This is a genomic window from Lascolabacillus sp. (genome assembly GCF_028696275.1).
In the GTDB taxonomy this organism is placed as follows: domain Bacteria; phylum Bacteroidota; class Bacteroidia; order Bacteroidales; family Dysgonomonadaceae; genus Proteiniphilum; species Proteiniphilum massiliensis.
On sequence record NZ_JAQVHI010000012.1, the window covers coordinates 1 to 57,671 of the forward strand.

The window sequence follows — 57,671 nt, forward strand, 5'->3', positions numbered from 1 at the left end:
AGCGTAACAATTGCAGGTACATCCAACTTAGTAAGCTCCTCTTTGAGCAAAGTCCACACCTCATTCTTTATTAGCGTGTGAATAATTGTGTGAGCATTTGTCATAAACGTTTTCCTTTCGAAATCCTGTCATCCTCCAAGATCAATTCCCCCGAATCGATCTTAAAACGGATTACCTTGATTATTTTATCATTGTTTTCGCCTTGTTTACTAAAGGATGTTGTTTCTGAAGAAGATATTGCCAAAGTTTCTGACTCTGAGATAGAATCAACAAGTTCATTTAAACGATAAGTAGTTTGTGATTTAAAGGCCTCTTCCAGCTTTTCTCCGATCAGTCGATACTCCCAGTTGCTAAGTCCAGACTCATTCTTTCTGAGACAGACATCGCAGCAACCGCAGTCTTTTGAATTGGTTTCTCCAAAATAAACCAACAGCATACGACTACGACAGACATCACTGTTTTCGGCGTAGTCAATTATAGAATGTATCCTTTTACTGAAACGCTTTTTACGTTCTTCATATACTGATTGAGGTATAGTAATAAACTTAATATCCTCACGTGAGGAGGTGTAGATTATAAATGGTGTTTTTTTAGCCGGAACATAAGATATATAGCGCAGCTTTGATAAGTTGACAAGAATATCATAAACCTCCTGACGTGTTTTGCCTATCCTGCTTGCCAGCATAGATTCATCTATATAAATATCGTCAGAGAACACTCCGGTGTAACTTCTCATAATAGTGTGAAGAAGTTCGTCAGTTATCGGCTCCAGTCGCAAAGAATACATATCATCCCTATAAATGAGAAATCTCAGTTTTGAACGAGCATCAATTTCATCAGTATATTCCAGATATCCGGCCAGCTCAAGAATTTTCAAAGCATGATGAGTCTGAAGTGAGGGTAGTTTGAAACGACTGCAGAATTCTATGAGATCAAAATCGAACGCTCTGCCTGCACCTGATCCAACTGCTACCTGAAAGTAGTTTCCAAGTGCCTCATACACACGAACTATAAGTTCTTTTTCAGGAAATGTATCACTTATTCTTTTTTTAAGTTTGACGCTGTCTGATTTTGTGTATAATATGACTGAGTATGACTTTTTACCATCTCTGCCGGCACGACCGGCTTCCTGGAAGTACTCTTCGGGTGAGTTGGGAAGGTCCATATGAACAACTATTCGCACATCAGGCTTATCTATACCCATACCAAAAGCATTGGTAGAAACAATTACAGGACACTCATCATCTTTCCATGCATTTTGCTTAAAAATCTTGTCTTCATAAGAAAGACCTGCATGAAAATAGTCTGCCCTTAACCCTTCCTTTTTAAGAGTCTGTGCAATCTCCTTGGTTTGTCTTCTACTTCTGACATAGACTATCCCTGAACCTGGAACTGACTTGAGTATATGAATTAGCTCACCAACTTTATTGTCTGCTGATCTGACAACATAAGAGAGGTTATCCCTGAGGAAACTTGTTCTGAAAACATTCTTCTCTTTAAAACGAAGCTTTTCCTGGATATCATCTACTACGTCGGGAGTGGCTGTTGCAGTGAGAGCAAGTACAGGAACATTAATAAGAGTTTCCCTGATATCTGCAATTTTAAGGTAAGAGGGCCTGAAATCGTATCCCCACTGTGAGATACAGTGAGATTCATCAACTACAAGCAGACATACATCCATGGCCTGCAGCTTTGTAAGGAAAATATCGGAAGAGAGACGTTCAGGAGAGACATACAGAAACTTATAGCCTCCAAATATGCAGTTTTCGAGGGTGGTGATAATCTCATCCCTCGACATTCCAGAGTATACAGCAGCTGCTTTTATTCCTCTTTCACGGAGATTGTCTACCTGGTCTTTCATTAGTGCAATAAGTGGTGTCACAACAAGACATATTCCATCCATTGCCATTACAGGAACCTGAAATGTGAGAGATTTCCCTCCCCCAGTAGGCATCAGACCAAGAGTATCTCTCTTTTCCCATACAGATTGAATAATATCCTCCTGCAGAGGACGAAAAGAAGTGTATCCCCAATACTCTTTTAATATATTGTGAAACAATTCCGTTTCCATATTCAACCTTGCTCTGTAATCTACTCTTTTATATCTTTAACCATTAACTGTGTGTATGATCTGCTGCCGTGTGTATTCTCCTCAATTGTATAGCAGATATCTACAGGTTTTCCCTCTTTTATACGTTCATAATAGTAGTGTTGTGCGAAAGCAATACCTGGCAGAGGTGTTCTGACTGAACTGTCTATTATATCGAGCTTAATATGACGCTGTCCTTTACCTACAAGCTTGCTGTATCCTGAATCAGTAACGTTCCTGGTAAGGAAAACAGGATTCTCATTTTCAGGACCAAACGGATTAAACAGTTTAAGTCCTTCAATGAAATCAGGTGTGATCTGTGAGAATGTAATCTCTGCATCTACAGTAATTTGTGGAGACATCATCTTTGGTTCGAGACCGTCGAATGACAGTCTTTTAAAACGCTCCCTGAACTCCGGCAGGTTTTCCTCCCGGAGTGTAAGACCTGCTGCATATGTATGTCCACCGAAGTTTTCAAGTATATCGCGACAAGATTCTATCGCTTTATATACATCAAAACCAGGTACTGAGCGCGCAGAACCGGAAATCATACCACTTGATTTTGTCAGGACTACGGCAGGTCGATAATATTTCTCACTCAGTCTGGAAGCGACAATCCCAACAATACCCTTATGCCATGTTTCGTTATATAAAACAATACAAGTTTGATTTTCAATATCAAGATTATTATCAATATAGTCAATAGCCTCATCTGTGATTTTTTTATCCAGTTCGCGACGGTCAAGATTATATTGGTCTATATTTAGACTCTTTTCCCTTGCTGATGTCATATCATTAGCAAGCATAAGATCAACAGCCTCTTTTCCGTTCATCATTCTGCCTGATGCATTGATGCGGGGACCTATCTTGAATACAATATCATTAACGGTAATATGTTTGCGGTGAAGACCGCAGATCTCAATTATACCTCTGAGACCGAAACTTGGATTGGAATTAAGTTGTTTTAAACCGTAATGAGTCATAATACGGTTTTCGCCTGTAATTGGCACAATATCTGAGGCTATACTAACTGCTACCAGATCCAGAAGTGGTTCAATATCAGAAAAAGGATAACCATTTCTTTGAGAGAAAGCTTGAACAATCTTGAATCCTACACCACAACCGGATAATTCATCATAGGGGTATTTAGAGTCAGAACGCTTGGCATCAACCACTGCAACTGCATCGGGTAGTTTTTCATCAGGTACGTGATGGTCGCCAATTATAAAATCAATACCTTTCTCCTTGGCATATTGCACTTTGGTTAATGCTTTTATACCGCAGTCAAGCGAGATTATGAGCTTAACACCCGTTTTCACGGCATAATCGATTCCTTGAAACGAAATGCCGTACCCTTCATCGTACCTGTCAGGAATATAATAATCAATATTATTGGTTATCCCCCGAAAGAACTTGTAAACCAACGCTACAGCTGTTGTGCCGTCAACATCGTAATCACCGTATATAAGAATTCTCTCTTTCTCTCCAAGAGCTTTCTCGATTCGCCTGATTGCCTTATCCATATCGGGAAGTAAGAAAGGGTCATGCAGGTCATCCAGACTTGGATATAAAAACTTCATTGCCTCTTCCTTTGTTTCAATGCCTTTATTGATAAGCAGTTCGGCTAAAACGGGATTTAAATTTAATTCTTTCGCTAATTCATCTTTTTTATTTTTTTGGTAGTCTGATAGGGTTGAATAATTCCATCTGTAAGTCATTTATATATATCATTTTTCTTTTCTCTAGAAGCCCGAATTCGCATCGGGGAGTGGGAGTCGCCTTTAATCATGGATGATTAGGGCTACTATATTATCTCAGTAACGGTTTTATTGCACTTATACCATTCCGAAGTTGTAAAGATAGCATTATTTTTTTGTTTTGATTATCTTTGTACCTCAAAATTAAGATAAGACAAAAAAATGGAGATTGCAGCTTTAGTATCAGGTGGAGTGGACAGTTCGGTTGTAGTACACCAGCTTAAGGAGATGGGATATGATCCAACCATCTACTACATCAAGATAGGAATGGAAGATAAAGATGGATATATTGACTGCCCTTCTGAAGAAGATATCGAGATTGTTACATATATAGCTAAAAAATATGGTTGCCGCTTTGAAGTTGTTTCTCTGCATGAGGAATACTGGGATACGGTTGTTAGCTATACGATAGATTCAGTGAAACGAGGATTGACACCCAACCCTGATATGATGTGCAACAAGATGATTAAGTTTGGGGTATTTGAGCAGAAATGGGGTCATGAATTTGATAAGATTGCAACAGGTCATTATGCTACTACTACTGAGTTGGATGACTTAACTTGGTTGTCGACTGCAAAAGATCATGTAAAAGATCAGACATATTTCCTTGGACAGATTAGTTATGTTCAGGTTTCAAAACTTATGTTCCCAATTGGCAATCTCTTGAAATCAGAAGTGAGAAATATAGCTGCAGAACAGAATCTGCCTTCAGCAAAAAGAAAAGATAGTCAGGGTATCTGTTTCCTGGGCAAGGTAAACTACAATGAGTTTATCGAACGCTACATGGGCAGAAAAGAGGGGTTGATTGTGGAACTGGAAACCGGAAATATTCTGGGCAAGCATCAGGGGTACTGGTTTCATACGATTGGACAGCGAAAGGGACTGGGACTTAGTGGTGGCCCCTGGTTTGTTATCAAAAAGGATATCAATCGTAATATCATATACGTATCCAAGGGTTATGATACAAAACATCAGTATGGAGACACCATTAATCTGCAGGGATTTGAGTTTATAACAAAAGATATCTGGGGTGATTTTGAAGGAGAAAAAGAGATTCGCTTTAAAATCAGACATACTCCCGAATTCACAAAAGGTATGATCTCGAAAAAAGGAGACATGTATTCTATTCACTCTGAAGTGCCGGTTCAGGGAATCGCCGCTGGTCAGTTTGGTGTTGTATACGACAAAGAAGCCGGGTTATGTCTTGGTAGCGGGATGATAATCTGACAATTTAATTAACTTTGTTTCTTTTAAAACAGAACCTGATGAAAAGAACCATTCAATTACTTGCTCTATTTATGTTATTTTCCATCCCTCAACTGTTTGCTCAGTTTGAAGGAACTGTTGGTATTGGAGCTCATGTAGCATACGGCACAGAGATTAACAGACCCGGTGTGGGTGGTCACCTGCATTACTATCGGACCAATAACCTGCGAATTGCACCCTCTTTTACTTATTTCCCCGAAATAAATGACAAGGGCATGTGGATGGTTGACGCTGATGCTCATTATGTTTTACCTCTATCAATTACTGCCTCACTCTATCCAATTGGAGGAATTCACTATTCTAACTGGGTATTTGATAAAAATGAGGGGATGCCAAGAACAAATAAACAACGCTTGGGGGCAAACCTGGGAATGGGTTTTCAGCATGATATCAGTTATAGGGTGAGAGCAAACTTTGAACTTAAATATCAGTTCATACGTGACTACTCGCAGGTATTACTATCGGCTGGGTTTGGATTTTGGTTTTAGATACTTAATAACACACACTATCACAAAAATTGAAGAGAGTTCATTTGAAGCTGAACCAACTTTACCTAATAAATAGTGTTAATCAAAAATGTAAAGTAGCATAATAATATATGAAAGACTTTATTACTCAAGAGATAAAAAATGAAAATGCTGTTCTTGTTGGACTCATAACACAAGATCAGAATGAAGATAAGGTAAATGAATACCTTGACGAGCTGGCATTTCTTGCTGAGACTGCAGGACTAAGGCCAATAAAGAGATTTTTACAAAAAATGGACACACCTAATACTGCTACTTTCGTTGGTAAGGGTAAACTTCAGGAAATCGGAGATTTTATTAAGGATGAAGATAATGAGGTGGGTGTCGTGATTTTTGATGATGAACTTTCGGCCAGACAACTTAGAAATATAGAGAAGGAATTTAAAATACGAATAATGGACAGAACAAGTCTGATACTTGACATATTTGCTATGAGAGCTCAGACCTCTCACGCTAAGGCTCAAGTAGAGCTTGCTCAGTATGAATATCTGCTGCCAAGGCTAACTCGTATGTGGACTCACCTTGAGAGACAAAGAGGTGGTGGTGGAACGATTATGCGCGGACCGGGTGAAACGCAGCTGGAGACTGACCGAAGAATTATTCTTGATAAGATTTCAAGGTTAAAGCAGCAGCTTAAGGATATTGATAAACAGAAAACTGTTCAGCGCAAAAACAGGGGCAAGCTTGTGCGTGTTGCACTGGTTGGTTACACCAATGTTGGTAAATCTACTTTAATGACTCTGCTCAGCAAGAGTGAAGTATTTGCAGAGAATAAGCTGTTTGCCACTCTTGATACAACTGTACGTAAGGTAACTGTAAAAAATCTGCCCTTCCTGCTTACCGATACAGTTGGTTTTATACGAAAACTGCCTACCCACCTGGTTGAATCATTTAAATCAACCCTGGATGAGGTCAGAGAAGCGGATATCCTTCTGCATGTAGTAGATATTTCACATCCTGCTTTTGAGGAGCAGATTGAAGTTGTAGAGAAAACACTGTTTGAAATTGATAAAACAGAAAAACCAACTATACTTGTTTTTAATAAAATTGATGCATTTTCTCACACCGTAAAAGAGGAAGATGATCTTACACCTAAGAAAAGAGAAAATTACTCTCTAGAAGAACTTGAACAAACATGGTTCAGCAAGCTAAAAGAGAACTGTATATTTATTTCTGCAAAGGAGAAGAAAAACATTGATGAACTAAAGGAGCTGATATATGATAAAGTGAAAGAGATTCATATAACACGATTCCCTTATAACGACTTTCTATATCAGGACTATGAAGAGGATATGCCTGATCAAGGGGATGACCAGGCTGAATAATCCTCACATTTAATTTTCATTCGGCTTTTTACAAAGTGCTTCGTTAAGAGCAATAACAGCATCCTCATAATGTTCGCGAACAATTACGAATTGCATGTTAACCTGCATCATCGACTGAGCAAAACTCTCTATATTGATCCCTTTTTCATATAATGCTTGTGAGGCACGGTATAGAAATCCGGGAAGAGCAATATTTGTGCCCATAACGCACACTATAGCCATCGGTTTTGCAGTAACTTTGTAAAATACATCCTTTAGGATATTGATTAGACTTTTACTGTTCTCATTATCCCAGACTACCATTGTGATAGAGTTGGCATTTGTGGATTTAAGAATGTAGCTGACATTATATTTAATGAAATAGCTCATTATTTTGCTGTCAAATCCTACCTCTCCAACCATCATTGGGTCGTGAACCTCTATAGCTATCACTTTGCGTGAGCCTGATACAATTTCCACCCTTGGCTCAGGAGAAATATAATCGCGAGAAATTATTGTTCCTGGATGATCAGGTTCAAAGGTATTCTTAATTCTAATGTCAATACCAGCCAACTCAAGAGGTTTAGCAGCTTTTGGGTGTATTGCTTCCATGCCAATATCAGCAAGCTGATCAGCAATGATATAGTTTGTGTGTCCAACCGGAATACTGTTTTCAACACCCACAATTTTGGGGTCGGCACTCGACAAGTGATACTCTTTATGTATTACAGCTTCATCAGCCTTAACCTCAACAGCAATCTTACTAAAAGTAACTTCACTATAGCCACGGTCGAAAGCTCTCATAATACCTTCTGTTCCTTTGGTATATCCGGTAACAATACAAAGTACTTTACTGAAGTCTATATCCTTAAACTCTTTATGTATACGCTCATCAATGGTTAAGGGTTCGTTATCATTGAATCCACACAGATCTATAAAACGTGCATTTATACCGTTATTATTAAGAATATTAACAGAATTCCAGCCAGAGTGTGCCTCTCCTATTGATGCAAGAATCTCACGGGCAGCAAGATGTATATCGGTACGGTTAACATAACCTGATGCAAGTACCTTGCCTAGACTATAAAGCAACGTTTTTGCCTGATCTACACGGAATCTTATGAAATCACGTGCCTCCTTAAGATCAAGTCCATAATCCGCGAATCCATCATTGATAAGCAGTAAGCGCTGACAGAACTGATCCAGTGCAATACTATAATCCTCGCCATTTAAAAACTTGTTATATATTCCGGGTTCGCCAGTCTTCTTATGTTCCAGCAGCCAGTTTGTAACATTGTTATAGGCAGAGACAACAAATATCCTGTTGTATAGCTCATCACCTTTACGGTTGCCTTTTATTATATTTTGCATTACGTCTTGAAACTGAGACATAGACGTACCACCTATTTTCTCTACTGTGAGCATAATTTTTTTTTAATAAATAATGAATAACTTGAAAATTAAAACTGTTTCAATTCTTTATAAACCTTGAAGATTGGCAAGCCCATAACATTAAAATATGAACCCTCGATTTTTTCAACTGCCACATAACCAATCCATTCCTGAACACCATAAGCACCTGCTTTATCGTACGGCTTATAGTTCGATACATAATAACTTATCTCTTCTCTGCTCAATTCTCCAAAAGTAACATAGGCAGTATCTGAAAAGACTACCTGTTTCTTTTTTGAAGTCAGGCATACTCCTGTTATCACCTTATGAGTTTTACCTGACAGCAGTTGTAACATTCTGATAGCATCTGCCTCATCTGAAGGTTTACCAATAACTATACTATCCAACAACACTACCGTATCTGCAGTAATCAGGAGCTCATCATCATTAAGTTCGGGAAGATATGCTGAGGCTTTCTTTTCGGCCAGGTATCCAGCAACCTCATCTGCTGAAACTGTTTCAGGATATGATTCATCTATATCCGGTAACATTCTGAACTCATATTTAACACCAATTCCTGAAAGAAGCTCTTTCCTTCTGGGGGAATTAGATGCCAGTATAATACGGTAATCTGTAAGTTTCATCTATATGCAGTTTATAGAGCAGCATGAATTTTTAATAATTTTGTCAGTAACCCTTCAAGCTGATCTAAAGGAAGCATGTTGGCACCGTCAGATTTTGCACTTATAGGGTCTGGATGTGTTTCGATAAACAGTCCATCTGCACCCACAGCAACTGCTGCTTTGGCAATCGTTTCTATCAATTGAGGTTTACCACCTGTTACGCCTGACGATTGATTTGGTTGTTGCAGACTGTGAGTTATATCCATTACAACCGGAAATCCAAACTCTTTCATTGTGGGGATACCACGATAATCAACCACAAGATCACCATAACCAAATGTTGTGCCTCTTTCTGTAAGAATCACTTTTTCATTGCCACTGTCTGTAACCTTTTGTGCAGCAAACTTCATCGCCTCAGGAGATAGGAACTGCCCTTTTTTAATATTAACAACTTTTCCGGTTTTTGCAGCAGCAACAAGAAGCTCTGTCTGTCTGCATAGAAATGCTGGAATTTGCAGGACATCAACATACTCGGCAGCCATGGTCGCTTCGTGACTCTCATGAATATCTGTAACAGTGGGTATTTGAAAAGTATCATGAACCTTTCTTAAAATTTTTAATGCTTTCTGATCACCTATACCGATGAAAGAATCTACTCGGGAGCGGTTTGCTTTACGAAATGAGCCTTTAAACACCAGAGGAACTGAAAGCTTATCAGTTACTATTTTTAGTCTCTCAGCTATCCTTAATGTCATATCCTCTTCTTCAATGACACAGGGACCTGCTAACAGGAAAAAATTATCTGACTTTAAATATGAGAGATCCATAGTTAATATTTTTGATCCTTTACAACGTTGCTATTAGAAGGCAAAGATAAGAAATTGAACTAAAATAAATTAGTTCAAATTAAAAAAAGGACCCTCTGATTGTAACACCCTAAACCACATTACTATATATGTTTACATATTTTTACCTTCTATTTGTTAATGCGTGAATAATACAAATTTATGCAGGAAAATTCCTATCACTTTTTTAAAAAACAGACTATTTTGGAAGAGTTAGTTAAAAATCACATAAAATAGTAAATATCAGGATATGATATATGAGACTCTTCAAATATTAAAAGAGCAGTTGGAAAATTATTTCTCTAGCATAGGGCTAAACAAATCAATAGCACTTCAAAATATATCATTTGTTGATTACTAAAAGACAAGACAATGGCTGAAATAAAAGAGATTGAGACATGGCTGAAATATAACGACCGGCTTCTTGAAATATGGAATCTTAAGGGTAAGATAAAACCAGGTTACCGGGTACTTTTCCACGGTCCTCCGGGAACTGGAAAAACACTCACTGCATGCCTTTTGGGTAAATATACAAACCGAAATGTTTATCGTATCGACCTGTCGGTTGTAGTGTCAAAATATATAGGAGAAACAGAAAAGAACCTATCCAGACTTTTCGATAAAGCTGATAAAAAGGAATGGATTCTTTTTTTTGATGAAGCTGATGCTCTTTTTGGGAAACGAACTAATGTGAGTGATTCTCACGATAAATATGCCAATCAAGAGGTCTCTTATTTACTGCAACGTATTGAGTCACATGAGGGACTCATAATACTGGCTTCAAATATGAAATCGAATCTTGATACTTCTTTTATCAGGAGATTCAATTCGATAATCGAATTTGATAATCCGGATGCTGAAGAGAGGTTGAATCTGTGGAAGAATTATCTTCCTGACTTTGGAGAATATATGAGTGACGTTAATTTGGAAGAGATTGCACGAAAGTATAATTTGACCGGTGCAAATATTGTTAATATAATTCAGTTTGCAGGATTAAGAACATTGGAAAAAAATTCAAATATCATCTCTTCAGATGATCTATTGTTAGGTATCAGGAGAGAATATGAAAAAGAGGGTAAAATGATGCGACAGGAATAGATTTGATTCTTTATATTTGTATGAAAAAAACATGAAACTGGATCTTTGCCCCTCTCCTGCCCTTTATCCCCATTATAAAAGCGACCATGATACGGTAATTGTTGTGGATGTGTTCAGGGCATCTGCAACTATGTGTACAATGCTAAACAACGGGGCAAGTGCAATAATCCCTGTCTCAAGCATTGATGAGGCAAGAACCTATAAGTCGGAAGGCTACCTGGTAGGCGCTGAGCGAAAGACACAGAAATGTGATTTTGCTGATTTCGGAAACTCTCCTTTTGATTACTCTCCCGAAAAAGTGAAAGACAGGGAAGTCGTTTTTACCACAACAAACGGCACCAGAGCAATTGAAGCCGCAAGCGATTGCAGAGAGCTGCTTATAGGTACATTCATAAATGTTGATGCATTAGTTGAAAGATGTATTAATACAGCAGAAAGAGTGGTTATTCTATGTGCAGGATGGAACAACCGGATAAGTATTGAAGATACCCTTTTTGGCGGAGTTTTTGCTGAAAAAGCAATGGAAAAGAGTAATGTAGAATTTGATTCTGATTCAATCAGAATGACTCTTGAACTGTGGAATCGTGTAAAAAATGATTTAATGGGGTATATAGAGGTAAGTGATCATTACAGGCGACTTGTTGACAATGGTGCAGTAAGTGATGCAGCTTATTGTCTCACTCAGAACAGCATGTCTGTTGTACCTGTTTATAATAAATCTGACGGGAAGATATATTAATCGTCCCAGTCAAATTCATCAAAATCAATAGAGCCGGTGAACTGTTCAAGATCACGACGCTCTTTTTTTGTAGGGCGGCCCGTACCTCGCTGTCTATCTACAAAGCCACTGATACTATTCAGTTCCAGTATTTCATACTGGTCAGGCGGAGTAATATTCTCCATGAAATCAGGAACCATCTTCGCTCCCATTCGTTTGTCTGCAAGTGCAAGTACCTTAAATGAGTAGGTAACCGGAGGTTTTCTGACCTGTATTATATCACCCTTGCGAATAGTCCTGGATGGTTTAACAGAAATATTATTAACCATTACTCTACCCTTTTTGCAAGCTTCTGATGCAATAGTGCGAGTTTTGAAAATGCGCACAGCCCACAACCATTTGTCTACTCTAACCTCTTCCATTATATCTTTAGCAATCGGATCAGTTATTTATTATTAAACTGATTCATTGTTATGTCAATTCCTGCGAGACAGAAACTGCGAATTATTTCACAAGCCTTTTCGATACGTTCAGGCAACTTTGTCTTCTCCTCATCTGAGAACTCTTCAAGTACAAAATTAACCTGTGATCCGGGAAAGAAATCATCTCCTATACCGAATCGAAGTCTGGGATACTTCTGACCGATAAGGCCCTGTATATGTTTAAGTCCGTTATGTCCGGCATCACTCCCTTTGGATTTCAATCGCAGAGTTCCAAAAGGTAAAGAAAGATCATCTACTACAACCAGCAGGTTTTTAGTCTCAATCTTCTCTTTTTGCATCCAATACCTTATAGCGTTTCCACTAAGGTTCATGTATGTTGATGGTTTTAATAAAATCAGATGCTTATTTTTAAGTCGCATCTCAGCCACAAAACCATATCGTTTATCCTCAAAAACAGCATTGGACGCTTTTGCTAAAGCGTCCAATACCATAAAACCTATATTGTGGCGGGTGTTTTCATATTCAGGCCCAATATTGCCTAATCCCGCTATCAAATATTTCATTTCACTATTTTACAATTACAATTTGGTGTTTCGAACTGTAAATCAATTGAAGAATTATTCTTCTGAAGATTCTGACTCTTCTGATTCTTCGTCTTCAACTCCAGCAGCTGCAGCTGCAGCAGCATCACCTCTGGCTGCACGTGTCAACTGAACACGGCATACAACAGCGTTCTTAGCATTTAGCAACTCAAGACCTTCGAAACTCAGATCGCCAACCTGGATTGATTTTCCAAGTGCAAGCTTTTCTACATTTATAACCAACTCCTCAGGTAAATTAGCTGCTAATGCTCTTACTCTCAGCTTCCTTAAATCGAGTGACAACTTACCACCGGCTTTAACACCAGCTGCGAGACCTTTCAGACGTACCGGTAATTCAATTACCACTGGTTTATCTTCAAATACATGTAAGAAATCAATATGCAGAATCTGCTCTTTTACTGGGTGAAACTGAACCTCTTTCAGGATCGCCTGCATTTTCTTTTCTCCAAGATCAAGATTTACCAGAAATACTTCCGGAGTATAAATCAAATTGCGTACTGCACCCTGTTTTATTACAAAATTCAGGTTCTCGTTTCCATGTCCACCATATACTACGCAAGGAATTAAACCTTCGCTGCGGTACGATTTGGCTGCTTTCTTTCCGAAACCATCTCTGATCTCGCCTTTTAATTCAAATGTTTTCATTTTTTAATTTTGTTTGTGTTACTCAAAATAAAGTGCTTTCTCTTTATTTCCCATCACACGGGAGCTTTCAAAAAAGCGGCGCAAAGATAGTGATTTACTAATTATTATGCAATTATCTATCTCACTCTTTTTCTTAAATCTTCAACAGGAATAGATATTAATCGCCCAATAGGTTTATCACCCCTGTATGTTATAATCCTCATTATATCGGCATCCTTAGGAATCTTCTGTGCCTCTGTATATTTTGGATAGAAATTATCAGGAGTTGATGCATCAAAGCTGGTATAAATATCCAATCCTTTAATCTCAGGTGTAAGAGTGACATAATAATCATCACCTTCTTTGGTTACACTAATTGAAGGATCATATATTGCAGGCGAATATTTGGTTTTAGCGTAATCAAATCTTTTGAAATGATCCTCAGTTTTAGATACAAATTTGTCCCAATCCTTATTTTCACGAGGTGACCATAGTGATTCAGCAGCAGCAAATCCACGAGGCCATGTCATATATTCAGCCTGACGTATGTTGTATATCTGCTCTGTCCACAGGTTTGCCTGTCCTCCCAAGATATATTTTGCATTTGCACCTTCAGGTACAGGATCAAACTTATAGGTCTGATTAAGTCTCAATGATGCATAAACACGAGGTTCAGTAGCCACGTCTGCCTGCATATAATCCAAATATACAAAGTTGGTAGGACTCATCACAACATAGTGCTCTGAATTTGATGCCTCGATACCATACTTAACACCTCTCCAACTCATAAGAGCAGTAGTTGGCGAAATTCCACCCTCTAAAATCTCGTCCCAGCCCATCATTTTCTTTCCTTTTGAAAGAATAATTTCCTCTACTCTGTGACCAAAGTATGACTGTACTTCTGCCATATTCTTAAGATTCTCTCTGGCCATCAATTCTTTCACATCACTGCTCTTTTCCCAGAAAGTGTATGGAGCCTCATCTCCACCGGTATGTATATAGTCAAATGGGAATAGTTCAGCCAATTCAGTAATAATCTTATCCAGGTATTCATATACTTTTTCATTTGCCGGATTAAGAGTATTCTCATATATAGCAGCTGGACGGCCACCTGTATTCCAGTCTAGGAATGGAGCACCCGTTCTCACAAAATGATCTCCACTTTCAGGGAAACATGCTAGCTCGGGATAAGCAGCAAGAATTGCAGAACTATGACCAGGCACATCAACTTCGGGCATAATCTGAATATTTCTATCCAAAGCATACTTTACAATATCCTTTATCTCTTCCTGAGTATAAAAACCTCCATAGTTTTTAGGTGCATCCGGATCAGGATCAGAGAAACCTCCAAACCATCCTATCTGTTCGGTACGCCATGCCCCAACCTCAGTAAGCTTTGGCAAACTTTTAATCTCTATACGCCATCCCTCATCATCAGTAAGATGCCAGTGGAAGATATTGTATTTATATTTTGCCATATTGTCGATATACTTCTTAATCTCATCCACTGTAAAAAAGTGGCGTGAAACATCAAGCATTAAACCTCTCCAGCCTACTCTTGGATAGTCTACTATCTCAATCTGAGGCAGTTGCCACGAAACATTACTCTCAAACTTATCACTCTCTATCTGAGGAGGTAAAAGCTGAAAAAGAGTCTGCACACCATAATGCAATCCGGCAGGTTTATTAGCCTTCAAAGTGATCTTTTGATTAGTTACATTCAGTTCATAACCCTCATCACCAATCTTTTCATTTCTGCTGCTATTTAAAACAAGTTCGATATTAGCATTAGAATTATTCTCGGTGATTGTTACTTTCTTACCCGGTGCAAGAGAAAGCTTCTCCTTTAGAAGGTTATTTACATATTCGGTTTCTCCTCCCTTTGGAACAGAAACAACTATCTCATCCGGTAACACATAGTGACCACCTTTCTTATTCACAGATACCGGCTCCGGAATAATTGAAACTGCACGCTCAACCTGTTGTGCGTTTCCGGTAAGACTAAACATAATCACTAAAATTAATAGTAAATTATTCTTCATTTTGATATTGCTGTTAAATTTTATATTTGAATTTTTTATTATCACAAACGTACAAAAAACTTATAATAACTATTTAATTAAATATAGATTAAGAATATATCATAGGGACATTGTCTTTATCCTCCTCATTAATTTATGACGTCGATATGAAGATAGTATGAAAAAGATAAGAGGATGATACGGACAATGTGTGGGCGATCCATGGTCAGTATTCAATCCTGACATGAGAAGTGATCACTATTATTCAGTCCTAAAACTCAATAAAATCGGGATGAACTCCTGTGCGTCTATTTCTATCCAGTTTATCAATCTGTTTTATTTCATCATCTGAGAGTCTAAAATCGAATATATCTATATTTTCGGCGAGTCTCTCTTCATGTGAAGATTTTGGTATTGTAACAATCCCTTTCTGAATATTCCATCTGAGAACTACCTGAGCAGGTGATTTGCCATGTTTTCCGGCAATATCTACAAGAGTTTCATCCTGCAGAAGTGAATTTTTTTTGCTTCCTAGAGGACTCCAGGCTTCGGGAACTATTCCTTTACCTTTGCAATAGTCGATAATTTCCTGTTGTATTAGATAGGGATGTAGTTCTATCTGATTTACTGCAGGAATTACTGTTGCATCTTTGAGCAGCTCTTCGAGATGGTGTATAAGATGATTACTAACACCAATTGCTCTGGTTTTACCATCTATATAAATATCCTCCATCGCTTTCCATGCAGATGAGACCATACCTTTTACAGGCCAGTGCACAAGGTAAAGATCGATATAATCGAGTCCCAGATTTTTGAGGCTACCTTCAAAAGCCATCTGAATGCGATTGTTAAGAATATCAGTTCCCCATAGTTTAGTTGTCACAAAAATATCTTCCCGCAAGATTCCACTTTCACGTATTGCCTTTCCAACCGGCTTCTCGTTCATGTATAATGTGGCAGTATCAATATGCCTGTAGCCTTTGTCGAGAGCAGTTCTAACAGCACGATAAGTTTCATCATCATTCATTCCGATTTTGTAAGTACCAAGTCCTATTACAGGAATACTTACATCATTGTTCAAAAGAATTTTTTTAGTCATAAGGTTACATGTTTTTTAGTCGCTGCAGAACCAGACTCTTGTCATTATGTATCTGATCTATCAGCTCTTCCATTCTGTCAAATTTTTTATCTTCACGAATAAAGTCTATAAATTCAACTGTAAGCGACTGATCATACAGATCGGCATTAAAGTTGAAAATATTCACTTCAACACTGATTTCAGGGTCGTCATGTAGTGTGGGACGAGTGCCTATATACAGCATACCTTCATAAATTATGTCACGAATGTGAACCAATACAGCATATACCCCAAGTTTTGGTATCACTTTATATCTCTCCCAAGATTTTATATTTGCAGTGGGGAAGCCAATTGTACGTCCAACGCGGTAGCCCTCAACAATCTTTCCGGAGAGTGTATAATTGTATGTCAGCAGACTATTTGCCTTCTCTATTTCGCCATTCTTGAGCAGTCGCCTTATCTTAGTTGAACTAACATTCTCACCATCAATCTGAAGCTCCCTGGCCTCTATTACATTCATTCCCAGCTCATTGCCATATTTCACATACTCCTGAAATCCATCTTCACGGTTATGTCCAAATCGGTGGTCGTATCCAACTATTAATGTATGAATTCCAATATCCTGTTTTAGCACCTGCTGCATAAACTCCTGAGCAGTCATCTCTGCAATATCAGTAGTAAAGGGAAGAGTAATGCAATAATCAATACCTGTAGTTTGTAATTGCTCAATTTTTTCTTCATATCTGCAAAGCAGTGCTGGCTGATAATCTTTCTGAAGTACTTTTCGAGGATGAACAGGGAAGGTAACAACGGCTGAGGGCAAATTAAGACGTTTTGCCTCCTCTTTCACCTGATTTAACAGATATCTGTGACCTAAGTGAACACCGTCAAAAAAGCCAATCGTGCCCACGAATGAGCCTCCAACTATACTCTTTCCTGTAAGATCAATTCGTTCCAAAATATACAGAATGTTTTGTTTTTGTGTTAAATAAACGTCTGATCAGACCTTTTGGTTTAAAACTGAAGATCTGAACAGGGTTCTAATGTTATAATTATACGTAAAAGTAACAACAAGAATCAATTATTCAATATCTTTGTACATATTTTATGGATATCAAACAAGTTTAATCATATAAAAATAGTATTAACTATGAAGTCTAAATTTTACTTAATTATTTTAATGGCGATTATGACATTTACATCAGCCTGCACGAGTGAAGGTAAACATAACACCCTTACTCAGGAGGAAATTAATGACGGATGGGAGTTGCTTTTTGACGGCACTACACTCAACGGTTGGCGCGACTACAACGGTGAATCTCTTACTGCCCCATGGTTTGCCGAAGATGGTATGATTCAGGCAAAAGGAGAAGGTGCAGATGAACATGGTTATATTGTAACCGAAAAGATTTACGAGAACTTTGAGCTGGTTTGGGACTGGAAAATTGCAGAGGGTGGCAATAGTGGTGTTCTTTATCATGTTGTAGAGAATCCTAAATTTGCAGTTCCTTATGTAACCGGACCTGAATATCAGTTGATTGATGATGAAGGATTTCCGGAACCGCTTGAGGATTGGCAAAAAACTGCTGCTGACTATGCCATGTATACCACTGATCCTGCAAAGTTAAAAACAAAGCCTGCAGGCGAATGGAATACATCAAAGATTGTTTTTGACAATGGGCATGTAGAACATTGGCTTAACGGAGAAAAGGTTATTGAGTTTGAAGCGTGGACTGAAGATTGGTTTGCCCGTAAAAACAGTGGTAAATGGGAAAATGCCCCAGAGTATGGTTTGGCAAGAAAAGGTGTTATCTGCTTACAGGACCATGGTTCCGCAGCATGGTTCCGTAATGTGAAGATTAAAGAGCTTCCACGCAAAACCAAAGAGGTTAATCTTTTCAACGGAGTAGATCTTCAGGGATGGGAAGTTTATGGTACCGAGAAATGGTATGTAGAAGATGGTCTACTGGTGTGCGAAAGCGGTCCGGACAAACAATATGGCTATCTTGCAACACGTGAATATTACGATGATTTTGACCTTAGCGTAGAGTTCAAACAGGAAGCAGATGGAAATTCAGGTGTTTTCATTCGTTCATTTATTGAGCCGGGTGCTATTGTAAACGGATGGCAGGTAGAGGTTGCTCCAAAAGGACATGACACAGGAGGTATTTATGAATCTTATGGACGTGGATGGCTTGTACAGATCCCGGACGAAAAAGAGGAGATACTTAAAGTGGGCGATTGGAACACGTTGCGTATTATTGTTAAAGGTGACAATGTGAAGACATATCTTAACGGTGAGGAGATGGTTGACCTTTATGACGAAAAGATTGGTGCTGCTCAGGGCCGTATCGCTTTACAGATTCATGATGGAGGTGGCATAAAAGTTCTTTGGAGAAATCTGATTTTACAGACACTCTAAAACAAACTTAATACATAATTTGTTAAGAGAGGGAGCATAATTGCTCTCTCTTTTTCTTTGGCACCATTTTTGATATTCTTGTTATAAACAAAAGGTTGTCATCTTTTTTATATCGATTTCAAAAAATTCAACCTATATTTGTATTACTAACTCACTTAAAATAAAGAATGACAGAAAAAAGCTTACTACTTAAGAATATTATTGAAGGAATTCAGGAGAAAAAAGGGAAAAACATAAATACTATTAACTTAAAAGGTATTACCGGAGCTGTGTGCGACTATTTTGTGATATGCGAAGGTAACTCACCTACACAGGTATCTGCACTTGCAGAATCTGTTGAGAAAATTGTTAAAGAAAAAACTAATGAATACCCAATCCGGGTTCAGGGTAAGCAGCAATCAGAATGGATAGGAATGGACTATGGAGATGTAATAGTTCATATTTTTCTTCCCGAATTAAGAAATTACTATAATATAGATTTACTTTGGGGCGATGCACATTCTGAGCGCATTCCTAATTTAGATTAAAAAGTTAAATTACCAAGCAATAAAAGAGGTTCAAATAAATGAGCAATACGAATCAAGATAAACAAAAGAAACAACCTACCATGCGTCCTAAGCTTGGTGGCAGTAATCCAAAACGACCTTTCAACCCATACTGGGTATATGCAATTGTTTTGGCAATACTTATGGGTATGTGGTTTTTTGGTCAGGACAACACTGTTAAAGAGATCACATGGTCTGAGTTTCAGGAGTATGTAAGCGATAATCGCATACAAAGTGTGGTTATTTATAATAATAAGGAGACTGCTGAAGCTGTTATCAGGGAGGAGTCGGTTGAGACAGTTTTTGGAGAATCAGCCAGAACAGGCAGAACACCTGTTATATTAGTAAAAGGTCCCTCACCAGATGCTATTTCTGAATATATTGACTCCGTAAAGACAGAAAAAAACTATGATATTGAGGTTCGATTCGATACTACTTCAGAGCTTTGGGGTGTTTTACTCACATTCCTGCCATTTGTATTACTGATTGCATTCTGGATCTGGATGATGAGAAGAATGCAAGGCGGAGGCGGAGGCAGTGGAGGAGTCTTTAATGTAGGTAAGTCTAAAGCACAACTGTTTGACCGTGATTCGAGCCAGAAGGTAACTTTTAAAGATGTTGCCGGACTATCTGAAGCAAAAGAGGAGGTTCAGGAAATTGTAGAGTTTTTAAAGAGTCCCGGGAACTACACCAACCTTGGAGGTAAGATACCTAAAGGAGCACTTCTTGTAGGTCCTCCCGGAACAGGTAAAACCCTTCTCGCAAAAGCAGTTGCCGGCGAAGCCAATGTACCATTCTTTTCTATATCAGGTTCCGATTTTGTAGAGATGTTCGTTGGTGTTGGTGCATCAAGAGTACGTGACCTGTTCAGACAGGCAAAAGAGAAAGCCCCATGTATAGTATTTATAGATGAGATAGATGCTGTAGGTAGAGCCAGAGGCAAGAACAACAATTTCGGATCAAACGATGAACGTGAGAATACACTTAACCAACTTCTTACAGAGATGGATGGTTTCGGATCCAACAGCGGAGTAATAATTCTGGCTGCCACAAACCGCGCTGATGTTTTGGATAAAGCACTGTTACGTGCAGGTAGGTTCGACAGACAGATATATGTGGAACTGCCAGACCTTAACGACCGCAAGGAGATATTTAAAGTACACCTTCGCCCAATTAAAATTGATGAATCAGTAGACGTTGAATTCCTATCTCGTCAGACTCCCGGTTTCTCCGGCGCTGATATTGCAAATGTTTGCAACGAAGCGGCACTGATTGCGGCACGTAATAAAAAGAAATTCGTTCAGAAAGATGACTTCATGAATGCTGTAGACCGAATAGTGGGCGGTCTGGAAAAGAAAAACAAGATCATCACCCAGGATGAAAAAAGATCAATTGCAATACATGAAGCAGGACATGCAACATTAAGCTGGTTTCTGGAACATGCCAATCCTTTGGTAAAGGTGACAATAGTTCCAAGAGGCAAGGCATTGGGTGCTGCGTGGTATCTGCCTGAAGAGAGACAGATTACAACTAAAGAGCAGATGCTCGATGAGATGTGCGCATTATTGGGTGGTCGTGCAGCAGAAGAATTATACATAGGACAGATATCATCGGGTGCAATGAATGACCTTGAAAGGGTTACAAAACAGGCATATGCAATGATAACCTATATGGGTATGAGTGAAAAACTGCCTAATATCAGCTATTACGACTCATCAGGTCAGGAGTATCCATTCTCTAAACCTTACAGTGATGAAACAGCCAAATTGATAGATTCTGAAGTGAAGGCTATGATTGCTGAGCAGTATGACCGCGCCAAGAAGATACTTACTGAAAAGAGTGATGGTCATAATAAGTTGGCAAAAATATTACTTGAGAGAGAAATTATCTATTCAAACGACCTTGAGCATATTTTCGGAAAAAGACCTTGGATATCTCGTTCAGAGGAGATTCTGGAGAACAATAAAGTTGATTCTAATGAGCAGATTCCATCTTTAAAACCTGTAGGTTCGGGAGAGAATATTTTCATTCACACTGAATCGGTCGACAGAGAAAAGAAAGCCGGGTCGTCAGGGGTTGATAGTGATTCAGCACAACTGAAACCAAAGGTAAAAGGTGATGATGTTAAGCTCCCGGAAAGTGAAGAAACAAAGGAAATTAGTCCACAAAGCGAAGAGAAAAACAATGCAGAAAAAAAGATAAATAAAGATAACTAATGATAGAAAAATTTAATAATTAAAAAAAACATCATATAAAAGCCTGAGTATTAGTGCTCAGGCTTTTTTTATAATAGGTGTATAAATCGTAAAGAAAAGTGTGACACATCAAGATTATCGAACAATACCTTTTCTTGTTCGTTATATGATTACAACTAACGAACATCATTAATTATGAAAACAGTTCATTATTTACTTTTATCGGGTCTATTTGCATTTACATTACTTAATTGCAACAGCTCGAATGCAAAAAACAACGAAAATAATAATTCTAAAAATAGTATAAATATGAAATTTGAGAAAGTAGCATTACCTTATGCAACCGATGCTTTAGAGCCGGTTATCAGTAAGCAAACAGTGGAACTCCACTATGGTAAACATCATCAGGCCTACGTAGATAATTTAAATAAACTTGTTGTAGGCACTAAGTTTGAGAACTCAGATCTTGAAACAGTTGTAAAGGAGAGTGATGGAGCAATCTTTAATAATGCTGGTCAAATTCTGAATCATAACCTTTACTTCACATCATTCAAAAAAGATGGAGGTGGTGAGCCAAAAGGCAAATTAGCTGATGCTATTAATGAGCAATTCGGATCATTCGAAAAATTTAAAGAAGAGTTTAATGCTGCCGGAGTTTCCGTATTTGGTTCAGGCTGGGTATGGCTGGCGAAAGACTCAAGCGGTAAACTTTCCATAGAAAAGGAGAGCAATGCCGGCAATCCTATTACAAAAGGTTTAACACCAATATTAGGTTTTGATGTATGGGAACACTCCTATTATCTTGACTATCAAAATCGCCGTGCTGACCATCTGAAGGAAGTGTGGAAAATTGTAGATTGGGACGTTGTAAGTGCACGTTATTAATTGAAAGCAATCTTCCGGTATAGTACGTAATCTATTTATAAAATTAAAGGGGAATGGATAAATATTCATTCCTCTTTTTTTATCTTTAATCTATCTCTATTTCATCATTATACCTGTAAGCATTCTGCCTGAATGTACCGTCTGACGCCGGGCAGAAAAGAAAAGATTCTCAAGGGAGTAGGTACACATATCAGCTACCTCTATATTATCCTCTTTGATACCTAACCTTATTAGCTCTCTTCTGTTTATCTCTTTTAAATTGAGATGGTATTTCGATGTACTCCTGTTTCTGAATCCAACTTCCGGGTCAGAGATAGTGAAGCCTTTTTTTGAAAACAGATCAACAACCTCTTCGCCTACCTCGTAATGCTCTGCACTAATCGAAGGACCAATACATGCTATCATATCCCCCGGGTTAGAGCCAAACTGTTTTTGCATCTCAGTTATAGTGTTTTCAGTTATTCTGCCGGATGTACCTTTCCAGCCTGCATGAATGGCAGCAACTGACTCACTAACCTTATCATAAACAATGATAGGAACGCAGTCGGCTGTTGTTGCACATAAAAATATCCCTTTTATATCTGTGATAGTTGCATCGATTCCATACAATGTCTCTATTAAAGAAGCTGAGTCGAGATTCATAAACTCCTCATCAATCTTTAACACCTTTGTTCCGTGAGTCTGGTGAGGGATGACGAATTTACTGATATCCATGTAGAACATTCTTGCAAGAATGTTCCTGTTTTGGAAAATATTAAGAGGATTATCATCAGAAAAATTACCCATGTTGAATGAAGAGTATGGACCATTACTCACACCTCCCATTCTGGTGGTTGAGAAATGTACAATACCTTCCTCCTTGTCAAGGATATCAAACAGAAGTAAATTTGTATACTGAGGATGTCTCTTCATATCTAAAAATCATCTTCATCATAAAACATATCATCATCCTCGTCTTCAAAATCCTCTTCAGGTTCGAATTCAAGCTGAGAGATATCAAGATTACGATGTACGAGACTCTCGCGTGATACTGTAATTGGGATATAATTCTCCGAATTAAGTTCTCTCCATAAAACATCTTTCAGATGTTGAATTCCAAAACCTGTAACAGAAGAAATAAAAACATAAGGAAGATCAGGAAGTTCTTCAGTTATTGCATCCATAAGCTCCTCATCCAGCATATCCGATTTGGAGATTGCCAGTATATGAGACTTATCAAGCATTTCAGGATTATATTTCTTTAATTCATTCAACAGTATATAGTACTCCTCTTTTATATCTTTACTATCGGCCGGGATAACAAATAAAAGAAGAGAATTTCTCTCTATATGTCTTAGGAAACGCAGTCCAAGCCCTCTCCCCTCACTGGCTCCTTCTATAATTCCAGGTATGTCAGCCATCACAAAAGATTTCCCTTCGCGATATTCTACTATACCAAGATTAGGCTCAAGAGTTGTAAAAGGATAGTTATCTATCTTAGGCTTAGCAGCTGATACAACAGACAGTAGTGTTGATTTTCCGGCATTTGGGAAACCTACTAATCCTACATCTGCAAGAAGCTTAAGTTCAAGAATTACCCATCGCTCTTCATGAGGTTCACCAGGTTGTGCATATCGGGGTGCCTGATTGGTTGCCGTTTTGAAATGCTGGTTGCCTAAACCACCACGGCCTCCTTTGAGAAGTGTCACCTCCTGACCATCATCTGTAATATCACACAGAAATTCACCGGTGTGAGCATCATAGGCTACAGTTCCACATGGCACATCAATAATTTTTGACTCACCCTTTTTACCTGACCTCTGTGCACCTCCTCCCGGCTCTCCATGTCCTGCAAATATGTGACGCTGGTAACGCAAATGCAGCAATGTCCAGTAATTACGGTTCCCCCGAAGAATTACACTACCTCCATCGCCGCCATCACCACCATCAGGTCCGCCCTTTGGAATATATTTCTCTCGGCGGAAGTGCGCAGATCCGCGTCCGCCCTTACCTGAGCGGCAAAATATTTTTACGTAATCTACAAAATTTGTTTCCGCCATTTCGATAAATATTTTAAGTAAGTTGTGAATTTAACCAATTATTCTGTCTAAAACAGTAGAAATTGATTCAAACACTTCATCAATAGTACCTTGTCCCGGAATTCTAACCAGCTTAAACTGCTCGCTATAGTAATTTTTCAACGGTTCAGTCTGATTGTGATAAACATTTAACCTTGCCTCAACAGTTTCGCGATTATCATCAGAACGTCCTGATATCTCACCCCTTTTAAGAATTCGATCTACCAGTTCATCCTCTTCAACTTCGAGACTTAACACTACAGTTACCTTTTCATCATATTTTTCCAACATTTCGTCCAGTGCCTTACCTTGAGCGATTGTTCTGGGAAATCCGTCGAAAATAAAACCTTTTACACCGTTTTTTTTCTTCATTAAATCATCCAGCTTATCAATCATTACCTCATCAGGGATAAGGTGTCCTTTAGAAATATATGAGTTTGCTTTTTTTCCAAACTCAGTATTTGCTTTTATTTCTGCTCTCAACATGTCACCGGTTGATATATGCTCCAATGCATATTTCTCAGAGATTTTAGTACTCTGAGTGCCTTTTCCAGAACCAGGTGCTCCAAAAATTACAATATTCAGCATAATTAAATTTCAATAAATAAGTTGCAAAGATACATATTTCCACCGATTTCGGTAACATAATGTTATTCCATATTGATGATTTTATGCTGTTTTAATAGAAATGATAGATTGAACCAATCTTATAAATTACCGTTTTATATATAAAGCAAATTATTTAAATTAGAACAATAAAACAAACTTTAGTATCTTTAATTACTAAACATTTACAAATTTATAATAATCATAAAAAATAATCATGATAGAAGAAGATTTCAGACAGAGGACACAAAAAGTGATTGATGAACTGGCTGCTTGCATTGAGAGATTGGAGAAAAAAGCCAGCGAGGTTGCAGATGATGCAAAAGAAGAATTTAGTGATCAGCTTGAAAAACTAAAAGAGTTAAGAGATAGCCTCTCATCCAAACTGGAGGAGTATGAAAAAATTGCCGAACCCAAATGGGAAGTAATCAGAGATAGTGCTGGAAAGTTTTTTGAAGCTGTTTCAATTGCATGGAAAGAAAACTTCGCCAATGTATCCGAAGCTTTCAGGAAAGATAGAAACAATACTTAAGTAAATGACTCTTTGACTAGAGGTACCTGGCGGATTTGAACCGCCGTAACCGGTTTTGCAGACCGACGCCTAACCACTCGGCCAAGGTACCGTTTCTATTTTTGAGGATGCAAATATAAGATATATTTTTTTAGTAACAAAAAGGTTCTGTATTAATTATGAAAAAAGCATCCTGAAAGCATCAGTTACCTTTCTCACTTCAATAATTTCAATTGAGAGTTTTTTATTAAACCCTTTAAGATTATTATGTGGAATCAGTATACGTGAGAAACCAAGTTTATCAGCCTCCTGAACCCTCTGTTCTATTCGGTTTACTGGACGAATCTCGCCTGAAAGTCCCACCTCCCCACATAGACAGGTATCATTATCAATTGAAATATCAAGACTGGAAGAGAGTACAGCACTTATAACTGCAAGGTCCATACCGGGATCATTAACTCTGAGTCCACCTGCAATATTCAGAAATACATCTTTCTGAGCCAGCTTAAAGCCTGCTCTTTTCTCAAGAACGGCGAGAAGCATGTTTAATCTTCTCGACTCAAAACCTGTAGTTGAACGCTGAGGAGTACCATATGCAGCAGTGCTTACCAGCGACTGAGTCTCTATTAGAAATGGACGAATCCCCTCAATTGCAGCCGAAATTGCAACTCCGCTTAACTCATCATGATTTCGCGTTAGCAGTAGTTCCGAAGGATTACTTACTTCGCGCAACCCTGTCTGATTCATCTCGTAGATACCCAATTCGGCTGTACTTCCATATCTGTTTTTTATACCTCTCAGGATACGATACATATAATGCTGATCGCCCTCGAACTGCAGTACAGCATCCACTATATGCTCCAGTATCTTTGGTCCGGCTATACTGCCATCTTTTGTGATATGTCCCACAAGTAATACAGGTATACCGCTCTGTTTTGCATACTTCAGCAATAATGAAGCACATTCGCGTACTTGAGAAATACTACCGGGTGAAGATTCAAGTGATTCGGTAAAAATAGTCTGAATAGAATCTATTATCAGAAGCTGAGGAGCAACCTCCTTTGCATGTTTAAAAATATCATCCAGATTTGTTTCACAAAGCAACAGGCAGTCGTCGTTTTCAATTGACAATCTGTCAGCTCTCAGTTTAAGCTGTCGTGCACTCTCTTCACCTGAGACATACAGTGTGCGAATACCCCTGAGCTTTAGTATTGTTTGTAGTACTAGCGTTGATTTACCGATACCTGGTTCACCACCAAGCAGAACAACAGATGCAGGAACCAGTCCCCCACCCAATACACGGTTCAGTTCTTCATCCCTCATATCAATCCTTTGCTCCTCATCCGCTTTAATCTCCTTCAGAGGCAAGGGTTTGCTTTTTATATCACTAAACGAACGTGTATCTTCCTGAGCTGATACAGCATTTTTGCGTACCAGTTCTTCTACGAATGTTGACCACTCGCCACAAGCTGAACATTTCCCCATCCATTTTGGAGATTCAAACCCACAATTACTGCAAAAATAGACCGATTTAAGTTTTGCCATTATCTATATCTTATATTCCGAACCACTCCAATCCTAATTGGCTGTTGAACAAAAATACATAATTTTCTTGTACTTTTGTATCTCAAATAAACCATTTACCTATGTCTGTAATTATTTCACTTATTTCAAAATCGCTTAACCTATCAGCAAAAAATGTTGAAAGTACTGTTAAACTAATTGATGAAGGTGCCACTATCCCTTTTATCAGTCGTTATAGAAAAGAGGCAACCGGTGGTCTTGATGAGGTGCAGATTTCTAAGATCAAAGATTTAAGTGAGAAGTTTCTTGAGCTGGAGAAGCGAAAGGAGTTCATATTAAAATCTATCTCTGAACAAGAAAAACTTACACCTGATCTTGAAAAGCAGATTTCAGAAAGTTGGGATAGTACAGAACTAGAAGATATATACCTACCCTTTAAGCCTAAAAGACAGACCAGAGCTGAGAAAGCACGGAAAAAGGGATTGGAAGGATTGGCAAAATGGCTTATGAGTCAGCAGTCAGGTTCTGTCTCCTCAAAAGCATCTGAATTCATTAATGAAGAAGTAAAAGATGAGGAAGATGCCCTTCAGGGTGCTCGTGATATCATTGCAGAGTGGGTTAATGAAGATGCTAATACAAGACAGATTGTCAGGAATATATTCTCACGCGAAGCTGTAATTACATCAAAGGTTATAAGTGGAAAAGAGGAAGAGGGTGAAAAGTATGCTGACTATTTCGATTTTTCAGCACCGTTGGCCAGATGTCCTTCTCATCGCATACTTGCAATACGACGGGGAGAATCAGAAGGTTTTCTAAGGGTTTCTATTTCAGTCGATGAGGACAAATGTCTTGAAAGGCTGGTACCATGTTATGCCAAGAATAATACAGAGGCTGCAGACCATGTTGAAGACGCTGTGGTTGATGCTTATAAACGATTGTTAAAACCTTCAATTGAGACTGAATTTGCCGCCTTGTCTAAAGAAAAAGCTGATGAGTCGGCTATATCAGTTTTTGCAGATAATCTTAGGCAATTACTGTTGGCCCCACCACTTGGACAACAGAGAATACTTGGTATAGATCCGGGATACCGTACAGGTTGTAAGCTAGTATGTCTGGATCAGCAGGGTAATTTGTTACATAACGAAACCATCTATCCTCACCCACCCCAAAATGAGTATTCCAAAGCTGGCAATAAAGTTGTGAAGCTGGTTTCAACTTATAAAATTGATGCTATTGCTATTGGAAATGGGACTGCCAGTAGAGAGACTGAAAGATTTATTACAAATCTGCGATACGAAAAAGAGGTAAAAGTTTTTGTTGTTAGCGAAAGTGGAGCATCAGTATATTCAGCATCTAAAATTGCAAGAGAAGAGTTCCCAAATTACGATGTTACAGTTCGTGGAGCTGTATCTATAGGCAGGAGACTAAGTGACCCTCTTGCTGAGCTTGTAAAAATTGACCCTAAATCTATAGGTGTTGGTCAATATCAGCATGATGTAGATCAGAATAAACTTAAAAAGGCGCTCGACCAGACTGTGGAGAGTTGCGTGAACCTGGTTGGAGTGAATCTTAATACTGCAAGTAAACATCTTCTTACATATGTTTCAGGCTTAGGAGATACATTAGCACAAAATATCATTGATTACAGAAGTGAGAATGGTCCGTTCAGGTCACGCAGTGAATTAAAAAAAGTGCCGCGATTAGGTCCCAAAGCTTTTGAACAGTCTGCCGGTTTTCTTCGAATACCAGATTCAACTAATCCGCTTGACAACTCAGCTGTTCACCCGGAGAGTTACCCTATTGTAGAGAAAATGGCAAAAGACCTGAATACTTCTGTAAAAGAACTAATCAACAATAAGCCTTTGATTGACAGCATTGAAATAGATAGATATAAAACAGATTCTGTAGGTGAAGAAACACTTACTGATATACTTCTTGAGCTGGAAAAGCCGGGAAGAGACCCCAGATCTAAAGTGCAGCTACTTGAGTTTGATCCAAACATACGTACGATCAATGATCTTAAAGAAGGAATGATATTACCGGGAATTGTTACTAATATTACAAATTTCGGCTGTTTTGTAGATGTCGGAATCAAGGAAAACGGACTGGTTCATATCTCTGAAATGGCAAACCACTTTATTTCAAATCCCGGGGAGGTTGTATCTCTGCATCAGCACCTGAATGTAAAGGTGTTATCGGTGGACCTGGAGAGGAAAAGAATTCAGTTAAGTTTAAAAGGTGTGGATTAATTAGACATAATGTTTTAGCTGCTTTCATATTATTAAATATTTATCCCCCTAATAACTTATCATGGAAGTTATGTTTAATATTAAACGAAAGTGTGTTTAATATGTTATTACATGGAAAACTAATTGATAAGATAATTAACGAATGGAGTTACATGGGAAGGAAAAATTTAACTCATTGTACTATAAACGATTATTTGAAGGTATAAGAGAGTTTAAGGCAAATGAGTATATACCCCGGCAACAGTTTTTTGAAGAACTGGGAAAAAAGCAGAATCCTCACACATTATTTATAGGTTGTTCCGATTCACGCGTAGTACCTAATCTAATTACACAAACTTTCCCGGGAGAGCTGTTTGTTGTAAGAAACATAGCCAACCTTGTTCCTCATTATAAAAGACATTCAGACACCTATCTTGCTACAACTTCAGCAATTGAATTTGCTGTTAACCAGATGAATGTTAGCAACATCGTTGTTTGCGGCCACTCAAATTGCGGCGGATGTGCTGCGTTATATCAGGATAAAGAGCTCAAGAACCTTCCTCATACAAAGAAATGGATGGAGCTTGCGCACCCGGTCAAGAAGATTGTTGAGCAAAAGATAGCAAAAAACAAGATCACTCTTGAGGAGCGAACTCTTTTTACAGAACAGCTAAATGTTGTGGAGCAGATGAACCATCTGTTAAAATATAGCTACATCAAGAAAAGAGTAAAAGAGGGAAAACTGAATGTAATGGGGTGGTATTATCATATTGATACAGGTGAGATATATAACTATGATCGCAATTTAAAAAGATTTATCAGGATTGAATGAGTAGTTATTATTGATAAAACCGGATAAGTACACATTAGGACATTAAAAGTCCAGTTCAAGCTGTCTCTCAAACAGGTTAAAGCTTTTACGATGATGAACAGTGATTCCATTTTCACGAATTGCTTTTTTATGAGCTGGAGTAGGATAACCTTTATTACAATCCCAGTCATACATCGGAAACTGATCATGAAGATTTTTCATATATTCATCACGGTATGTTTTTGCCAAGATTGAAGCTGCTGCAATCGACTGGTACTCTGCATCACCCTTTACTACACAGCTATATGGTATTTCATTAAAAGGTTTGAAACGATTCCCGTCTACAATTATATGCTCAGGCAATATTTTAAGTCCTTCTAACGCTCTGTGCATTGCAGCTACTGATGCCCATAGGATATTAAGATGATCTATTTCTTCAGGGGTACAAAAAGCAACTGAGTAGCTTAATGCATTTTCCTCAATAACATACCTCAACTCATTCCTCTGTTTCAATGTCAGCTGTTTTGAATCATTTAGTTCATTACAGTTAAAATTTTCAGGAAGTATTACTGCAGCTGCAAATACCGGTCCCGCTAAGCAGCCTCGACCAGCCTCATCGCATCCAGCTTCAATGACTCCATGCTTCAGGCATAACTTCAGGTGTTTATCACTCTCCCTCATATCACTTCTCTTAATTTTTCTCATCACGTGATCTAAATTCAATAACAAGTTTATTGTCTTCAGGAGGAAAATCAAAAGAGAAATCAACCTCTTCAGTATCATTTCCCAGTAATAAAGCGAAGGATTTTACAGCAGACATAATTTCGGGATCTTCTTTTTCATCTCCCTTTACATGAGCAATATTCAGCTTCACAATAAGATCTGAAAGGACCTTTTTCATCTCTTCAGACATAGGGATGGCAAGATCTTTTAATTTGCTGACTGCAGCTCGGCGTGTTGCAGATTCTAGCTTTCTCTTATACTCTTCTTCTAAATTCTCGTTTCCGGGAATAGAGGTAATAAATTTAGTATCTATAGATATACTTCTGTCGCTTAATTTCATTATTCTATATGCAAATGGAAACTGAGACAAACTAGCGGTCTGCACATCATATATTGTTTTGCCTGAAGCTGTGGTTCTTAAACTAATATCGTTGGAATGAAAATGACCCGTAAAAACAATCTCAAGTCCAGCCTCTGCAAGCATATCAGCATTTTCCTTCCAATCCTCTACAAGGTATTCAGGGAAAAATGTGCTCTGAAGTGACATATGCTCAATTAAGCCATGATGCATCATGCCTAAAATGCGTATACCCTTATTATCGGCCTCTGTGAGAATATTCAAGATCCATTGCATTGTCCCCTGCCTTATCCTGCCAGCAGAAATATAACCGCTATCATACTCATCATAGCGATTTGTATCTATTGCAAGCAACCATGTATCTTGGTCTATCTCTGCCAAGTAACTTAAAGAGCAACTATCTCTGCTGATTGCATTTGAAAACCCCATCGATTTGTAGAGGTTAGTAAACTCCTCTTTTGATATATTTTCAGCATGACCAGCCTTATCTCCGATATAGTTTTTTGCATTAGGTATATTAATATCATGATTACCGGGTATTATATAAACGCCAACACCGGTCTCAGTAAGTGGTAATATTTTATCAATGAATTCTTTATGGCTCAACTTCTCACCATGATTGGTAATATCTCCAGTGACAAGCAATATATCAACATCTTCTTCAATTAAATTGGTCAGTACCTTATCAAGTACCTCATGCAAATCTTGAATATTTCTGCCAGTTATCCTTTCATAAGCATCCAGAGCATCTCCCTCTTCAGTAAATTCCGATGACAAATAATGTATGTCAGTTATTACCGCAATTGTAAGAGTGTCTCTTTTGACTGATCCAAATGTAGTAAAGAAGAATAATGAGAATAGAAAAAACGTAATGCATGTCTTCTTCATCACTTTTCTCTGTTAAAATACTGTTTTAGGTTTTCTACCCATCTTTGTTGTGTAAGCCAACGTTCAAAAGGACTATATTCTATTAATACGAAACTGTCTGTCAAACTATCTGGCTCAAATGCCAAAGAACTATCAGCACCCCAAACATATTCTACAAGCTGAGGGTAATCAATAAATGGGTTTCTATTACCCTGAATTTTGCTCACCTCTTCATTTCTTCGAACCTCTTTTAAGCTCACAGGATCTTGTCGGTGCCATTTAAGCAGAAGTTGTAGTGACCATTCACTTAGTCCGGGATAACTACTTTCACTTAATTGATCAGATCTCCACAAAGGAACTATATCCTCATATGCTGTAACCATATAAAAGTAGGTACGAGCTATATCTCCTTTATATTCATCTATAGGTTCAAAAACAGTTTTAGTATAATTCCCAAAAGTGTTTTGTCCTACCTTAGATCCGTTTGTTGATTCCCAGATTGAAATACCAACTTCACCAAAAGGAAAGTTACTCCGGCGGTTATTCACATAGCCATCGGTAGGATAAACGTGGTAAAGATCAGATTCAAGCAACCTTGAACCTTTAAACCAGCTTCTTGGCAAAGTGTGTTCCCGATTATAGCAGTCACCCTCTTTTTTGAAAGTTCCACATCTGTCTTTAGAAAATGTATAGTAGTATTCAGCACTTCCCATAGCATTATCAGAATAAATATCCCAAACAATATTATTTTTTCGGGAGTCAGTTTTCTCAAATGCCTTCCATAGTTCTGAATAAGCTACTACTTTAGGCTCTTTTATTATATTAAACAGTGCTGTTTTAAGTTCTGCTCCACTTTTGCCTTCAGCTGATGAGTAATATCCTTCAGGTACCTGAGCTTTCAGAGAAAAACCTATCAACAGCATAATCAGGATTAAGCTGCTGTTATTTAAATACTTCATTTCTTATATGATATACTTGAGTACAGCAAATATAGTTATTTACTTTACTTAGTCAAAAGAGAAATAGGGGAAAAGTGAATATTGCGGGTAATATTAAAGAGAGGCTAGGATATTATGATTTAAGCATTCTCTCTATTTCTTCAAGATCAGAACGGAAACTTTTATCAACATCATAGTAGTTCTTGACTGTATTGCAAGCATGAAGTACAGTAGCGTGACTACGGTTTCCTACTTGTACCCCTATTTGTGAAAGTGACAGTTCGGTATGCTTTTTAATGAAGAACATTGTAACCTGACGTGCTTGTACTATTTCACGTTTACGAGATGAAGATTGAATTAGATCTTTATTTATATTATAAAAATCTGAAACAGTCTCCTGTATCTTCTTAACAGTAATACGCTTCTTTTCGAACTTAATACTCTGCTCAACAACTCTTCGCGCAAGATTCATATCTATTTCACGATTATTGATTATTGAGTGAGCCATAAGTGAAACGATGATACCTTCAAGGTCGCGTACGTTCTCAGTGACACTTTCAGCAATATAATCGATTACATCCTCTGGTATAGAAAGACCGTCAGATAACACCTTATTTTGCAGAATCCTCTTTCGTAACTCCTTGTCAGGACGCTCAAGCTGTGCAGTTAGTCCCCAACGGAAACGCGTAAGTAATCTCTCCTCAACACCCTGCATATCCATAGGCGCGCAATCAGAAGTCATAATCAACTGCTTATTATTCTGATGGAGATGATTAAATATGTGGAAAAATGTATTTTGAGTTTTCTCTAAACCTGATAGTTCCTGAATATCATCAATTATAAGCACATCTATACCCTGATAGAAATTAATAAAATCGTTGATAGTATTAAATCTTCTGGCATCTGTGTATTGTACCTTAAAAAGATGCGCTGAGATATAGAGTACTTTCTTTTCGGGATATAGTTCAAGAATTTTTGAGCCGATAGCGTGACATAAATGCGTTTTACCTACACCGGAATTACCATGTAGAAAAAAAGGGTTAAATGCAGTTTTAGCAGGATTCAGAGCAACTGCATCAGCTGCGGTTCTAGCTAATTTATTGCTATCTCCTTCGAAGAAATTATTGAATGTATATTTAGAGTTTATCTGTGAGTCAAACTCAGGAGTTTCAACTATATCAAAAGGGCTTGGAACTTTAGCAGTAACTCTCTTATTAGGTTTATTTTCAATCGAGGGAAACTTCTTACTTTCACCGCGCATTTCTACTGCGGTGTTACTTTCTGTTTCAACAAGAATCCTATAATTCAGTATAGTACCTTCACCAATTTCACGATAAAGAGTCTGTTGAATAAGATCGAGATATTTATCTTCCAGATATTCATAGAAGAATTGACTTGGAACTTGTATAGTAAGTACCTGCTTCTCGTATTTTAAAGGAACAATAGGTGCAAACCATGTATTAAATGCCGGTTCAGGGATATTATCCCGAATCACATTCAGACAGTTGTTCCATAAATCAGTGCAATTACTATTCATTTAGTTCTAAAAGTTCAAAAAAATAAAAATGATTTTCTCTTTTCGCAATTGAATTACAAATTTTGAAAAAAAAAACGAGAAATAAAAATGAAACTTTTTCTTCAAAATCGATTATCGGGAGAAAATGCTATCAATCAATCAAATAGAGCTAATATCCTCATAACAAAACATTTACACATCAACGCAAAATCAAATCAAGCTGATTAACAAGTAGATATAAAAAAAACCTTTGAGTCTTTAAAATTTATGAATTTATTGTCTCAAACTCTCATTTAGTCGGGCTAACAGCATGATCAAATATGGACTGAGCAATTCACTCTATTTAGAATGAGTCTATTTATCGCAATTTTAAAATAGCTTCAACCTTATTGTCAAATATCGGTCAGGATTCTCTCTTATGTCTTCAAGCAACCGGGTTGCATTGTCTATTGTGACATTTATACTGTCATGAAGACTAGTGTCGTTCAACAATAATCCTAGTGAATTATTGTTACTATTCAACTTATCTGTTAACAATTTTAAATTATTTATTGTCTCATCAATCGATGCATAAGTTTTATTTAAATCAAATTGTGAGAGATTATCACTTACGGTTTTTAAATCTTCTGTTGCAGAATTTAGATTCTGACTTATCTGAGGCAGGTCTTTCTCAATTGTATTTACAATCCTGTTAAGGCTCATACTTGTATTATTAAGCTGATCAACAGCAGACCCTAATCCTATAATTGAGCTTTCTACTACAGGGTGTGAAATTAATTTGTTTAGTGAATAAACTATTGAATCAATTTTAATAAGAATTGAGTCCGCTCTTGGCATAACTCCGGCTACACCATCCATTAGACCTATCTCTTTATCTCCAGAAAGTGTATCTCCTGGTTGAAGATATTTGTCAGAAGCCACTAAAACCAGATTAACGGTAGATGCTCCAAACATATCTATTCCATATTGCAGGTAGCTTCCTTCTGGAATTTTAAAATCTTCCTCAAGGTTTATACCTACTAAAAACTGGATAGGATCTGAATCTGCCATTTTAATATTATTGATTAGTCCTACTTGATAACCTTTAACATAGACAGGTGAAGAGATCAGCAATTTTGACACATCTCCGAATATTGCATAATATTGATTCTGTTTCTTAAAGACATTTGCTCCTTTCAGGAAATTAATCCCGAAGTATATCATAAATAAGCTAGCTATAAAAGCCAGTCCGATTAACGCATTTCTGCTCAGATTATTTTTCATATTCATTACTGTTTATTTAACGCGTTTGCCATTCTCTAACTCAATTATAAAAGCATCCTTGAATTTCTTCTTTACATCTCTGAGCTCGTTTTTTAAATCATTTGGATTATTGGTCTTTCCATATGTATACTTATAAAGGTTGCCATCTTTATAAAAATCTACTGGTCCTAGACCTTTAAATTCAGGAGCTCCATTTTCCAGCTTATTGACAGAAGCGAATATCTGTATTCTGTACTCTATTCCTCCGATTGACTGAACTACTCCGCCCGACCTGCTATCAGGTGTTCCGAGGTTTCTGTTCGAGAAAACAAAACTCTTCTTGTCATGTTCTCTCTTATACTCCCTGAAGCCATTATATATTGAGTTTGCCAATGAGGTCTGCCCACTACTGCTTTTCAAATAGTTCTCTTCCTGTTTATTACTTATATATCCCAATTCAACTAATACACTGGGCATTGCCACTTCGCGCAACACAAGAAATCCTGCCTGACGAACATTTCTGTTTACTCTTTTAGAGTTTGAGACTAACTGATTTTGAACTAATGAGGCAAGCTGAACGCTTTGATCAAGGAATTCGTTTGCCATAAATTCAAAAATTATGTAAGATTCCGGTTCATTAGGGTTAAATCCCTCATATTTCACAGAGTAGTCATCTTCGTACATAATTACGGCGTTTTCAGCTTTTGCCACATCCAGGTTATCATTACTCCTGTGTAAACCAAGTACAAAAGTCTCCACTCCTTGTGGTGAAGTTTTTCTTCTGTCAAGAGCATTGCAATGCAAAGAGATAAAGAGATCTGCATGAGCCTTATTGGCTATTGTTGCACGCTGATTAAGAGGTACAAAAACATCCTTATCCCGTGTATATATAACTTTTACATCAGGGTGATTATCTTCTATTAATTTACCCAATTTAAGTCCTACAGACAAAACGATATCTTTCTCTTTTGATGTTGACCCTAATGCACCGGGATCTCTTCCCCCATGTCCGGGGTCTATCACTACAGTAAAACTTCTGCTTTGTGCAGTTAGTGAAGTGGTGTAAAAAATGGTCAGAAAGACACCTAAAAGTAAAATGAGGATTCTTTCAGATGGTTTCATATTTAATCTCTTTTATGCAAAAATAGGTATAAATTTTTTATTGAAAACTATTTCAGATGCCACATGTAACAATTAGATCTACATTCATTGATTTTAACATGGTGAATCCGTTCTATTATAACAGGAAACATAAAAAAAGTGGACCATTTTAAATCCACTTTTTATAAGCATTTATATTCTATATGGAGAATTATGCATTAAGGCATTAATTCAGCCAGTTTTTCATTAAGAGCATCTCCTCTAAGATCTTTTTCAATAATTACTCCATCTTTATCCAAAAGAACTGTATGAGGAATTCCCAGAATAGCATAAAGATCAACAATAGGACTATCCCAGTATTGCAGATCTGACATCTGTGGCCATGTCATCTTAAGATCAGCAATACCCTTAGTCCATGTATCATAATCCTGATCAAAAGAGACCCCTACTACTTCAAATCCTTTAGATTTATATTTATCGTATGCAGCAACAACATTTGGCATTTCCTGTCGACAAGGTCCGCACCATGCAGCCCAGAAATCAACAAGAACATACTTGCCCTGTCCTGCATAATCAGAAAGTGAAACATCGTTTCCTTCAGGATCTTTTAATGTGAAATCTGCAAACTTCTTGCCTACAGCCACTTTATCGAGACTCTCTAAACGTTCTACTATTCTTTGTACAGTTTCTTTTGACTTGAAGGATTCATCAGCAAGATATAAAATTTCCTTTTGTTGTATAGGCTCAAACATAGATGAAGAAGAAACAAATACATACTGACCAAGTTGATTTCCAATGTTACTCTTAACGAAATCAAAGTTTAGTTGGGTTAACTGATTGCTGATATTGTCATATTCCTGATTAATTTCACTTTCAAGTTCACTTGTCATAATACCTTCTGAATTGGCATTATTAAAGCGTTCCACAACTTTTCTTATTTTTGATATAAGTGCACGTTGCTCAACTCTCAAGTCATTATATGCATTGTTAACCGGAGTACCACTAACAGTTATTACCGAGTCAAATACAAGTTCTACTCTACCCGGTTCTACCAATACTGGCACTCTAATCTCATTCTCATAATTTACGGTCTCGTCTAATGTAACAAATCGGAGAAATGAAGTCTCAGCTGACCCTGTGAATGTAAATTCTCCATTTTGAACTACTGCAGTATCAGTAACAATCATAGAGTTATCTGTCATTTCCTGCATGTACACATTTGTGCCTTCGTATGCTGAGTCAGCAACTATACCTTTTATAGTGTAATTTTTATTTTGACATGACATTAGAAAAACTACAGCAGTCAAAAGTAAATAAATTGTTTTCTTCATTCTAATTCTTTTTTAGTTTTAATTCGTTGCAAAGATATGTAAATAATACACATAAGTAATAATTTACTGTTTTTATTTTAACTAGTTACAATATTGAATAAGTAGTTACGTTTTAATTAAACAACCAAAGATGAAATGAGTTTATTTATTCCAGAAATTCCTGACAAAAAAAATAGTTATATGACGGACAGTCTGAATCTGTCTAAAATTACTTCTACTGTTATAAGACAGTTTGCCTCATCTGTATATATTGTAGAGGAGCTTAATTTCCCTGACAAGATAATCTGTTTAAACTAATTGAAAGTTCTTACATTTCATCCATAAAGCATTACTGACTTTAAAATTGCTGATAGTGGCGTCATTTAATTGATAGTTGGATATTTAAGTTTTTTCAACTACTTTTGAATAAATAAAAATGTTAATTATGAGCACAATTGTTGCACCGTCACTTTTATCCGCAGATTTTTTAAACCTCGAAAGGGATATTGAAATGCTAAACCGCAGTGAAGCAGATTGGATCCACCTTGACATTATGGATGGAGTCTTTGTGCCAAACATCTCTTTTGGGTTTGCAGTTACCAACCTCCTGAAAAAGATATCAAAAAAGCCTCTTGATACACACTTGATGATAGTACAGCCTGAAAAGTTCATCAAGGAAATAGCTGCTACCGGTACAACATATATGAATGTACATTTTGAGGCTTGCACACACTTACACAGAGTAGTGCAGCAAATTAGGGATAATGGGATGAAGCCTGCTGTTACACTTAATCCTCACACTCCGGTTTCCTTATTAGAGGATATAATAAAAGATGTCGACATGGTACTTCTAATGTCGGTTAACCCGGGATTTGGGGGCCAAAAATTTATTGAAAACTCAGTAAAGAAAGTAACACAGCTCAAAGATATGATTCTAAGGCAAAATGCTTCTGCCCTAATACAAGTAGATGGAGGAGTAAACCTGGAAACTGGCAGGAAACTGGTAGATGCCGGAGCTGATGCGCTTGTTGCAGGCAGTTTTGTATTTTCATCTGAAAATCCAGAAGAAACCATTCGTCAATTAAAAGCTCTTTAAAGGTTTTTTCTTTATACTCTTTTTATTTACCTTAATAATATGTCCAGTGAGATTGGGAAAACACCTTTTTTCAGGTTATTGATCCCGGTAATTACAGGTATTGTTATTAGCTCATGTCTGCCCGACTTCTCTTACTATAGTAAACTGATATCTGGAATTTCCGGCATAATCATAATCTTTATATCTTTCATAATAGGTAACAGAAACAGATTCCACCTTAGATGGCTGTTTGGAGCCGGCACCTTTTTATTTATTGTATCGTTAACACAGGTGCAATATCATCAACATGAAAAAAAAGCTCTTTACAATTTCAATGAAAACACACAATATTATATAGGAACTATTACTGATATTCCTAAAATTAAACCTAAGACTATCGCATGTGACGTAAAGATCAACAATCAGGAAGGGAAAAAAGTAATATTGTATATACAGCAGGATGATCGATCCTATTCACTTAAGCCAGGAGATGAGATAGTGTTTCAGGCCAGAATACAAGCTTTTAGAAATTTCGAAAAAATTGACACCTTTGATTATGTCAGATATATGAAAATTAAGGGTTATTCAGGATCAGCATATATACCCTCAACTGCATGGGAAAACACAAACAGGAAATCAGTCTCTTTATATACAATATCTCAAAGATTTCGATTAAAAGCTCTGAATTTTTATAAAAGTTTTGAATTGAGTGATGATGCTTATTCCTTAATATCAGCTTTAACACTTGGATATAAAGAGGATCTTACAGAAGACCTTCGGGAAGCTTTTCGAATATCAGGCACAGCCCATGTTCTTGCAGTTAGCGGATTACATGTCGGCATAATATACGTAGTTATTAGTCTCTTATTCTCATTCCTAAGGAAGCAGGGTACAACAAATAAAGTTAAACAGTTGATCATAATCATTATGCTATGGTCATACGTTTTTATTGCAGGCATGTCTGCTTCCGTAATCAGAGCAGCTATAATGCTCACTATAAACTGCATCGCTAAAATATTCAACCGAAGGGGGTTTACCTATAATACTCTGTCGGCTGCCGCGTATTTTATTCTGATATATCGTCCATTTTACCTATTCGATATTAGTTTTCAGATGAGCTTTGCTGCAGTTGTTGCCATACTGTTTTTCATGCCTAAGTTTAATATTATATACACACCTTCCAATATAGTTGCAAAATACGTTTATAATCTGTTTACAATATCTCTATCAGCTCAATTAGGGGTTTTCCCTCTTGTACTCTTTTATTTCGGGACATTCCCGACATACTTCATAATAACAAATATTTTAGTAGTACCGCTAATTGGAGTAATAATATACTCTGTCGTACCTTTAATAATAATCAGTCTGCTAACTCAATTAAATTTAAAAGTATTTGAGCTTCTATTCAGCATATTCCAATGGTTTATTAAAACAGCTACAGAAATCACAATATTCATTGTTTATAAAGTTGAAATGTTGCCTTTAGCACAGATATCAAATATAAGTATCTCAGTGTTACAGCTTTTACTACTTTTTACAATAACATTTAGTTTTGGCCACTGGCTATTCAGCCATAGATCTAAGTCATTGATTATCGCCCTTTCTTCAATTTTGATGTTTTCACTGACCTCTACATATACTCTTATAAATGGGTAATAAAATAATATATTTGCTCGTGTATTATATGCGACGATGTATGCAAAGATGACATACTATAACTGAATTTTTACTACTTTTGTTGATTAGCATCAAAGATTTAAATAGTAAAATGCATAATTTACCATATATAAGCGAAGTAATTGAACCCCACAAAGTGGAACAGATTATCGACTATATTGACAACTCTGATAAGATTGTAATCACCACGCATATATCTCCTGATGGGGATGCTATAGGTTCCTCGCTCGCACTGTATCATTTTATTAAGAACAGAGGTAAAAATGTAATGATAATTGTTCCCAATTCATTCCCATATTTCCTCAAATGGATGGATGGAGCAAATAATATTGAAATATTTGAGTACAATCCATCAGCAGGAGCAAAAATTCTTTCAAATGCTGATCTGATCTTCTCTCTCGATTATAATATATTAAAAAGAGCAGGAGAAATGTCAACTGTACTGGAAACCTCCAAAGCAACAAAAATCATGATTGATCATCACCCTTTTCCAGGTGAAGATTTCGACATAATTGTTTCTAAGCCTCATATTTCATCAACAAGTGAATTGATATTCAGATTCATATATCAAGCAGGAGAATATAGTGAAATGACAAAAGCCGAAGCTGAATCAATTTACTGTGGAATGATGACGGATACCGGTGGTTTCACTTACAATTCTGCGGATCCCGAGATATATGAAATAATTAGCATGATACTGCGAAAGGATATCGACAAAGATGCAATTTATTCAAAAGTCTTCAACAACTATTCTGAAGAGAGATTCAGATTGCTAGGCTTTACCCTTTCTCAAAGGATGGAGGTTTATCACGACAAACATGCAGCCCTACTATATCTTTCAAACGAAGATCAGTCGCAATTCCGTTACAGCAAAGGCGACACAGAAGGATTTGTAAATTATCCGCTAAGCATCAAAGGAATCATTTTTTCAACATTTATACGTGAAGAGGAAGGTATGGTCAAGATATCATTCCGATCTCAGAAATCATTCCGATGCAATGAGTTTGCTTCAGAGTTTTTTAATGGAGGTGGACATGTAAACGCATCAGGAGGAGAATTTCAGGGCAGCTTGGAAGAAGCATTAAAAATTTATTCAGAAGGATTGGAGAAATACAAGGAGAGATTAATAATGGCAGTTAATGAGGATTAACCCATTTTAAATAATAGTTATTGTTTAGTTTATGTATTTTTGTCTACAAATTTATTTACACAAAGATAAACATGAAAAGATTTGAAACCATTTTTATACTATTATCCACGCTACTGCTTTTTGCCTCATCTTGCAAGGATAGGAAAACCTATGCAGATTATCTTAAAGATGAGACAAAAGCCATAGAACTTTTTATACTTAAAAATAATTTCTCGGTACTGGAAAAGTTCCCTGGCAACGGCGTCTTTAATCAAGGTGATTTTTACAAAGATCCCGAATCAGGAGTATATTATAATATTGTTGACTATGGAGATACAACAAAGAATCTTAAGATAGCAGAAAAAGTATATGCTCGTTTCAGTGGAGTATATTTTATGGTTGATGATTCTGTAAAATTCTCCAACTTAACAAGCACAATGCCTTTTGAGATAGAATTTTACGGTCCTGTAAACTCAAACAGTAAAAACTATTACAATATTCCCGGTCTGGCTGTCCCATTAACTAGAGTTGGCCATAATGGAATTGTAAAATTAATAGTCCCATTCAATATGGGTTCTGCAACTGACAGACAACAATATCAACCCACATATTACGACTATGTGGAATACAGATTCGAAAATCAGATTTGGTAATTCCAATAAACAATTTTTATGACATTAATTAAATCAATATCCGGAATCAGAGGCACAATTGGGGGATATCCCGGAGACAATCTGACACCTCTTGATATAGTTAAATTCACAGCTGCTTATGCTTCTTTTATCAAAGAAAGTTCCAATTCAGGTAAACCTGTTATAGTAGTGGGCCGTGATGCCCGCATTTCAGGTGAAATGGTACATCGTGTGATAACTGGCACATTAATAGGCATGGGATGTGATGTCACTGATATCGGTATGGCTACGACACCTACAACAGAAATTGCAGTAACTAAAGAAAATGCAGCCGGTGGTATAATCATAACTGCCAGTCACAACCCTAAGCAATGGAACGCCTTGAAGCTATTAGACAATAAAGGTGAGTTTCTTAGCGCCGAAGATGGAGAAAAGATATTATCTTATGCGGAAAAAGAGGAGTTCTCATTTGTTGAAGTAGATGAATTGGGTAAAATAACCCAGAAGCAATATCTGCATGAGCATATCCAAAGTATACTTTCGCTGGATCTTGTAGACACAAAAGCGATTAAGGATGCTAATTTCTGTGTTGCTATTGACTGTGTAAACTCAGTGGGTGGAATTGCAATTCCTGAGCTATTATATGCACTAGGTGTAAAAGAGATTTTTAAACTGCACTGTGCACCTCATGGTAATTTCTCTCATAATCCTGAGCCTTTACCTGAGAACCTTACTAAACTATCGTCACTGACACGTAGTTCAAAAGCAGATGTAGGGTTTGCTGTTGACCCTGACGTCGACAGATTAGCAATATATTGTGAAAATGGTGAACCTTTCGGAGAAGAGTACACTTTGGTTGCAGTAGCTGATTACGTATTAGAACACACTCCCGGTAATACTGTTTCAAATCTCAGCTCATCAAGAGCTCTACGAGATGTAACAGTTCAGAAGGGAGGAAATTACTATGCTGCTGCGGTAGGAGAAGTAAATGTTGTTGCTAAAATGAAAGAGGTGAAAGCTGTAATAGGTGGAGAAGGAAATGGCGGTATAATCTATCCTGCATCTCACTTTGGTCGCGACGCTCTGGTAGGTATAGCTCTATTTCTTACACAGCTTGCCAAGACCGGGAAAAAGCCTTCTGAGCTAAGAAGAAAATATCCTTCTTACTTTATGTCGAAGCAGAAAGTAGAACTTACAAGGGATATGAATATTGACAACATTCTGGAAAAGGTAAAAGAGAGATTCAGTAATGAAAAAGTAACAGACATAGATGGTGTAAAAATTGACTTCCAAGACAAATGGGTGCATTTGAGAAAATCTAACACAGAACCCATAATTCGTATTTATTCAGAAGCAGGTTCTGAAGAAGATGCAAAAAACATAGGAGAAAAGATTATCAAACTGATAAAAGAGCTTGCTTAAACTTTAACTTATGAATTAGGGCTAATGAAGGACGCATTAATTAGTAGAGATGACTTAAGGGGTTTACACCCGGTATTTCGTGGAAGCTATGGTGACAAACTTATTGATATTGGCATAAAGATTTCGGCTTTACATGTTCCAAATGAAATTTACAACCGGTCAAAACATCTTACAAGCCACGAGTTTTGCAAAGATGTTTTGGATAAATTAGGAGTAATACGTATATTACAAAATATTGAAGTTCTGGATGATTTTAAGGATAAGCCATTCATCACAGTCTCAAATCACCCATACGGTCATATAGATGGTATTGCAGTAATAGAAACTTTTGCTAGTCGTGTTGATAATTACAAGATAATGGTTAATCATATTTTGGGCCTTATCGACACAATGTCAGAAAACTTTATCACTGTAGACCCATTTGGTAATGAAGATAAAAACAAGGTAACGTTTGCCGGTATAAGGGAAAGCATTGCTCATATTAAGAAAAAATATCCTATGGGATTTTTTCCTGCCGGAGCTGTTTCAAACCTATATTTTAAAAAAGGAAAATTTGTGATCGAGGATAGGGATTGGCAACCAGCCGTGCTTAAGATTATTCAAAAATCAGGTATACCCGTAATTCCTGTTCATATTTCAGGGCATAACAGTATGTCTTTTTATCTTTCAAGAATGTTTGGCTGGAAGTTTCGTAATCTTAGGTTATGTCACGAGCTATACAATAAAAAAGGCAAAAAAGTTGTAATTACTTTAGGCGAACCTATAATGCCGGATGTTATAAAAGAGTTAAATGGTGATACAGTTGAACTAGGAAAATTCCTTAAAGAAAGAACTTATTCGTTAGGAAAAAAATAAAAAAACATTCACTCATTTATGGCGAAGCAATCAATACAGCAAATCAAACAAAGATTCGAAATAATTGGTACGTCTCCTGAACTGGATCGTGCAATTGATATAGCACTACAGGTTGCACCAACAGATCTGTCTGTACTAATTACGGGTGAAAGTGGAGTCGGCAAGGAAAACTTCCCCCAGATAGTTCATCAGTTCAGTAAACGAAAACATGGACCATATTTTGCAATCAATTGCGGCTCCATACCTGAAGGAACTATTGACTCTGAGCTATTTGGACATGAAAAAGGCTCTTTTACCGGTGCTACAGGAACCCGAAAAGGTTATTTTGAAGTTGCTGATGGTGGAACACTGTTTTTGGATGAAGTGGGAGAACTGCCTTTGTCAACTCAGGCGCGTCTGCTTAGAGTATTGGAGAGTGGAGAATTTATAAAAGTAGGATCCTCAAAAGTAGAGAAGAGTGATGTGCGAGTAGTTGCTGCAACTAATCTAGATTTGGTTAATGCAGTTGAAAAAGGTAAATTCAGAGAAGATCTCTATTTCAGACTCAATACTGTACCCATTCGTATTCCTCCACTTCGCAATCGCAGAGACGATATACCTCTCTTATTCAGAAAATTTGCTGCAGACTGTGCTGAAAAATATATGATGCCGCAAATCAATCTGTCAGAAGATGCAATTGAACTACTAAAAAGTTACAGATGGCCCGGCAACGTAAGGCAACTAAAAAACATTACCGAACAGATATCAATTATTGAAAATGAGCGTATTATTACATCTGAAATATTGCAAAACTATTTGCCGGATCATGAAGTTGGTATGCTTCCTGTTTCATTATCAAAGATACATGAGTCTGAACATAAATCTTTTGCCAATGAGCGTGAGATTCTATATCAGGTACTGTTTGATATGAAAAAGGACATATCAGATCTCAAGCAGGTAGTAAACAGTATATTAGAAGATTCCGGCACTCATTCTTCAACTATAATACCAAGTGATCACACACGAGTAGCTGTTCCTGTGAAATATGAACATTTCACAGATAATTTTGCTATAAGTAAAACTGAAGGTCATGACATACAGGAAGCTACAGAGTATGAAGAAAGTTCACTGTCTATTAGTGAAGTGGAAAAAGATATGATTGCTAAAGCTCTTGAGCGTCATAACGGTAAAAGAAAATTAGCAGCTAAAGATCTTGGAATATCTGAACGTACACTTTACAGAAAAATTAAGGAGTACGATTTATAATAAAAAACCACTTATGAAGAGTATAAAATATATTTCTTTGTTATTGCTGATCTTTGTGGTTAGCTCATGTCGTATTTCCTATTCTTTCAGGACTGCATCCATTGATTATGATCTTACAAAGACATTGACTATTGGACGCTTTATAAATCAGGCTCCTTTAGTATATCCTCCTCTCGAACAAAGATTTAATGAATCAATGATTGATATGTTTACCCGTAACACCAAACTACAACTGGTTGATCAGAATGGTGATATGGAAATTGAGGGAGAAATTGTAGGTTATCAGTTAACACCATTAGCAGTTCAGGAAGATGCATTTGCTTCAGAGACACGATTAACTATGACTGTTAGAATGAGGTTTCGCAATAATAAAACAGATGCACCTCAAATGGAAGAGACTATTTCTGCAAACCGTACTTTCTCTAGTAATACAGTATTCGACTCAGTTCAAGATCAATTGATTAATGAACTTATTGATGAAATTGTAGATCAGATATTCAATGCTACGATGGCTAACTGGTAAGGTATATGGAAAAGGATAATTTATATCGGCTGATAGATGGTGAATCCATTGAAAATTTATCAATTGATGAATTACAATGTATTATAGAAGAGTATCCATACTTTCAATCTGCCAGACTACTTTACACTAGAGAACTACTGAAATCCGATAATGAACAGTATGGTGAAGAATTAGCTAAAACAGCAGTTTTATGTGCCGATAGAAGAAAACTTTTCTATATGATCTATAATGAGGAATATGAAAATCTACTTTTCCCTCAAGGGAGGAACTTTCAAGAGAAAAGGGACAGAACAGAAGCATTACTTGATTCGTACTTTACCTCTTTTGGAAAAGAGGATATAATTGAAACACCAACTTATACACCAGAGATAAATTATGTCACAACAGATTACTTTGGGTATCTGGAATCATTAGGAGAAGAAACTAGGCGGGAGTCTTCTCCCGAACCGTTTCAGCATCAAGACATAATAGATGCTTTCATAAAAAACAATGAATCAGATCCAATTCAAATACGCCCATTTAAAGAAAAGAGTGACAGCAATAAGAAAAAACATGTTGATGATATTGTAAATGATGAAGGGAATGAGTTTCTAACTGAAACACTTGCAAAGATTTATATCAAGCAAAAGAAATATGAACAGGCACTTACAATAATTAAGCGATTAAGTTTGACTTTTCCGAAAAAAAGTAGTTACTTTGCGGACCAAATTCGTTTCCTGGAGTATTTGATTATAAACGAAAAAAACAAATAAATAGTTATTATGTATATTTTTATCACCATTCTGATATTGCTAGCTTCGATACTGATGATTTTTGCTGTATTAGTTCAAAAATCAAAGGGTGGTGGTTTAGCAAGCGGTTTTTCTTCATCCAACCAAATTATGGGAGTAAGAAAGACTACAGATTTCCTTGAAAAATTCACTTGGACATTAGCCGCTATTGTGATTTTACTAAGCATCCTGACTGCTAAATACACAGCTTCAAGCTCTGCTCTGCCACAGTCACAGGTTGAAGTTCAACAACCTGCACCACTTAGTCCATCAACTGCGCCTGATGTTACACCTGTAACTCCATTTCAAGCTCAGCCTACAGAAACTCCTACAGAGTAATTTATCTGCTATATAGCAGATTGTCTGAAAATCAGCTAACTGAATTGTTCCCTGTGTTTCAAAGTTTGATAAAATGAGAAGTTGGTTAATATATCTGCTCTTACTTTTACCTATTATTGCAAATGCACAGGGATTCAGTTATGATACAATCAGGGTTGGAGCAGACGACTCTCGCAATATACACTCCTCTGGCAGGGAATATTATCGGATCACTGATCACAACGAGAGTAAAGCAGAACTATTCGACAAAAGCAAATTGCGTTTCGGTGCAAACCTCGGACTTTCTTTAAGTCGGAACTATACACATCTTGGATTGGGGCCACAGATTGGTTACCAGTTCAATCAATATTTTATGGCCGGTACCGGCATAAAATATTACTATTCCAGGGCAAATCTTTCTAACTATGAGAATAAAGATAATTTGCTGGGAATTAACCTTTTCGGCTATACTTACCCTGTACATTTTATTACAATATTTACTCAGCCGGAATTAAATTATATCTGGTCGAAACTGACTTACAAATCAACAGGAGAAGTAATTAAATCAAATGGTTTCGTACCTTCACTCATTGTTGGTGCAGGTTTCAGATTAGGTTACACACATATTACACTTAATTACGATCTGGCTCAACGCCCCAATTCGCCTCATCCTGATGGATTCTACCTTGGTGTGTCTGCATTCTTTTAACGCAAAACAATATCTTTTACAACAGGGGACTCAGCATATTCATTTATTTTATCAATCAACCCCTTCTTGTTCATGAGTAGTTCGGCACGTAAAACTGCCGATGATAGTTGTACGTATAATATATTTCTTCTAAAATAAACATTCCTAGTGTATTTGGATACACCCTCTCCAAGGACTTCATTCCATCCATTTACTGCACGATATTCTGCCAGCTTCATCTTTAGTTCGCTGTTTGCACTAAAAAAGTCAGACATTGCCTTGGAAATAGGCTGACTATTTTTCTTTTGCATATTTATTCTGTTTACCTTTTGTTTAGATCAAGTTAATCTCTCCATTAATAACCGAATAAATGTGAGAGTCGTTATTAAGTCTGTCAAGTATTTTATCAAGTGATTCCCGGTTGGTATCTGACATAAAGATCTGTCCAAATTCTGGTTCTGAGACAAGCTTCACTATCTCCTCCACCCTTTTTGAATCCAACCTGTCAAAAATATCATCCAAAACAAGTATAGGGGTGGTATTACCAGTATCAAGCAGATATTTGAATTGAGCCAGTTTCAGTGAAACGAAATATGTTTTATTCTGCCCCTGAGAACCAATTTTTTTAATCGGGAATCCATTAAGTAACATTTCAAGTTCATCTCTGTGAACACCTACTGTTGTATGACCAATAGATAAATCTCGTTGACGGTTACCTTTCATTTTGTCCTTAAAATCACCATCATTTAATTGTGATATGTATTCAAATGAAACAGTTTCGGCAGAACCGCTTACACGTGAATAAAAGTCGTTGAACATTGGAGTAAGCTTCATAATAAACTCCACTCGTTTATTATAAATTAAAACACCATCCTCAACCATCTGATCCTCCCACAGTTCTAACAGAGTAATATCAATTAAATCCTCATCGTTTTTAAGAAGTGCATTTCTTTGCTGCAATGCCTTATTATACCTCACTAATGCACGAAGATACTCTTTATCAAACTGTGAAATGGCAATATCCATAAATCTGCGTCTTCCTTCACTTGCCCCGGTAATAAGTTCAATATCGGCAGGTGATATCATAACAAGTGGAATTAATCCAATGTGATCAGATAAGCGCTCGTACTCTTTTTTATTTCTTTTAAACTGTTTTTTCTGTCTTCTGCGAATTCCACTATAAATTTCTTCCTGTGTTGAATCCTCAAAGATATATTTCCCCTGCAGCATGCAGATGTCAGAGTCATGTTTTATTATCTGTGAATCAACAGGATTAGTGTAGCTTCTGCAAAATGACAAGTAGTAAACTGCATCAAGCAGATTTGTTTTTCCCATCCCGTTGTTCCCAATGAAACAATTTATTTTAGGTGAAAGTTGAAGCTCAGCCTGAGCGATATTTTTGTAGTTTATTATTGACAGTTCTTTAAGAATCATCTGATTATCTTTAATCCTCCGCAATTAAAAGCCGTTGTAAATCTTCAGGAGTAATATTCAGTTTCAAACGTCCCTGAGAGGCAAACGATATTCTACCTCTCTCTTCTGATACAATTATCACTTTCGCATCAGTTTCCTGAGATATACCCAGTCCGGCCCTATGTCTTAATCCCAGGTGATTAGGAATATTTGGGTTTTGAGATATTGGCAAAATACAACCAGCTGCTTTAATTTTCTTTCCTACAATTATCATAGCACCATCGTGCAAAGGACTGTTCTTAAAGAATATATTCTCAATTAATCTTGAGGAAATATCAGCGTTTACTATTTCACCCGTTTGTTCATATAGACCCATTTGAATATCACCCTGTACAGCAATTAGTGCTCCTGTATTTGTTTTCGATAGATTCATACAAGCAAGTACAATTGCTGTTAGGTGCGACTGATCCTTTTTATCTCTTTCACTTGGAAAGATCAATTTTGTAATATAATTCCATCTCTTCTTTGAGCCTAACGACATTAAAAACCTTCTTATTTCATCCTGAAAAAGAATTACTAACAGAAATAAGCCAACACTTACAAATTGATCAAGTATCGACCCCAGTAACACCATATTAAATACACGTGAAACCAAGATCCATATTACCATGAATACCAGAATACCGATAAACAGCGGTCTGAGTCCTGAAATTTTTACTAATCTGAATAGATAAAACAGTAGTAAAGCAACCAGAACAACATCAATAAAATCCTTTATACCAAAATGAGCTAACATATCTTTTATTTATCGTACTCAGCCAACTTACCAATTATCTTTACACACTCCACAGCCTCTTTAACATCGTGTACACGAAGAATATCTGCTCCAGACAGCAAAGCTACACTATTTAGCACTGTGGTGCCATTAAGACTATCTTCGGGTGTTGATTCCAGCAGTTTATAAATCATAGATTTACGAGATATACCAACAAGTATAGGCTCCTCAAAGATATGAAAATATTTAAGATATGCCATTAATTCGTAGTTTTGAGAAAGAGTCTTGCTAAATCCAAAACCAGGATCAATTATCACATCATTTACACCTAATAAGTTGAGTTTCGCCTTCCTTTCAGAAAAATAGTATAATATATCCTGAATAAAGTCATCATAATCCGTCATACTCTGCATAGTTTGAGGAACACCCCTCATATGCATTAATATATATGGAACATTTAATGATGCAATAACCGGGAACATCTGATCATCAATCTGTCCACCTGACACATCATTTACTATATTCGCGCCAAACTCTTCCACAGCCTGTTTTGCAACATCAGCATAGAAAGTATCTACTGAAACAATTACCTTTGGGAACTCTCTCCTAATAATTTTTAGTGCAGGTATCAATCTTTCGGCCTCTTCAGCCGCTGTTAACAATTTTGATGTCGGAGTAGTGGATTGAGCTCCTAAATCAATAATCGATCCCCCTTCATCCATAATTTGCCTACACCTGTTTATGATATCCTTTTCAGACTGCTTCCTGCTGTTTTTAAAGAATGAATCAGGTGTAACATTAAGAATACCCATCACAAGAGGTGATGAAAGATCAATCAGAGAGCCATTTATATTTATTGATTTATTCATAAAACTGAATTTGGATCACGATCAGGATAGTCAACTGTAAAATGCAATCCTCTACTCTCTTTTCTAGCCATTGCCTGTTTAATTACAAGATATCCAACTTTTATAATATTTCTCAATTCACATATATCACGTGAAACAATTGACCTTTGAAACAGATTTTCAGTTTCCCTAAACAGGATATTTAGCCTATCCATTGCTCTGTTAAGTCTGATATCTGATCTAACAATACCAACATAAGATGACATTATCTGCCCAACCTCCTTGTAGCTCTGTGTAATTAAAACCATCTCTTCCGGAGAGGTTGTTCCTTCTGCATTCCATGGTGGGATATCTTCCTGAAAGGTATAATTTTTAATTAGCGGAACGGAGTGTTTAGCTGCAGCGTCGGCATACACAACTGCCTCAATTAAAGAATTTGATGCAAGACGATTTGCTCCATGCAATCCGGTACATGCACACTCACCGTTGGCATACAAACGACCAATACTTGTCTCTCCATCAAGATTTACACTGATTCCCCCACATAGATAATGAGCAGCAGGAGCAACAGGGATCATATCTTTTGTTATATCAATTCCATATGAGAGACACTTCTGATAAATAGTAGGAAAGTGTTTTTTTGTCTCCTCCGGATCTTTAAAAGTAACATCCAGAAACACATGATCATAACCTCGCTCCTTCATTTCTGTATCAATGGCACGAGCAACTATATCACGTGGAGCAAGTGAACCCCGCTCATCATATTTATGCATAAACTCCTTTCCTTTCAAGGTCTTGAGCACTCCTCCATAACCCCTCATCGCTTCAGTAATAAGAAATGAGGGTCTGGCTCCTGGGTGATAAAGTGCAGTTGGATGAAATTGTACAAACTCCATCCCTTTCACTTCTCCTTTAGCACGTGCAACCATGGCAATGCCATCTCCTGTTGCCACATCAGGATTGGTAGTAGTCTGATATACTGATCCTATGCCCCCTGTAGCCATCATTGTAACCTTTGATAAAAAAGTATCAATCTCATTTGTCTCCTGGTTCAGGATATATGCACCATAACACTCAATTCCGGGTGTATGTCGAGTAACTACCTGACCCAAGTGATGTTGTGTGAGTACTTCAATTGCAAAATGGTTGTCAAATACATCTATATTCGGATGTCTCCTTATCGCATCTATCAAGCTGACCTGAATCTCAGCACCTGTATTATCTTTATGATGAAGAATACGGAATTCGGAATGTCCACCCTCCTTATGAAGATCGAAGTTACCTTTATCATCCTTATCAAAATTCACGCCCCAGTTAATAAGCTCTCTGATCTGAGCAGGTGCCTCTCTGACAACTTTTTCAACAACCAACTGATCACAAAGCCCGCCCCCGGCATCCAAAGTGTCAGCAATATGCTTCTCAAAATTATCCCATGGATTTGTAACTGATGCTATACCCCCCTGTGCATAATAAGTATTTGCTTCCTCAAGCTGGTTTTTTGCAATAATAGCTACTTTACCATAATTTGCCACTTTCAAAGCATAGCTCATACCTGCTATACCTGAGCCAATTACTAGAAAGTCATATCTGTATACCATTGTATATTCTGTATTTAAACGCACAAATTTAATCAATTATCGGGGTTACCGCAATAATATAATGCTCACAGTTAAATATCTCATATTAATTTGTATATTTGTACGAATTAGTTTACTTTGTTAGCTGAAGATAAATTAGTTACGATATTGGATCAATATTCTTTTTTGTATAAGTCACATTTATAAAAAGAAACATATCAAATGAAAAACTTAATCACTTTTTTTCTGATCCTTAGTCTGTTCCCTTTTACTGCCCTCAATTCGGCAAATATTGTGCAACAGCAAGATGCAACATATGTACTTAGAGGAAGAGTTTTAGGAGGTGATACTAACCAACCATTAGTCAATGCAAGTGTTTCTGTTCAAAGTGTAAATGTATCTACTGTAACCAACCAAGATGGATATTTCTCCATAAGAGTTCCGGCAGAATCCAGAAACTCTACACTTATTATCCGTCATCTTGGATATTCAAACATGGAAATTCCGGTTGTCACTCTTATAGATAGTCCCAACAATCACATAACTTTAGTCCCATCTCCTATTCAGTTAAGTGAATTGCAGGTTATTTCCGGAGACGGTACTCATCTTCTACAGGATGCATTACGAAGAATTCCTGAAAACTATGCAGCCGAACCCAATATGATGGTTGCATTCTACCGCGAATCGGTAAAAAAAGGCTCCAAGCACATTTCACTTGTTGAAGCTGTTCTGGATGTTTATAAAGCCTCCTACAGATCTTATAGTAACGATCAGGCTCGTATATATATCGGCAGAAAGGCAACAGATATATCTCCTCGTGACACTGTTCTTATGAAATTTCAGGGAGGTATAAGTGACGCTCTTTTACTGGATATTGCGAAAAATCCGGAGATAGTATTTGGAACAGATGGTTCTGATTATTCCTACCATATTGAGGGGCTTATAAATATTAATAACAAGCCGCATTATAAAATTTATTTCCAGCCGATTAACAAAATTGATGAGATACTGTTCAGAGGAACAATTTACCTTGATTACGAATCACTGGCTTTTGCCCGCATGGAATTCAACATGAATGTAGAAGACAGAAAGGATGCATCAAATATTTTCATCAGGCGTAAACCTTCTAAAATGCGGGTAGAGGTTGAAAAAGCACAGTATACGGTTGATTTTATAGAAGACGATGGAAAATGGTACTTTAATTATAGTAGTACAGAGGTAGAGTTCAGAGTAAGGTGGACCAACCGTTTCTTCGGACTATTTGCCACTAACTATACAATTGGTTCAGAAATCGCTGTAACTGACAGATACACTGACAATGTTATTAAATTTCCCAGAGAAGAACGAATTAGATCTACTGATGTAATCGCTGAAAGAGTAGAGTATTTCCTTGATCCGGATTTTTGGGGCGATTATAATGTTATAGAGCCTGATCAGGAAATAAATGATGCTATCAAGAGATTGAGTGATAAATTACGTCGCCGAAATTGAAAAAAACAGCAAACCGTTTGTATATAAAAAAATTAGAGGTATCTTTGCATCCCAAAGTTTTTATAACGTTTTATTACAAACAAACATGTATTTAGATTCTACTAAAAAACAGGAAATCTTTGCAAAGTACGGAAAGTCTAACACTGATACTGGCTCACCTGAAGCGCAGATAGCATTGTTTTCATACCGTATTTCGCATTTGACTCAGCATTTGAAGTCAAACAAAAAAGATTATAACACTGAAAGAGCATTGAGAGTATTAGTTGGTAAACGTCGCCGTTTACTCGATTACCTGATCGACAAGGATATCGAAAGATATCGTGCAATCATTAAAGAATTAGGTATTAGAAAATAATTCTCATAAAAATTAAGAAGAGGGTAGAATCAAGTTTTATCCTCTTTTTTTATATATACACCTAAGACATGATAAATCAGCAACTTAAAGTGATTAACAATGCAAATATCCAAAAAAACATATTCTAAAACTATGTTTTATAATATGTTTTTTTATTTTGCTCATTCAAAATAGTGGCCTATCTTTGTATCGATAACCTAAAACAATCTTTTTTACCTTAATGCTAATATCACGTTAACCAGTACAAAAGGGGCCTTCTCGATCGAGGTGGCCTCTTTTTTAATTTTAAAAACATTTATATATGAAAAATTTATTAACTCTGTTACACTTTACAGTCTTATTAGTTTTCATAGTATCATGCTCTTCAAACCAGCATAATGATGAGAACGATACCAGTTTTATTGGAGAAAATGTCTCATTTTCTGCGAATCAGTACTCTTTAATGATTGATAAGATTGAAGATTTTGCAAATTTAGTGAATCCTAAATCTATTATTGACGGTGAGATGAAGTATATACCTGCAACAGAATGGACATCAGGGTTTTTTCCAGGAAGTCTTTGGTATCTTTATGAGTTGACAGGTGATGAAAAATGGAAACCATTGGCAATTAAATATACCGAAGCCCTGGATTCTATTCAATATTATACAGGAAACCATGATGTGGGATTTATGATCTATTGCAGCTATGGCAATGGTCTTAGACTTACAGGTAACGAAGCCTACAAGAATGTAATAATTAATGCTGCGAAATCACTTTCTACCCGATACAAACCTGCTGCAGGTATAATACAATCCTGGAATGCAAATAAATCCAATGATTGGCTGTGTCCGGTAATAATAGATAATATGATGAACCTGGAACTGCTGTTTGAAGCTACAAAACTTTCAGGTGACTCAACATTTCATAATATTGCGATAAACCATGCAAACACTACTATTAAAAATCATTACAGACCTGATTACAGTACATGGCATGTAATCGATTACGACACAAATGATGGGAGCGTCAGGCACAGAAATACCCATCAAGGATTCTCTGACGAAAGCACATGGTCTCGTGGTCAGATCTGGGGTGTTTACGGATTTGTTATCTGTTATCGAGAAACTGGTAATCCTGTATATCTTGAGCAGGCTATCAAAAGTGCAGAATATGTTCTCAACCACCCTAACTATCCTGAAGACGGTGTTCCTTATTGGGATCTAAGTGCCGATGATATCCCTGACACCTATCGCGATGCATCATCCGGAGCTATTTTAGCTTCAGCTTTATATGAATTGTCAACGTTCTCAAACGATAGAGATTATAAGTCAATTGCTGATAATATAATTACTACACTGTCAGGACCTGAATATCGTGCTGAACTAGGTGAAAATGGAGATTTTATTTTAATGCACTCCGTTGGAAGTCTTCCTCACAACTCCGAGGTTGATGTGCCTCTGAATTATGCAGATTATTATTATCTTGAGGCTTTGAAAAGAAAAAAAGAGCTCGAGAACAAATAATAGTACATAAACTCTAAGTTATAAGCACAGTTATGACAACTCTGACAATAGTGCTGATAATTGTTTCTGCAGTGTTTCTACTGCTATTCATGGTGCTGAAACTAAAGATAAGTGCCTTTATATCACTACTGCTCATTGCAATATATGTAGGTATCCTAACCGGTATGCCACTCAGTGCCATAACCAGATCAATTCAGGAAGGGATGGGCAGTACGTTGGGATTCGTAGCAACTGTTGTAGGACTTGGTGCAATCTTCGGCCAGATGCTTGAAAGTTCGGGAGGTGCGGAATCTATGGCACACTATCTCATAAATAAATTTGGGAAGGATCGCGCTCCATGGGCTATGGTCATTACAGGCTTTCTTGTAGGTATTCCTGTATTTTTTGATGTTGGATTTATTATTATTGTACCAATTGTATACGCTCTTGCACGCGACACAAAAAAATCATTGCTATATTATGCAATTCCACTTCTCGCCGGTTTAGCTGTAACACATAGCTTTATACCTCCAACACCGGGACCCGTAGCTGTCGCTGACATTATTAATGCCCAACTTGGCTGGGTAATTCTTTTGGGGTTTATTATAGGATTACCTACCGCAATTATTGCCGGTCCTGTATTTGGAAAGTTTATATCTAAAAAGATCCACCTGGAACATAATTACGTATTTGAGGAAACTCAACTGGAATTCGACTCTAAAAAATATCCCTCTTTCAGTTCAATTGCCATAATAATTTCAGTACCACTCATTCTAATTCTATTAAATACATTTACAACTGTAGCAGTTGCAAATGAGGTGATAAGTAAATCGATCTGGACAGACATTATTGAATTTTTAGGCCACCCTTTCTCTGCATTAATAATAGCTACATTAATAGCGATCTATTTTCTTTGTCTAAAAAGAGGTATGGATAAGCAGAAGATACTAACACTCAGCACCAAGGCATTGGGCCCCGCAGGAATTATTATCCTTATTACAGGAGCAGGCGGGGTACTTAAGCAGGTATTGATAGATAGCGGAATAGGACAAATGATGGCTGAATCGATGGTAAATTCACCATTACCTCCAATACTACTTGCATGGATGATTTCAGCTGCTGTAAGAGTAACTCAAGGTTCAGCTACTGTAGCAATGATTACTGCAGCC

At 37.1% G+C, this 57,671-nt stretch carries 54 protein-coding genes and 1 tRNA gene (1 of these 55 running past the window's edge); 27 read left to right on the top strand and 28 right to left on the bottom strand.

From position 1 onward, the window contains the following. Window positions 1-100 precede the first annotated feature (100 nt). Window positions 101-2,071: a RecQ family ATP-dependent DNA helicase gene (locus PHO43_RS04710; RefSeq protein WP_045088779.1), complete on the bottom strand. Its 1,971-nt coding sequence runs from the start codon at window positions 2,069-2,071 to the stop codon at window positions 101-103. A gap of 20 nt (window positions 2,072-2,091) precedes the next feature. Continuing rightward, window positions 2,092-3,807: a single-stranded-DNA-specific exonuclease RecJ gene (gene recJ, locus PHO43_RS04715; RefSeq protein ID WP_045088778.1), complete on the bottom strand. Its 1,716-nt coding sequence runs from the start codon at window positions 3,805-3,807 to the stop codon at window positions 2,092-2,094. Window positions 3,808-4,008: 201 nt separating this feature from the next. Here recJ and mnmA point away from each other — a divergent pair, with 201 nt between their 5' ends. The 3 genes from mnmA (at window position 4,009) to hflX (ending at window position 6,964) form a co-directional block, all read left to right on the top strand. Beyond that, entirely contained in the window at window positions 4,009-5,073 is a 1,065-nt protein-coding gene (gene mnmA, locus PHO43_RS04720) for a tRNA 2-thiouridine(34) synthase MnmA (protein ID WP_045088777.1), read from the top strand. Between the two features lie 38 nt (window positions 5,074-5,111). Next, the gene (locus tag PHO43_RS04725; RefSeq protein ID WP_045088776.1) at window positions 5,112-5,600 is read left to right on the top strand and encodes an outer membrane beta-barrel protein; all 489 of its coding nucleotides are present in this window, start codon (window positions 5,112-5,114) and stop codon (window positions 5,598-5,600) included. A 110-nt stretch (window positions 5,601-5,710) separates the two neighbouring features. Beyond that, window positions 5,711-6,964 carry a GTPase HflX gene (gene hflX, locus PHO43_RS04730; RefSeq protein ID WP_053826899.1) on the top strand — a complete coding sequence of 418 codons (1,254 nt, stop codon included), beginning with the start codon at window positions 5,711-5,713 and terminating at the stop codon, window positions 6,962-6,964. Between the two features lie 9 nt (window positions 6,965-6,973). On the opposite strand, the gene PHO43_RS04735 is transcribed toward hflX, so the two are convergent. Genes PHO43_RS04735 through kdsA form a run of 3 tightly spaced genes read right to left on the bottom strand, consistent with a single transcriptional unit; the run spans window position 6,974 to window position 9,785 of the window. After that, on the bottom strand, window positions 6,974-8,368 hold the full coding sequence (locus PHO43_RS04735) for an aspartate kinase (RefSeq protein ID WP_045088774.1): 1,395 nt from the start codon (window positions 8,366-8,368) through the stop codon (window positions 6,974-6,976). Window positions 8,369-8,403: 35 nt separating this feature from the next. Continuing rightward, window positions 8,404-8,979, bottom strand: a complete 576-nt coding sequence (locus PHO43_RS04740) for a Maf-like protein (protein WP_045088773.1) — start codon at window positions 8,977-8,979, stop codon at window positions 8,404-8,406. Window positions 8,980-8,990: 11 nt separating this feature from the next. Then, window positions 8,991-9,785: a 3-deoxy-8-phosphooctulonate synthase gene (kdsA, locus tag PHO43_RS04745; protein WP_288011491.1), complete on the bottom strand. Its 795-nt coding sequence runs from the start codon at window positions 9,783-9,785 to the stop codon at window positions 8,991-8,993. Window positions 9,786-10,175: 390 nt separating this feature from the next. On the opposite strand from kdsA, the gene PHO43_RS04750 reads away from it, so the two are divergent. Further along, entirely contained in the window at window positions 10,176-10,901 is a 726-nt protein-coding gene (locus tag PHO43_RS04750; RefSeq protein WP_288009676.1) for an ATP-binding protein, read from the top strand. 31 nt (window positions 10,902-10,932) lie between these two features. After that, the gene (locus PHO43_RS04755) at window positions 10,933-11,640 is read left to right on the top strand and encodes a 2-phosphosulfolactate phosphatase (RefSeq protein ID WP_045088771.1); all 708 of its coding nucleotides are present in this window, start codon (window positions 10,933-10,935) and stop codon (window positions 11,638-11,640) included. On the opposite strand, the gene PHO43_RS04760 is transcribed toward PHO43_RS04755, so the two are convergent. The 6 genes from PHO43_RS04760 to PHO43_RS04785 form a co-directional block, all read right to left on the bottom strand. Beyond that, window positions 11,637-12,041: an RNA-binding S4 domain-containing protein gene (locus PHO43_RS04760; RefSeq protein ID WP_053826903.1), complete on the bottom strand. Its 405-nt coding sequence runs from the start codon at window positions 12,039-12,041 to the stop codon at window positions 11,637-11,639. The genes PHO43_RS04755 and PHO43_RS04760 overlap by 4 nt on opposite strands. Window positions 12,042-12,064: 23 nt before the next feature. After that, window positions 12,065-12,625 carry an aminoacyl-tRNA hydrolase gene (gene pth / locus PHO43_RS04765; RefSeq protein WP_053826904.1) on the bottom strand — a complete coding sequence of 187 codons (561 nt, stop codon included), beginning with the start codon at window positions 12,623-12,625 and terminating at the stop codon, window positions 12,065-12,067. Between the two features lie 54 nt (window positions 12,626-12,679). After that, window positions 12,680-13,309 carry a 50S ribosomal protein L25/general stress protein Ctc gene (locus tag PHO43_RS04770; protein ID WP_045088768.1) on the bottom strand — a complete coding sequence of 210 codons (630 nt, stop codon included), beginning with the start codon at window positions 13,307-13,309 and terminating at the stop codon, window positions 12,680-12,682. 116 nt (window positions 13,310-13,425) lie between these two features. Continuing rightward, window positions 13,426-15,330 carry a beta-N-acetylhexosaminidase gene (locus PHO43_RS04775; RefSeq protein WP_045088767.1) on the bottom strand — a complete coding sequence of 635 codons (1,905 nt, stop codon included), beginning with the start codon at window positions 15,328-15,330 and terminating at the stop codon, window positions 13,426-13,428. Between the two features lie 250 nt (window positions 15,331-15,580). Beyond that, window positions 15,581-16,408 carry an aldo/keto reductase gene (locus PHO43_RS04780; protein WP_288009669.1) on the bottom strand — a complete coding sequence of 276 codons (828 nt, stop codon included), beginning with the start codon at window positions 16,406-16,408 and terminating at the stop codon, window positions 15,581-15,583. Window positions 16,409-16,412: 4 nt separating this feature from the next. Continuing rightward, a complete protein-coding gene (locus PHO43_RS04785) occupies window positions 16,413-17,345 on the bottom strand; it encodes a bifunctional riboflavin kinase/FAD synthetase (RefSeq protein WP_045088765.1) in 933 nt (310 codons plus the stop codon). A gap of 222 nt (window positions 17,346-17,567) precedes the next feature. On the opposite strand from PHO43_RS04785, the gene PHO43_RS04790 reads away from it, so the two are divergent. From PHO43_RS04790 to PHO43_RS04805, 4 genes are all read left to right on the top strand, one after another. Continuing rightward, window positions 17,568-18,809 (top strand): 3-keto-disaccharide hydrolase, encoded by a 1,242-nt coding sequence (locus PHO43_RS04790; protein WP_045090727.1) that lies wholly within the window; start codon window positions 17,568-17,570, stop codon window positions 18,807-18,809. Between the two features lie 167 nt (window positions 18,810-18,976). Continuing rightward, window positions 18,977-19,336, top strand: a complete 360-nt coding sequence (rsfS, locus tag PHO43_RS04795) for a ribosome silencing factor (protein WP_045088764.1) — start codon at window positions 18,977-18,979, stop codon at window positions 19,334-19,336. A gap of 38 nt (window positions 19,337-19,374) precedes the next feature. Beyond that, a complete protein-coding gene (gene ftsH, locus PHO43_RS04800) occupies window positions 19,375-21,570 on the top strand; it encodes an ATP-dependent zinc metalloprotease FtsH (RefSeq protein ID WP_082057310.1) in 2,196 nt (731 codons plus the stop codon). A 288-nt stretch (window positions 21,571-21,858) separates the two neighbouring features. Then, complete coding sequence (locus PHO43_RS04805) at window positions 21,859-22,434, top strand: superoxide dismutase (RefSeq protein WP_045090725.1); 576 nt, start codon at window positions 21,859-21,861, stop codon at window positions 22,432-22,434. 96 nt (window positions 22,435-22,530) lie between these two features. Here the strand turns inward: PHO43_RS04805 and pgeF are convergent, their stop codons facing one another. The 3 genes from pgeF to PHO43_RS04820 are packed head-to-tail and all read right to left on the bottom strand — an operon-like array spanning window position 22,531 to window position 25,079. Next, complete coding sequence (pgeF, locus tag PHO43_RS04810; RefSeq protein WP_053826907.1) at window positions 22,531-23,346, bottom strand: peptidoglycan editing factor PgeF; 816 nt, start codon at window positions 23,344-23,346, stop codon at window positions 22,531-22,533. A gap of 2 nt (window positions 23,347-23,348) precedes the next feature. Next, on the bottom strand, window positions 23,349-24,473 hold the full coding sequence (obgE, locus tag PHO43_RS04815) for a GTPase ObgE (protein WP_288011494.1): 1,125 nt from the start codon (window positions 24,471-24,473) through the stop codon (window positions 23,349-23,351). A gap of 30 nt (window positions 24,474-24,503) precedes the next feature. Beyond that, the gene (locus PHO43_RS04820; protein WP_045088761.1) at window positions 24,504-25,079 is read right to left on the bottom strand and encodes an adenylate kinase; all 576 of its coding nucleotides are present in this window, start codon (window positions 25,077-25,079) and stop codon (window positions 24,504-24,506) included. Window positions 25,080-25,314: 235 nt separating this feature from the next. Between PHO43_RS04820 and PHO43_RS04825 the strand changes: the two genes are divergently transcribed. Next, window positions 25,315-25,629 carry a sll1863 family stress response protein gene (locus PHO43_RS04825; RefSeq protein ID WP_053826909.1) on the top strand — a complete coding sequence of 105 codons (315 nt, stop codon included), beginning with the start codon at window positions 25,315-25,317 and terminating at the stop codon, window positions 25,627-25,629. A gap of 20 nt (window positions 25,630-25,649) precedes the next feature. Here the strand turns inward: PHO43_RS04825 and PHO43_RS04830 are convergent. Then, window positions 25,650-25,720: transfer RNA gene (locus PHO43_RS04830), tRNA-Cys, on the bottom strand. Between the two features lie 65 nt (window positions 25,721-25,785). Beyond that, complete coding sequence (gene radA / locus PHO43_RS04835) at window positions 25,786-27,153, bottom strand: DNA repair protein RadA (RefSeq protein ID WP_053826910.1); 1,368 nt, start codon at window positions 27,151-27,153, stop codon at window positions 25,786-25,788. A gap of 101 nt (window positions 27,154-27,254) precedes the next feature. Between radA and PHO43_RS04840 the strand changes: the two genes are divergently transcribed. Together PHO43_RS04840 and PHO43_RS04845 are read left to right on the top strand one after the other, a co-directional pair. Continuing rightward, complete coding sequence (locus PHO43_RS04840) at window positions 27,255-29,381, top strand: Tex family protein (RefSeq protein WP_288011496.1); 2,127 nt, start codon at window positions 27,255-27,257, stop codon at window positions 29,379-29,381. Window positions 29,382-29,523: 142 nt separating this feature from the next. Then, a complete protein-coding gene (locus tag PHO43_RS04845) occupies window positions 29,524-30,192 on the top strand; it encodes a carbonic anhydrase (RefSeq protein ID WP_045088758.1) in 669 nt (222 codons plus the stop codon). A 42-nt stretch (window positions 30,193-30,234) separates the two neighbouring features. On the opposite strand, the gene rnhB is transcribed toward PHO43_RS04845, so the two are convergent. The 7 genes from rnhB to PHO43_RS04880 form a co-directional block, all read right to left on the bottom strand. After that, window positions 30,235-30,876 (bottom strand): ribonuclease HII, encoded by a 642-nt coding sequence (gene rnhB, locus PHO43_RS04850; protein ID WP_502867177.1) that lies wholly within the window; start codon window positions 30,874-30,876, stop codon window positions 30,235-30,237. Continuing rightward, the gene (locus PHO43_RS04855; RefSeq protein ID WP_288011498.1) at window positions 30,863-32,140 is read right to left on the bottom strand and encodes a metallophosphoesterase family protein; all 1,278 of its coding nucleotides are present in this window, start codon (window positions 32,138-32,140) and stop codon (window positions 30,863-30,865) included. Before PHO43_RS04855 ends, rnhB begins: the two co-directional genes overlap by 14 nt. Further along, a complete protein-coding gene (locus PHO43_RS04860; protein WP_053826913.1) occupies window positions 32,140-33,078 on the bottom strand; it encodes an HNH endonuclease signature motif containing protein in 939 nt (312 codons plus the stop codon). The genes PHO43_RS04855 and PHO43_RS04860 overlap by 1 nt, the downstream gene beginning before the upstream one ends. Before the next feature lie 112 nt (window positions 33,079-33,190). Further along, window positions 33,191-34,594, bottom strand: a complete 1,404-nt coding sequence (dnaA, locus tag PHO43_RS04865) for a chromosomal replication initiator protein DnaA (protein WP_045088756.1) — start codon at window positions 34,592-34,594, stop codon at window positions 33,191-33,193. Window positions 34,595-34,942: 348 nt separating this feature from the next. Next, window positions 34,943-35,836, bottom strand: a complete 894-nt coding sequence (locus PHO43_RS04870) for an MlaD family protein (protein ID WP_045090721.1) — start codon at window positions 35,834-35,836, stop codon at window positions 34,943-34,945. A 12-nt stretch (window positions 35,837-35,848) separates the two neighbouring features. Further along, window positions 35,849-36,937 carry an N-acetylmuramoyl-L-alanine amidase family protein gene (locus PHO43_RS04875; protein WP_045090720.1) on the bottom strand — a complete coding sequence of 363 codons (1,089 nt, stop codon included), beginning with the start codon at window positions 36,935-36,937 and terminating at the stop codon, window positions 35,849-35,851. A 197-nt stretch (window positions 36,938-37,134) separates the two neighbouring features. Continuing rightward, complete coding sequence (locus tag PHO43_RS04880; RefSeq protein WP_288009604.1) at window positions 37,135-38,247, bottom strand: TlpA disulfide reductase family protein; 1,113 nt, start codon at window positions 38,245-38,247, stop codon at window positions 37,135-37,137. A gap of 424 nt (window positions 38,248-38,671) precedes the next feature. Between PHO43_RS04880 and rpe the strand changes: the two genes are divergently transcribed. From rpe to PHO43_RS04935, 11 genes are all read left to right on the top strand, one after another. Continuing rightward, entirely contained in the window at window positions 38,672-39,322 is a 651-nt protein-coding gene (gene rpe, locus PHO43_RS04885; protein ID WP_045090718.1) for a ribulose-phosphate 3-epimerase, read from the top strand. 39 nt (window positions 39,323-39,361) lie between these two features. Beyond that, window positions 39,362-40,957, top strand: a complete 1,596-nt coding sequence (locus tag PHO43_RS04890) for a ComEC/Rec2 family competence protein (RefSeq protein WP_288011500.1) — start codon at window positions 39,362-39,364, stop codon at window positions 40,955-40,957. Window positions 40,958-41,069: 112 nt separating this feature from the next. Beyond that, window positions 41,070-42,128 carry a DHH family phosphoesterase gene (locus PHO43_RS04895; protein WP_288009602.1) on the top strand — a complete coding sequence of 353 codons (1,059 nt, stop codon included), beginning with the start codon at window positions 41,070-41,072 and terminating at the stop codon, window positions 42,126-42,128. A gap of 71 nt (window positions 42,129-42,199) precedes the next feature. Further along, window positions 42,200-42,760 carry a BamK family beta-barrel-assembly machinery protein gene (bamK, locus tag PHO43_RS04900; RefSeq protein WP_045090715.1) on the top strand — a complete coding sequence of 187 codons (561 nt, stop codon included), beginning with the start codon at window positions 42,200-42,202 and terminating at the stop codon, window positions 42,758-42,760. Between the two features lie 18 nt (window positions 42,761-42,778). Next, a complete protein-coding gene (gene glmM, locus PHO43_RS04905) occupies window positions 42,779-44,161 on the top strand; it encodes a phosphoglucosamine mutase (RefSeq protein WP_288011502.1) in 1,383 nt (460 codons plus the stop codon). A gap of 24 nt (window positions 44,162-44,185) precedes the next feature. Then, window positions 44,186-45,016, top strand: a complete 831-nt coding sequence (locus tag PHO43_RS04910) for a 1-acyl-sn-glycerol-3-phosphate acyltransferase (protein ID WP_045090713.1) — start codon at window positions 44,186-44,188, stop codon at window positions 45,014-45,016. A gap of 18 nt (window positions 45,017-45,034) precedes the next feature. Then, window positions 45,035-46,261: a sigma-54 interaction domain-containing protein gene (locus tag PHO43_RS04915; RefSeq protein WP_288009597.1), complete on the top strand. Its 1,227-nt coding sequence runs from the start codon at window positions 45,035-45,037 to the stop codon at window positions 46,259-46,261. A gap of 13 nt (window positions 46,262-46,274) precedes the next feature. After that, complete coding sequence (lptE, locus tag PHO43_RS04920; RefSeq protein ID WP_053826922.1) at window positions 46,275-46,784, top strand: LPS assembly lipoprotein LptE; 510 nt, start codon at window positions 46,275-46,277, stop codon at window positions 46,782-46,784. Between the two features lie 5 nt (window positions 46,785-46,789). Then, window positions 46,790-47,536, top strand: coding sequence for a DUF8458 domain-containing protein (locus PHO43_RS04925; RefSeq protein ID WP_288011503.1), 747 nt, complete (start codon window positions 46,790-46,792; stop codon window positions 47,534-47,536). A gap of 9 nt (window positions 47,537-47,545) precedes the next feature. Then, on the top strand, window positions 47,546-47,893 hold the full coding sequence (gene secG, locus PHO43_RS04930) for a preprotein translocase subunit SecG (RefSeq protein WP_045090710.1): 348 nt from the start codon (window positions 47,546-47,548) through the stop codon (window positions 47,891-47,893). Between the two features lie 73 nt (window positions 47,894-47,966). Then, window positions 47,967-48,581: a hypothetical protein gene (locus PHO43_RS04935; protein WP_045090709.1), complete on the top strand. Its 615-nt coding sequence runs from the start codon at window positions 47,967-47,969 to the stop codon at window positions 48,579-48,581. Here PHO43_RS04935 and PHO43_RS04940 read toward each other — a convergent pair. From PHO43_RS04940 to nadB, 5 genes are read right to left on the bottom strand one after another with little or no spacing between them, the layout of a single operon-like run. Beyond that, the gene (locus PHO43_RS04940) at window positions 48,578-48,871 is read right to left on the bottom strand and encodes a DciA family protein (protein WP_045090708.1); all 294 of its coding nucleotides are present in this window, start codon (window positions 48,869-48,871) and stop codon (window positions 48,578-48,580) included. The two genes, PHO43_RS04935 and PHO43_RS04940, sit on opposite strands and share 4 nt — an antisense overlap. Before the next feature lie 22 nt (window positions 48,872-48,893). Next, a complete protein-coding gene (gene recF, locus PHO43_RS04945; RefSeq protein ID WP_045090707.1) occupies window positions 48,894-49,994 on the bottom strand; it encodes a DNA replication/repair protein RecF in 1,101 nt (366 codons plus the stop codon). Between the two features lie 10 nt (window positions 49,995-50,004). Further along, window positions 50,005-50,769: a diadenylate cyclase CdaA gene (cdaA, locus tag PHO43_RS04950; protein WP_045090706.1), complete on the bottom strand. Its 765-nt coding sequence runs from the start codon at window positions 50,767-50,769 to the stop codon at window positions 50,005-50,007. 5 nt (window positions 50,770-50,774) lie between these two features. Further along, window positions 50,775-51,617, bottom strand: a complete 843-nt coding sequence (gene folP / locus PHO43_RS04955; protein WP_045090705.1) for a dihydropteroate synthase — start codon at window positions 51,615-51,617, stop codon at window positions 50,775-50,777. Then, window positions 51,614-53,194, bottom strand: coding sequence for an L-aspartate oxidase (gene nadB, locus PHO43_RS04960; RefSeq protein WP_045090704.1), 1,581 nt, complete (start codon window positions 53,192-53,194; stop codon window positions 51,614-51,616). Before nadB ends, folP begins: the two co-directional genes overlap by 4 nt. 201 nt (window positions 53,195-53,395) lie before the next feature. Here nadB and PHO43_RS04965 point away from each other — a divergent pair, with 201 nt between their 5' ends. The 4 genes from PHO43_RS04965 to PHO43_RS04980 all read left to right on the top strand — a co-directional run. Further along, a complete protein-coding gene (locus PHO43_RS04965; protein WP_053826924.1) occupies window positions 53,396-54,664 on the top strand; it encodes a carboxypeptidase-like regulatory domain-containing protein in 1,269 nt (422 codons plus the stop codon). 85 nt (window positions 54,665-54,749) lie between these two features. Continuing rightward, complete coding sequence (gene rpsO / locus PHO43_RS04970; protein ID WP_045091064.1) at window positions 54,750-55,019, top strand: 30S ribosomal protein S15; 270 nt, start codon at window positions 54,750-54,752, stop codon at window positions 55,017-55,019. A 301-nt stretch (window positions 55,020-55,320) separates the two neighbouring features. After that, window positions 55,321-56,523: a glycoside hydrolase family 88 protein gene (locus PHO43_RS04975; RefSeq protein WP_288011504.1), complete on the top strand. Its 1,203-nt coding sequence runs from the start codon at window positions 55,321-55,323 to the stop codon at window positions 56,521-56,523. A 32-nt stretch (window positions 56,524-56,555) separates the two neighbouring features. Further along, window positions 56,556-57,671 carry the 5' portion of a GntP family permease gene (locus PHO43_RS04980; protein WP_053826926.1) on the top strand. Its footprint extends 243 nt past the window's final position, so the window shows 1,116 of its 1,359 coding nt (coding positions 1-1,116); its start codon is at window positions 56,556-56,558; its stop codon lies off the right edge, out of view.

Bases quoted from the DNA above. Each gene is read 5' to 3' on its own strand.
- PHO43_RS04740 (WP_045088773.1), bottom strand. From the start codon at position 8,979: ATGAAACTTACAGATTACCGTATTATACTGGCATCTAATTCCCCCAGA.
- obgE (WP_288011494.1), bottom strand. From the start codon at position 24,473: ATGGCGGAAACAAATTTTGTAGATTACGTAAAAATATTTTGCCGCTCA.
- PHO43_RS04975 (WP_288011504.1), top strand. From the start codon at position 55,321: ATGAAAAATTTATTAACTCTGTTACACTTTACAGTCTTATTAGTTTTC.
- PHO43_RS04775 (WP_045088767.1), bottom strand. From the start codon at position 15,330: ATGAAGAATAATTTACTATTAATTTTAGTGATTATGTTTAGTCTTACC.
- kdsA (WP_288011491.1), bottom strand. From the start codon at position 9,785: ATGGATCTCTCATATTTAAAGTCAGATAATTTTTTCCTGTTAGCAGGT.
- PHO43_RS04890 (WP_288011500.1), top strand. From the start codon at position 39,362: ATGTCCAGTGAGATTGGGAAAACACCTTTTTTCAGGTTATTGATCCCG.
- secG (WP_045090710.1), top strand. From the start codon at position 47,546: ATGTATATTTTTATCACCATTCTGATATTGCTAGCTTCGATACTGATG.
- rnhB (WP_502867177.1), bottom strand. From the start codon at position 30,876: ATGAGAAAAATTAAGAGAAGTGATATGAGGGAGAGTGATAAACACCTG.
- PHO43_RS04760 (WP_053826903.1), bottom strand. From the start codon at position 12,041: ATGGAAGAGGTTAGAGTAGACAAATGGTTGTGGGCTGTGCGCATTTTC.
- hflX (WP_053826899.1), top strand. From the start codon at position 5,711: ATGAAAGACTTTATTACTCAAGAGATAAAAAATGAAAATGCTGTTCTT.
- PHO43_RS04735 (WP_045088774.1), bottom strand. From the start codon at position 8,368: ATGCTCACAGTAGAGAAAATAGGTGGTACGTCTATGTCTCAGTTTCAA.
- recF (WP_045090707.1), bottom strand. From the start codon at position 49,994: ATGATTCTTAAAGAACTGTCAATAATAAACTACAAAAATATCGCTCAG.
- pth (WP_053826904.1), bottom strand. From the start codon at position 12,625: ATGAAATATTTGATAGCGGGATTAGGCAATATTGGGCCTGAATATGAA.
- dnaA (WP_045088756.1), bottom strand. From the start codon at position 34,594: ATGAATAGTAATTGCACTGATTTATGGAACAACTGTCTGAATGTGATT.
- cdaA (WP_045090706.1), bottom strand. From the start codon at position 50,769: ATGTTAGCTCATTTTGGTATAAAGGATTTTATTGATGTTGTTCTGGTT.
- pgeF (WP_053826907.1), bottom strand. From the start codon at position 23,346: ATGAAGAGACATCCTCAGTATACAAATTTACTTCTGTTTGATATCCTT.
- PHO43_RS04910 (WP_045090713.1), top strand. From the start codon at position 44,186: ATGAAGGACGCATTAATTAGTAGAGATGACTTAAGGGGTTTACACCCG.
- PHO43_RS04845 (WP_045088758.1), top strand. From the start codon at position 29,524: ATGGAGTTACATGGGAAGGAAAAATTTAACTCATTGTACTATAAACGA.
- PHO43_RS04770 (WP_045088768.1), bottom strand. From the start codon at position 13,309: ATGAAAACATTTGAATTAAAAGGCGAGATCAGAGATGGTTTCGGAAAG.
- PHO43_RS04825 (WP_053826909.1), top strand. From the start codon at position 25,315: ATGATAGAAGAAGATTTCAGACAGAGGACACAAAAAGTGATTGATGAA.
- PHO43_RS04940 (WP_045090708.1), bottom strand. From the start codon at position 48,871: ATGCAAAAGAAAAATAGTCAGCCTATTTCCAAGGCAATGTCTGACTTT.
- PHO43_RS04790 (WP_045090727.1), top strand. From the start codon at position 17,568: ATGGCGATTATGACATTTACATCAGCCTGCACGAGTGAAGGTAAACAT.
- nadB (WP_045090704.1), bottom strand. From the start codon at position 53,194: ATGGTATACAGATATGACTTTCTAGTAATTGGCTCAGGTATAGCAGGT.
- PHO43_RS04780 (WP_288009669.1), bottom strand. From the start codon at position 16,408: ATGACTAAAAAAATTCTTTTGAACAATGATGTAAGTATTCCTGTAATA.
- PHO43_RS04965 (WP_053826924.1), top strand. From the start codon at position 53,396: ATGAAAAACTTAATCACTTTTTTTCTGATCCTTAGTCTGTTCCCTTTT.
- PHO43_RS04840 (WP_288011496.1), top strand. From the start codon at position 27,255: ATGTCTGTAATTATTTCACTTATTTCAAAATCGCTTAACCTATCAGCA.
- glmM (WP_288011502.1), top strand. From the start codon at position 42,779: ATGACATTAATTAAATCAATATCCGGAATCAGAGGCACAATTGGGGGA.
- PHO43_RS04935 (WP_045090709.1), top strand. From the start codon at position 47,967: ATGAGAAGTTGGTTAATATATCTGCTCTTACTTTTACCTATTATTGCA.
- PHO43_RS04915 (WP_288009597.1), top strand. From the start codon at position 45,035: ATGGCGAAGCAATCAATACAGCAAATCAAACAAAGATTCGAAATAATT.
- PHO43_RS04710 (WP_045088779.1), bottom strand. From the start codon at position 2,071: ATGGAAACGGAATTGTTTCACAATATATTAAAAGAGTATTGGGGATAC.
- folP (WP_045090705.1), bottom strand. From the start codon at position 51,617: ATGAATAAATCAATAAATATAAATGGCTCTCTGATTGATCTTTCATCA.
- PHO43_RS04895 (WP_288009602.1), top strand. From the start codon at position 41,070: ATGCATAATTTACCATATATAAGCGAAGTAATTGAACCCCACAAAGTG.
- rsfS (WP_045088764.1), top strand. From the start codon at position 18,977: ATGACAGAAAAAAGCTTACTACTTAAGAATATTATTGAAGGAATTCAG.
- radA (WP_053826910.1), bottom strand. From the start codon at position 27,153: ATGGCAAAACTTAAATCGGTCTATTTTTGCAGTAATTGTGGGTTTGAA.
- bamK (WP_045090715.1), top strand. From the start codon at position 42,200: ATGAAAAGATTTGAAACCATTTTTATACTATTATCCACGCTACTGCTT.
- PHO43_RS04880 (WP_288009604.1), bottom strand. From the start codon at position 38,247: ATGAAGAAAACAATTTATTTACTTTTGACTGCTGTAGTTTTTCTAATG.
- PHO43_RS04805 (WP_045090725.1), top strand. From the start codon at position 21,859: ATGAAATTTGAGAAAGTAGCATTACCTTATGCAACCGATGCTTTAGAG.
- lptE (WP_053826922.1), top strand. From the start codon at position 46,275: ATGAAGAGTATAAAATATATTTCTTTGTTATTGCTGATCTTTGTGGTT.
- PHO43_RS04820 (WP_045088761.1), bottom strand. From the start codon at position 25,079: ATGCTGAATATTGTAATTTTTGGAGCACCTGGTTCTGGAAAAGGCACT.
- PHO43_RS04875 (WP_045090720.1), bottom strand. From the start codon at position 36,937: ATGAAACCATCTGAAAGAATCCTCATTTTACTTTTAGGTGTCTTTCTG.
- PHO43_RS04750 (WP_288009676.1), top strand. From the start codon at position 10,176: ATGGCTGAAATAAAAGAGATTGAGACATGGCTGAAATATAACGACCGG.
- PHO43_RS04725 (WP_045088776.1), top strand. From the start codon at position 5,112: ATGAAAAGAACCATTCAATTACTTGCTCTATTTATGTTATTTTCCATC.
- PHO43_RS04925 (WP_288011503.1), top strand. From the start codon at position 46,790: ATGGAAAAGGATAATTTATATCGGCTGATAGATGGTGAATCCATTGAA.
- mnmA (WP_045088777.1), top strand. From the start codon at position 4,009: ATGGAGATTGCAGCTTTAGTATCAGGTGGAGTGGACAGTTCGGTTGTA.
- PHO43_RS04860 (WP_053826913.1), bottom strand. From the start codon at position 33,078: ATGAAGTATTTAAATAACAGCAGCTTAATCCTGATTATGCTGTTGATA.
- recJ (WP_045088778.1), bottom strand. From the start codon at position 3,807: ATGACTTACAGATGGAATTATTCAACCCTATCAGACTACCAAAAAAAT.
- PHO43_RS04755 (WP_045088771.1), top strand. From the start codon at position 10,933: ATGAAACTGGATCTTTGCCCCTCTCCTGCCCTTTATCCCCATTATAAA.
- PHO43_RS04870 (WP_045090721.1), bottom strand. From the start codon at position 35,836: ATGAAAAATAATCTGAGCAGAAATGCGTTAATCGGACTGGCTTTTATA.
- ftsH (WP_082057310.1), top strand. From the start codon at position 19,375: ATGAGCAATACGAATCAAGATAAACAAAAGAAACAACCTACCATGCGT.
- rpe (WP_045090718.1), top strand. From the start codon at position 38,672: ATGAGCACAATTGTTGCACCGTCACTTTTATCCGCAGATTTTTTAAAC.
- PHO43_RS04855 (WP_288011498.1), bottom strand. From the start codon at position 32,140: ATGAAGAAGACATGCATTACGTTTTTTCTATTCTCATTATTCTTCTTT.
- rpsO (WP_045091064.1), top strand. From the start codon at position 54,750: ATGTATTTAGATTCTACTAAAAAACAGGAAATCTTTGCAAAGTACGGA.